This window comes from Hymenobacter polaris, assembly GCF_012927305.1.
GTDB lineage: Bacteria > Bacteroidota > Bacteroidia > Cytophagales > Hymenobacteraceae > Hymenobacter > Hymenobacter polaris.
The window spans coordinates 454,083-510,803 of the sequence record NZ_JABBGH010000003.1; the positions used below are offsets into that span (position 1 = coordinate 454,083).

A 56,721-nucleotide genomic window follows, 5' to 3' on the forward strand; every position below is an offset into this window, starting at 1 on the left:
TACTCAAAGTTACGGCCAAGGGTGCGAGCAGCCGGTGTCCTAGGGCCTTTCTTACCTGAAGAATAGGTGTAGGCGCCCGAGGCTTTTTGCCCGGCACTGGCCCTAGGGCTCTCGTTACGGCCCTTAGCTTCTCACTCGCCAAACACGCCGGCGGCCAGCGCCAGCACGGCGCGCCGGGTGGCTTCGGGTTGCTCCAGGTACGCCTGGTGGCCGCTGCCTTCCAGAAACAGGGTGCTGGCAGTGGGAGCCAGGGCCGCCTGGGCGATGGAGTCGGCCAGGGGCACGGCCACGTCATGCTTGCCCGCTACCAGCAGCACCGGGTAGGCGGCCTCGCGCAGCACGGCGGTGCGGTCGGGGCGGGCAGCCATGGCGCGCAGGGCCCCCGCGATGGTAGCTTCGGGCGTGGCCTTGGCAATATCTTCGAGCAGGCCTAGGGCCTCGGGCAGCCGGTCGCGGTTGGCCGGCGCAAACAGCGGGCGCACGAAGCTTTCCATAAACTTGGCCAAGCCGTGGCGCTCCACGAAGGCGATATTTTTCTCGCGGTTGTGGCGCTTCTCGTCGGTGTCGGCGTAGGCTGTGGAGTTGAGCAGGGCCAGGCCCGCCACGCGCTCGGGGTAGCGCTCGGCCAGCGCCAGGGCCACGTAGCCGCCCATGCTGTGGCCCACCACCAGCACCGGCTCGGCGGCGTGCTGGCGGCCCAGGTACTGCACCACGTAGCGCGCCTGGGCCTCCATCGAGAAGTCGGGCACCAGCTCGCGGTGGGTGCCGTGGCCCAGCAGGTTGGGGGCCAGCAGGCGGTAGTGGGCGGGAAAGGGCCGGGTGAAATCGTTCCAGACTTCGCGGCTTTCGGCAAAGCCGTGCAGCAGCAGGATGGTGGGCGAGGCAGTAGGCATAGGCAGCAAGCGGGCGCGAACTGCAAAAGTAGCCGCCTGGCCCATGCAACCTTGCTCGCCCTAGGGTAGTTAGTGGCAGGAACGCCATTCCTATATTCCTCCCTATGAACTCCTTTTCCCTGCGCCTGCCCCTAGGGGCCGCGGCCATTGCGGGTAGCCTGCTGCTATATGCCAGCCGCCCCACCGCCCCGCGCCTGGCCCCCGACCCCGACAACGCCGGCCTGAAGCTGCCCGCTGGCTTCGGAGCCCTCAAGGTGGCCGAAACCGGCGGCAAGGCCCGCCACCTGGTGGTCATGCCCAACGGCCTTATCTATGTGAAGCTCAATAGCGCCAAGGATGGCAAAGGCATCGTGGTGCTGAAGCCGGGCGCCGACGGCCGCGCCACCGTGGCGGGCGGCTTCGGCAGCTACGGCGGCACGGGCATTGCCACCCAGGGCGGCTACCTCTACGCCAGCAGCGACGTGGCCGTGTACCGCTACAAGCTCGATGGCCAAGACCAGGTAACCAACCAAAGCCAGCCCGAGCTGGTGGTGCACGGCCTCAAAAAAGAAAACGAGCACGAAAGCAAGTCCATCGCCCTCGACCCCACCGGCAACCTCTACGTGAACGTAGGCGCGTACTCCAACGCCTGCCAGGAAAAAGACCGCGAGCGCGGCTCGAAGGGCATGCCCAACTGCCCCATTCTGGACTCGGCGGGCGGCATCTGGCAGTTTAAGACCGACCGCCTGGGACAGCGCGAGCAAGACGGCACCCGCTACGCCACCGGCCTGCGCAACGTGGTGGGCCTCGACTGGAACAAGCAGGATAACAAGCTGTTTGTGATGCAGCATGGCCGCGACCAGTTGCACGACAACTGGCCCGCCCTCTACGGCGATAAGGAGTCGGCCCTGCTGCCCGCCGAGTGCCTGTACGAGCTAAGCGCGGGCGCCAACGCCGGCTGGCCCTACGTGTACTACGACCAGCAGAAGAAGCAGCTGATGCAGGGCCCCGAGTACGGCGGCGACGGCAAAACGCCCGCCAAGGGCAACTACCTGAAGCCCGCCGCCGCCTACCCCGGCCACATGGCCCCCAACGGCCTGCTGTTCTACACTGGCTCCATGTTCCCGGCTAAGTACCGCAACGGCGCCTTCATCGCCTTCCACGGCTCCTGGAACCGGGCGCCCGAGCCCCAGGCGGGCTACTTCGTAGTGTTTCAGCCCTTTAAGGACGGCCAGCCCAGCGGCCAGTGGGAAGTATTTGCCGACAATTTTGCCGGCTCGGCCGCCAAGGCTGCTTCGGGCCGCGCCGACCACCGCCCCTGCGGCCTGGCCCAGGGCCCCGATGGCTCGCTCTACGTGAGCGACGACTCAAAGGGCACCATCTACCGCATCATGTACAACGCTAAGTAAATGAGAGGCTTCCGCTACATCGCCCTGGCCGGGTTGCTGGCCACGGGCATTTACTCGCTGCCGGCCCAGCAGGCGCCCGTTAAGCTGCCTGGCACGGTTCGCCCCAAGCCGCACCCCACGCCCAGCAGCCCCCTGGCGGCCTCTATGGCCCGCGGGCAGCGCGTGTACAAGAACGTGTGCCTGACCTGCCACCAGGCCGACGGGGGCGGCGTGCCCAACATGAACCCGCCGCTCATTAAAACCGACTATGTGCTCGGCGATAAAAAGCGTCTGGTTGGCATTGTGCTGCGCGGCCTCAAGGGCCCCAATGAGATTGAGGGAGAAACCTACACCCAGAACATGCCCGCCCAGGCCTACCTCACCGACCTCAACATTGCCGACGTACTCACCTACGTGCGCAATAGCTTCGGCAACAAGGCCAGCGCCGTTACGCCCGCCGAGGTGCACGCCCTGCGCGACGCGCCGGCCGCCGGGCAGTAAACCGCGAAACGGGGCGGCGCCAGGCCCTAGGCCCCTGGCGCCGCCCAACTGACTGCCCATTCCCTACGCCGCCCCTGGATTTTTAGGTCTGGGGGCGGCGTCTGTGCGTTGCGCACTATTTTTGGCCGCCGTCGGCCGCTGGGTTCAGGTTGGGCCGGGCAGCTTGCTGCCTTGGCCGGGGCCGCACCCCTAGGGGGACCGGCCCAGCTTCCCGCGCTTTTTCATCATCCCACCCCTCGTCTTTACTATGGCCGCGTCCGCGTACATCCCCTCCCCTTCGCCCACCGATGAGGCTACCGGCCCCCAGCCCAGCTACACCTCGGCGCTGGCCTCGCTCACGGTGCTGTTTTTCGTGTTTGGTTTCATCACCTGCCTGAACGACATCCTGATACCGTTCATGAAGGCCATTTTTGGGCTCAGCTACACCCAGGCCAACCTCATTAACCTGTGCTTTTTCGGGGCTTATTTTATCATGGGCATTCCGGCGGGCATCTTGGTGAAGCGCCTGGGCTACAAGCAGGGCATGCTGGCCGGCTTCCTGATTGGGGCCGGCGGCTGCTTTTTGTTTTACCCAGCGGCGGCCAGCCGCAGCTACCCCATTTTCCTAGGGGCCCTGTTCGTGCTAGCTACGGGCGTGGTGCTGCTGCAAGTATCGGGCAATCCCTACGTGGCCGTGCTAGGGCCGCCGCGCACCGCTTCGGCCCGCCTCACGCTCACCCAGGCCTTCAACTCGCTGGGCACCACGGTAGCGCCGCTGCTGGGGTCGGCCCTTATTCTCTCGCACCTGCCCGATTTGAGCACGGCCGCTGCCAATGCGGCGGCGCACATCGACGTGCGGGCTGTGCAGGTGCCTTACCTGGCCATCGGGGGCATCCTACTGGTACTAAGCGGCCTGTTGGCCCTCCTGAAACTGCCCCGTATGCAGTCGGCTAGTACGCAGGTACCCGAGCCCGGCCGCCACGCCTGGCACTACCAAAACCTGGTGCTGGGCATGATAGGCATTTTTGCCTACGTAGGGGCCGAGGTGGCCATTGGCTCGCACCTAGTAAGCTACCTGGGCCTGCCCGAAGTAGCAGGCCTCTCGCCCAAGCTGGCGGGCGATAAGGTGGCGTACTATTGGGGCGGGGCCATGGTGGGCCGCTTCGTGGGCGCCTATCTGCTGAGCCGCTTCCGGCCCACCCGGCTGCTGGTGCTGGCGGCGGCCGGTGCCATCGTGCTCATCCTCATTTCCATCAGTACCCACCACGCGGTATCTATGTACAGCCTGCTGGCGGTGGGGCTGATGAACTCCATCATGTTTGCCACCATCTTCACGCTGGCCGTGGCCGGGCTGGGCTGGCACACCGAGGAGGCGTCGGGCCTGCTCAACGTGGCCATTGTGGGCGGGGCGCTGGTGCCGCTGCTGTTTGGCAAGGTGGCCGACCTTAGCTCGCTGCACTGGGCGCTGCTGCTGCCGGTGGTGTGCTACGCCTACATCATCTGGTACGGTATGCGGGGCTACGAGCCGCGCATGGCCAGCTACTACCAGCCCGAGGTGCCGGTGCAGGTGCCCATCACCGGGCTCTAGCCTGGCCAAGGTAGGGCCTTGGCCGTTTGCTGGCCGGGCCCTAGGGTATGCCAGGCCAGAAAAAGCCGCGCGGGCGCCCGGCTACGGCCGGTAGCGCGAAACTTATCCATGGCGCCGGGCCATTTGCCGGGTGGGTTTGTTGCTGCCCTGATGGGGGCCAGCCGCGCTATCCCGCGCCTCTTTGCCCGCCTATCTTCGACATGAGAAAAATCCTGGTTACCGGCTCAAGCGGCCTCATTGGCAGTGAGGTGGTGCGCCACTACTGCCAGCGCAACTGGCAGGTATACGGCATCGACAATAACATGCGCGCCGATTTTTTTGGGCCCAGCGGCGACACGCGCTGGAACCAGCGGCGCCTGCTGGCGGACTACCCGAATTTCAACCACTTGGAGCTGGATATTCGCGACCGCCCGGCGGTGCTGGCCACGCTGGCCGAGCTGCAGCCCGATGCCATTGTGCACGCGGCGGCGCAGCCCAGCCACGACCTGGCCGCCAGCCGCCCCTTCGACGACTTCGACGTGAATGCCGGCGGCACCCTCAACCTGCTGGAAGCCGCCCGGCGCCACTGCCCCGAGGCGCCGTTCGTGCATATGTCGACCAACAAAGTGTACGGCGACGCGCCCAACCGCCTGAACCTGGTAGAAAAGGCCACGCGCTGGGACTTTGCCGATGCCGAGTACTACCACGGCATCAACGAGTCGTTCAGCATCGACCAGTCCAAGCACTCCATTTTCGGCGCCTCCAAGGTGGCGGCCGACGTGATGGTGCAGGAGTACGGCCGCTACTTCAACCTGCCCACCTGCTGCCTGCGCGGCGGTTGCCTCACCGGGCCCAACCACGCGGGCGTCGAGCTGCACGGCTTCCTCAGCTACCTCATCAAGTGCAACCTGGAGGAGCGTACCTACACGGTGTTTGGCTACCAGGGCAAGCAAGTGCGCGACAATATCCACTCGCACGACGTGGTGCGCTTCATGGAGGAGTTTATCGAGAGCCCACGCGTGGGCGAGGTGTATAACCTTGGCGGCGGGCGCGCCAACTCCATCTCCATCCTGGAAGCTTTTCAGCTGATTAGCGACATCTCGGGCAAGCCGATGCGCTACGACTACGTAAACCAAAACCGCATCGGCGACCACATCTGCTACCTCTCGGACCTGAGTAAGATGCAGGCGCATTACCCCAACTGGGGCATTACCAAAGACCTGCGCACCACCTTTGAGGAAATCTACGCGTCGTGGCAGGCACGTACTAGCGTAGCTTGACGCGGGGCAGGTAGCCGCCCTCCGCGTGGGGACCCCACCCCCGGCCCCTCCCCTCCGGGAGAGGGGAGCCTGACGTTTGTGGTACCGCGCCGCCGTGGCTCCCCTCTCCCGGAGGGGAGGGGCCGGGGGTGGGGTCCCCACGCGGAGGGCGACTACCTATCTACCCGCAAAGCTGTGCTAGTCGGTCAGCTCTGCCAGCAGCCTTTGCGCTACTTGCCGCCCGGTGCCCAGCGCGGCGTTGAGTGAGGGGTAGGCTACCCAATCGCCGCAGCGCCACAGCGTGTTGCCCAGGCGTAGCTCTTGCTGCACGGGCTGATTGGGGGCATACGCAGGCAGCGCCTGGTCAATCTGATAGGTACGCAGGTGCCGCCAGGTGCTGGCCACCGGGCCAAACCAGGCGGCCAGCTCCCGTTGCAAGCGGGCGGTTAGCTCGGCCTCGGCCAGCCCATGCGCGCCGTGGGTGCTCACCGATACCAGGTGCTGGCCCGGAGGCGCCGCGGCGGGGCTTACCTCGGCCGGAAACGCCACGTTGTGGGCCAGCGCGCCCGGCTGGGCATTGAGGTGCAGCAGCCGGTGGCCGTGGCCAGGGGCCGGGCCGCCGGTGGCGAAGTAGGTGCAGGTGGTGGCGTGGGCCACCGGGTGCGCGGGGGTGGGCAGGGCCAGGCTGCCTAGGCCTCCCAGGCGGGCGGCGGCCGGCCCATCGGTGGCCAGCACAGTGGCAGCAGCGGTCAGGGTTTCACCGCTGGCTAGCTGCACCGTGCGGCCCGCGTCGAGCACGGCGGCCACGGCCGTGTTTAGGCGCACGGTGCCCGTGGGCAGGCGGGCGGCCAGCTGCTCAGGCAGTTGCTGTATGCCTAGGGCCGGCACGGCCGCCTCGCCTTTGGTAAACTGCTGGAACACGAACCGGAAAAAATTGCTGGCCGTGCGCAGGTCGCGGTCCAGGTACACGCCGCCAAAGAAGGGCCGGAAAAAGCTGGTGATTATCTGCTCGCTCCAGCCGTAGCGGCGCAAAAACTGCAGGGTCGTTTCGGGGTGAGGCAGGGCTAGGAGCGCCTCGGGCGACTGGGCCAGCTGCTCGAGCGCCAGCCGGGCCAGCAGCAGCTTGTCTGGCAGCGTGCCAATGGGCGAGGCCAGCGCCGCCGGTGCCGCCAGCGGGGCGCGCAGCGGGTTTTCGAGGGTGGTTTCGCGCCCATTGGGCAGGCGCACCACGGCGCCCGAGCGGTAGGTTTTGAGTTGCAGCGCGCCGTAGTCGAACACGCGTCGGGCCTCGGGGTAGTCGGTCAGCAAAATCTGGAAGCCCCGGTCGAGCCGGAAGCCCTCGCTGGTCAGGTCGGTGCGCACCCGGCCCCCCACGCCGTCGGCCGCTTCGAGCACCAGCACGGGGCGGCCCGCGCGGTGCAGCCAGTTGGCGCACGCTAGGCCGGCCATGCCCGCGCCGATAATGATAATGGGGGGTTGTTCGGAGTTCATAAAGTCAAGTTCAAAACAGCTTGGGCATTTTGTGGGGCTTCCATTTCTTGCGGGTTTTCATGGTGTAAAACTCCGCCGCCCCACCTTGGGCCAGGGTCAGCTGCCAGGCCCCGAGCACCTGGCCCACCTGCCGGCCGGTGGCGCGCAAGTTTGGGAAGCGCTCGTGGAGCAGCCCAGCTTCGGCGGCGGTGAGGTCGCGGCCGGGCTGGCCGTGGCAGCGCAGGCACAGGTTGTGGCGCAGCACGATGGGGCGCTGGTAAAAAAACGTGTCGGCGGCCGGGCGGCCAATCAGGCGCAAGGTGTCGGGCCGCAAGCCGGCGGCTTGGGCGGCCTCGGTGGCCCTGGGGCTGGCGGCGGGCTGCCACCCCACGCGGCGCGGGGTGGCCCGCCACTTACGGGCCATCGAGTCGACCCTAGGGTAAATTTCGGGGCGGCAGAAAGCGGCGGCGCCAGCCACGCCGCCGGCGGCCAGCTCGCGGGCCAGGGTGCGGCGCAGCAGCGAATCGGCGTAGCCCGTGAGTGAGTCGCCCGCCCAGCGGGTGGCGTGCAGCAGGTCGGCGGGCAAGATGCGCTTGACCTCCCAGTTGGCGGTTTCCTCGGCTATCTGCTTGGTGCCGGGCAGGTGCTGCACCTGGTCGGGCTGGCAGGCGGCCAGCAGCAACACTAGCAGTAGAAAAGGGTACTTCATGGAAAGGTGCTTGGCCATGGCGGGCGGCGGGGTGTACGTAGAAAGCCTCGCCTACGGACGTGCCCACCCGGCACCGGCGGCGCCACCTACCGCACCCGCAGTAGGGCCTAGGCCCCCAGCAGCCAGGCGCGCAGCGCCGCGTAGGTGGGCGCCAGTGGCACGCTCTGCTTGGGTTTTTCTAGCAGGTAGTGCAGGGCGGCCGGCAGCGCTACCGGGTGGCCCACCAGCGGCTCTACCACCTCTGGAAACTTCACCGGGTGGGCTGTCGCTAAAAAGAAGCCGGCCGCGCCGGGGTGCTCGGCTTGGTATTGCCCTAGGGCGAAATACGCCACCGCGCCGTGCGGGTCCAGCAGGTAGCCGTGCGCGGCGGCCACGCGCCGGATGGTGGCGCGGGTGTCGGCGTCGCTCACGGTGTAGCCGCTCAGCAGCTGGCGGATGGCGGCGTGCTGGTGCTCGAAAAGCTCCAGAATGCGCACGAAGTTGCTGGGATGCCCCACGTCCATGGCGTTGGAGATGGTGGCTACGGCCGGCTTGGGCTCGAAAAGGCCCGAGCGCAGGTAGGCGGCACCCGCGTCGTTGGCATTGCAGGCCGCCACGAAGTGCCCCACCGGCAGCCCCGAGGCGTGCGCCAGCAGCCCCGCGCACAAGTTGCCGAAGTTGCCGCTCGGCACCGCCACCACCGGCGGCGCGGCGTGGCCCGCCGCCTGCCACTGCTGCCAGGCAAAGAGGTAGTAGAGCTGCTGCGGCAGCCAGCGCGCCACGTTGATGCTATTGGCCGAAGTGAGCGTGCGCTTAGCCGTAAGCGTCTCGTCCTTAAAAGCTTGCTTCACCAGCGCCTGGCAGTCGTCGAAGTTGCCTTGCACCTCCAGGGCCGTAATATTCTGCCCTAGGGTCGTGAGCTGCAGCTCTTGCAGCGGGCTCACCTTGCCCGTGGGGTAGAGGATGACCACCTCCACGCCCGGCACCCCCAGAAAGCCGTGCGCCACCGCCCCGCCCGTATCGCCCGAGGTAGCCACCAGCACCGTCACGGGCGCCGCCTTTTCGCTGGAGAAGTACCCTAGGCAGCGGCTCATAAACCGCGCGCCCACGTCCTTAAATGCCAGCGTGGGTCCGTGAAACAGCTCCAGCGCCGCGATGCCCGGCGCCACCGGCACCAGCGGAAACTCAAAGTCTACCGTTTCGGCGCAAATGCGGCGCAACTCAGCCTCTGGTATGGTATCACCCACGTAGGGCGCCATCACCTCGTAGGCCACCTCGGCCCGCGACAGGGTAGGCAGCGCGTTCAGAAACTCGGGCGAGAACTGCGGAATACTTGCGGGGAAATACAGGCCCCCATCGGGCGCCTGCCCGGCAATGGTAGCGGCCCGAAAATCGACTGGGGGCGACTGACGGTTGAGGCTGTAGTAGTGCATCAGCGTAATAAGTTATGATGGAACGTCATGCTGAGCTTGTCGAAGCATCTCTACCGCGTCGTTGAACGAAGCCAGGCGACGCGGTAGAGATGCTTCGACAAGCTCAGCATGACCGCCCTGTTTTTGTAAAGTTTATATCACCCGCGCTCCCTCGGCCGCAATGGGCCCCACGTGCAGGTGGTAGGCTATGCCCATTTTCTCGTACACCGACCCTAGGGCCTCGGCGGCGGCGCGGGCGGTGGCTTCGTCCTTATTGAGCATAAAGATGGATGGCCCCGAGCCCGAGATGCCGCCGCCCAGCGCCCCGGCTTCCAGCGCCCGGCGCTTGGCATCGGTTAGGCCGGGGAGGAGGGCGGCGCGGGCCGGCTCCACGATGTAGTCGTCGAGGGCGCGGCTAATTAGCTCATAATCATGGGTGAGGAAGCCGGCTACCAGGCCCCCCACGTTGGCCCACTGGCGCACGGCTAGCCCCAGGGGCACCGATACGGGCAGCACGGCGCGGGCGTCCTTGGTGCGCACCTCAAACTGCGGGTGCACCAGCGCCACCCACAGCGGCGGGGCGGGCAGGGCCACTACATCCAGCACCGGCGCCACGGCCCGCACTAGCGTGAAGCCCCCGCAAATAGCCGGCGCAATGTTGTCGGCGTGGCGCACGCCCGAGGCCACCGCCTCGCCGTACATCGCCAAATCAATCAGCTCCTTGGGCGAAAAACGGTTGCCCAGCAGCGCGTTGGCCGCCACCACGGCGCCGGCCGCGCTGGCCGCACTGCTGCCAATGCCGCTGCCCGGCCGGATGCCCTTGGTTATCTCTACTTCAAACCCTAGGGGCTCGGGCACGGCCCGCAGCAAAGCCAGCAGCGCCGCGCCGGCCACGTTGCGGTTGGGGTCGGTGGGCAGGTCGTAGTCGTCGAGGTGCCGAATGTGCAGGCCCGGCCGGTCGGTGCGGGTCAGGCGCACGGTGTCGTAGGGCTCGGTGAGGCACAAACCCAGCACGTCGAAGCCGCAACCGACGTTGGCAATGGTGGCGGGGGCGTGCACCGTAACGGTAGTTTGCATAAGTTCTGGCGGGTGGCCTCACCCCTCGGCCCCCTCTCCGAAAAAAGAGAGGGGGAGCCGAGGCGGCGTAGCAGTACACTTGCGTTAAAAAATTGTCAGGCTCCCCCTCTTCTTTTCGGAGAGGGGCCGGGGGGTGAGGCCACCCGCCAGAACGACTACAGCCGCGCCGCCCGAATAATATCCGCAAATACCCCGCTGGCCGTGACCTCGGCGCCAGCGCCGGCGCCCTTCACCACCAGCGGCTGCTCGGGATAGCGGTCGGTGTAGAAGAGCACCACGTTGTCCTTGCCGCGCAGCTCGTAGAGGTCGTGGCCGGGCGCTATCTGCTGCAAGCCCACCGACGCCTTCCCATCCGCATATTGGGCCACGAACTTGAGGCGCTTACCCTTGCCGGCCGCGGCATCGTAAAGGGCCCGGAAGTGTGGCTCGTGCACGGCTAGTTGCTCGTAGAAGGCGGTCACGTCGCCCTCCAGGCAGCTGGCGGGCAGGAAGCTCTCGTTGGCTACGTCGCTCATTTCCAGCGCCTGGCCGGCCTCGCGGGCCAGAATCAGGATTTTGCGGGCCACGTCCGAGCCGTTGAGGTCGAGGCGCGGGTCGGGCTCGGTGTAGCCCTCGGCCTGGGCCTGGGCCACCACCTCGGCGAAGGGCCGCGAGCCGTCGTAGTTGTTGAACACGAAGTTGAGCGTGCCCGAGAGCACCGCCTGCATCCGGCGCACCACGTCGCCGCTGCGCGTGAGGTCGCCTAGGGTGCCAATGACGGGCAGGGCCGCGCCCACGTTGGTTTCGAACAGGTACTTGGTGTTGAAGTCGCGGGCCAGCTGCTTGAGGTGGCGGTAGCTGGCGTAGGCGCTGCTGGCGGCCACCTTGTTGCAGGCCACCACGGCTACGCTCTTGGCCAGCAGCGGCGCGTACTGCCCGGCCGCGGCGGGGTTGGCCGTCACGTCCACAAAAATCGAGTTGCGCAGGTTCTTGCTGATTATCAAGTCCGTGAACTCATCCAGTGACAGCCGGGGGGCCTCGTTCAGCTCCGCGGGCCAGGAGGCGAGGTCGAGGCCACCTTCGTCGCTCACCAGGCAGTGGCGGCTGTTGGCAATGGCCACCACGCGCAGGTCGAGGCCCAGCTTGTCGCGCAGGTAGGGCTGCTGCTGGTGCAGCTGGCCCAGCAGCTTGCCGCCCACGTTGCCCGGCCCCAGCACAAACAAATTCACCTGCTTGTAAGTGGCCTCAAAAAACTCTTCGTGCAGCACGTTGATGGCCTTGCGCACGTCGGCGGCCCGAATCACAGTCGAGATATTGCGCTCGGAGGCGCCCTGCGCAATGGCCCGGATATTGACCCCGTTATGCCCTAGGGCCCCAAACAGGCGCCCGCTGATGCCGGGGTGGTTGCGCATGTTTTCGCCCACCAGCGCCACGATGGCCAGCCCCGTTTCGGGCCGCAGCGGGTCGAGGCGGCCGGTGGCAATTTCGCCGGCAAACTCCTCATCCACTACGCGTTGCGCGGCCGCCACGTCGCCCTCGCTCACGCCCACGCAAATGCTGTGCTCGCTGGAGCTCTGGGTGATGAGCACCACGTTGATGCGGGCCCGCGCCAGCGCCGCAAACAGCCGCGCCGCAAAGCCCGGCACGCCCACCATGCCGCCGCCCTCCAGGTTGAGCAAGGCCAGGCTGCCGATGCTCGACAGGCCGCGCACTGCGCCGGGGCTGGGCGGCGGGGCCACCTCCACCAGCGTGCCGTAGTCGTGGGGGGCAAAGGTATTTTTAATCCACATCGGAATGCCCGCCTGCCGCACCGGCTGCACCGTGGGCGCGTACAGCACCTTGGCCCCAAAGTGCGACAGCTCCATCGCTTCCTCGTAGCTGATGCGCGCGATGGGCCGCGCCGAGCGCACTAGGCGCGGGTCGGCCGTCAGCATGCCGCTCACGTCGGTCCAGATTTCCAGCTTCGCAGCCCCTAGGGCCGCCGCCAGAATGGCCGCCGTGTAGTCAGAGCCGCCGCGCCCTAGGGTGGTGGTGTGCCCCTCGGTATCGGCCGCGATAAAGCCCGGCGCTACCCACAGGCTTGCAGGGGTTTGCAGCTGAAAGGCGGTGACGAGTGCTTCGGTCGTGGCCTCGTCTACCTGCGCCATGCCGAAGCGCGAGTTAGTGCGAATCAGCTGCCGGCTATCAGCCCAGGCGGCCGCCGTGCCGCGCGCGGCAAAGGCCGCCGCCACCAGCCGGCTGCTCAGCAGCTCGCCGTAGCTCATCAGCCGGTCGAGGGTGCGCGGCGACAGCTCGCCCAGGGCAAAGATGCCATCGGCCAGCAGCGCCAGCTCGGTGAACTGGGCCGTCAGCCAGGGCTGAATGTCAGCTTGTTGCGCGGCCTGGGGCAGCAGGGCCTCGGCGGCGGTGAGGTGGCGCGCCTCCAGCTGGCGCAGGGTGGCGCGGAAGCTTTCGTTGCCCGCGGCAGCGGCCTGGCCGGCGCCAATGAGCGCGTCGGTGGTGCCGCCCAGCGCCGACACTACCAGCACCACCGGCCCCAGGGTTGACGCCTGCTGCACAATGGCGAGCACCCGCTCGATATTCTCGGCGGAAGCAACCGACGTGCCTCCGAATTTCAAAACTTGCATGCTGCTTTTCTTGCTACTTGATAACCAGACTACTAAAAAACTAGAACGTCATGCTGAGCTTGTCGAAGCATCTCTGTCGCGCCGCATTGTGCGGTAGAGATGCTTCGACAAGCTCAGCATGACGTTCTAATTCGCTCGCCGGCCGAGAGGCGGCGCTGCGGGGCGCAGTGCTGGCAAGCAGTGGCACTTCCTTCGGGCTGAAGCAAGCAATAGGAAACAAGCAACATAGTCAGCGGTGTTAGCCCTAGTATCTTTGCAAACTACTGACTATTTTTCTCGACTACCAAAATGCTGGATAAGTTAGAAGCCATCCGCGAGCGCTACGAAACCGTGAACGAGGAGCTGATGCAGCCCGACGTGATGAGCGACATGAAGCGCTTTAAGACCTTGAATAAAGAAAACAAGGACCTGGGCAAAATCATGGTTGAGTACCGCGCCTACCAGCAGGTGCTCAGCAACATAGAGAACGCCCGCCAGGTTATCGCCACCGAAAAGGATGAGGATTTCCGCGAAATGGCCAAGGCCGAGCTGGACGAGCTGCTGCCCGAAAGCGAGCGCCTGGAAGTCGCCCTCAAAGATTTATTAATTCCCAAGGACCCCAACGACTCCAAGGACGTCATTATGGAGATTCGGGCTGGGGCCGGCGGCGACGAGGCCTCGCTGTTTGCCGGCGACTTGCAGCGCATGTACCTGCGCTACGCCGAAAAGCAGGGCTGGAAAATGGAGCTGGTGGACGCGATGGAGGGCACTTCGGGCGGCTACAAGGAAATTATTCTGGCCGTGAAGGGCGAGGACGTGTACGCCAAGCTCAAGTTTGAGAGCGGCGTGCACCGCGTGCAGCGCGTGCCGGCCACCGAAACCCAGGGCCGCATCCACACCTCGGTGGCCAGCATCGTGGTGATGCCGGAGGCCGAGGAATTTGATATTGAACTGGATATGAATGACATCCGCAAGGACCTGTTCATGTCGAGCGGCCCCGGCGGGCAGTCGGTAAACACGACGTACTCGGCCGTGCGCCTCACCCACCTCCCCACCGGCATCGTGGCTCAGTGCCAGGACCAGAAGTCGCAGCTCAAGAACTTCGACAAGGCGCTGCAGGTGCTGCGCTCGCGCATTTTTGAGATTGAGCTGGCCAAAAAGAACGAAGCCGAGGGCGCGCTGCGCAAAGGCATGATTGGTGGCGGCGACCGCTCGGATAAAATCCGCACCTACAACTACCCCCAGGGCCGCGTGACGGACCACCGCATCGGCTACACGGTGTACAACCTGCCCAGCGTGATGGACGGCAACATCGACGACTTCGTAGAACAGCTGCGCCTGGCCGAAAGCGCCGAGAAGCTGCGCGAGGGCGTCGCCTAATCGCAGATTTAACGGATTTAACGGATTCCACCGATACGCTTGGCTGCGCCAAGCTGACTACGCGGCTGCTAACTATAAAAGAACAGCCAATAAGCACGTCATGCTGAGCTTGTCGAAGCATCTCTACCGCGCCGCCTAGGCCTATTATTCGGGAGAGATGCTTCGCGGGGCTCAGCATGACGTGCTTATTGGCTGTTCTTACAGGACCTAACACCAAACCGGCCCTAGGGCTCGTTTTAGCGCTATTCTACTCTAAGCTATTGGTAATGCGTTATCGTTACGTACTGATTTTCTTGATGCTAAGCACGGCCCTGGGGGGGCTGTGGCTACCCGGCTGCAAGCCGCGCGAGGAGCAGCTGCAAACCAGCGGCGGGCTGGAATTTTCGGCCGATACGGTGAAGTTCGACACGGTTTTCACCACCCTGCGCACCGTTACGAAGCGGCTGTGGGTCTACAACCGCAACCCCAAGGCGGTGAGCATCGACCTCATCAGCCTCGACAACCCCAGCACCTCGCCTTACACGCTGCTCATCAACGGCGACTTAAAGCAAACCGCCACCAGCGTGCAGGTGCGCGGCCAGGACAGCTTGCTGATACTGGTGCGGGCCCAGCTGAAAGACAACGGCCAGAATGGCCTGGCCAAAGCCTACGTGCAGCAGGATTACCTGAATTTCAGCACCAACGGCCAGCAGCAGCGCGTGCTGCTGCGCTCGTTTGGCCAGAATATCTACCTGCACCAGCACACGCGCCTGCCCTGCAACGCGGTATGGACCAACGACCGGCCCCACGTGCTCTACGATACCGTGGTGGTGCCCGCCGGCTGCACGCTGCGCCTCAAGCCCGGCACGCGGGTGTATGCCCACGCCGGGGCGGTGCTCATCGTGCAGGGCACGCTGCTGGTGAACAGCCCAGCCGACTTCACGCCCGGCAGCGGCGCCACTGACACTATCAGCGCCAAGAATGCCAGCGTGGTGCGCTTTGCCGGCGACCGCAGCAACGAGGCGCAGTACGCTACCGCGCCGGGGCAGTGGACGGGCATCCAGTTTTACCCTGGCAGCCGCGGCAACCTAGTGCGCTACGCCACGGTGCAAAACGCCGCCCAGGGCCTGCTAGTGCTGAGCGTGAGCGGCCCGGCCATCGACCTGGCGGTGCAAAACTCGGTGGTGCGCTACATCTCGGGGGGCAGCGTCAGCTTTGCGGGGCTCAAAAGCAACGGGTTGGGGTTGCAGGGCGCGGGCATTCTGAACGTGTTTGGCAAAGTGACGGTCGAGAACACGCTGTTTAGTGACTGCTACGAGTTTGCTATGTACGGCCTAGGGGGTAGCAACAGCCTGAACTTCTGCACCGTAGCCAACTACCCGGCTACCAATGGCGTGCGCCAAACGGCCTCGCTCACGTTCTCCAACGACACCACCAAAAACTACCCCACGGCGGTGAGCGTGCGCAACTCGGTGGTGTGGGGTAGCATCGACGACGAGTTGTATTTGGAGGGCTACAAGGACTACAAAGCCACCGCCAGCGTGCAGAATACGCTGCTCAAAACCAAGCTCTACGCTGGCACCACCGACGCGCTGCGCCGGCCCGGCCTGGCGGCCACGGCGCTCAATAATATCGTCAACCAAGACCCCAAGTTCCTGAAGCTGTACGCTGGCAGCCTCAGCGACTACCGCCTTAGTAGTACCTCGCCGGCCTACCAGTGCCCTAGCCCCGCCGGTGGCCTGCTCAGCCCCAACCGCGACTTGCTGAACCTGCCGCGCAGCGCCACGCCCACCCTAGGGGCCTATGAGAGTACGAAGAAATAGTGACTAGTTACCAGTGACTAACGACTAATGATAAGCTATGCATTCTCCTTTTTATTTTACGGCTGGCCACTAGTAATTAGTCACTAACACCATGCGTTTTATTCAGAAGCGGCTGCGGCTGCCGGCCGTGGCCGAGGGCTTCCACCTAATTACCGACCTGCTGCTGGCCGAGCTGCCCGAGCTAGAAACCCTGCGCGTGGGCACGGTCAATTTTTGCCTGCAGCACACCTCGGCCAGCCTCTTTATCACCGAAAACGCCGACCCCACCGTGCGGCGCGACTTCCAGGAGTACTTCCGGCGCCTGGCGCCTGATAATGCGCCCTATTTTCAGCACACTCTGGAAGGCCCCGACGATATGACGGCTCACCTCAAGGCGGCCATGCTGGGCTGCACCGTCACGGTGCCCATCGCCAATGGCCAGCTGGCGCTGGGCACCTGGCAGGGCCTGTGCCTGGGCGAGCACCGCCGCCACGGTGGCCGCCGCTGGGTGGTAGCTACCCTCATGGGCGAGTAGGTCATTAGCAATAAAACGCCAGCTTAGCATGATGGGCGTTTTTAAGCTATAGCACTCTTGCCAACGTGCGGTAGCGCAGCGAGTCGAACAGTACCAGCTTCTGCACGCCGCTGGCGCCGTAGGTGCGCAGTTGGCCGTGGTCGAAGCTCATCGTCAGGCTTTTGGCGCCGTAGAAAAGCGCATTGTCTTGCCGTAGCCGCGCCTCGATGCGCGCGGGCTGGCCGGCCGGGCCCGTAACGGCAAGCTGCAGCACGGCCGCCTTGGGGAAACCAGGACGCAGGGTGTAGGTACGGCGCACCCCTAGGCCGGGCACCGTGGCCGAGTCGAGGGCGTAGGCACCGCGCAGGGCGGCTTTGTTGATGTCGGCCTGGTAAAAAAGCTGCAGCTCGTCCGTCCACTTCACGGCGGGTACGCGCGTGGTTTCGGGCGCTTCCCGGCGCAGCTGCACCTGCTTCTCCACGGCGGCGTGGCGGGCGTCGAGCTGCCGGGCCTGGGTGTCGAGCAGGCCGCGCAAGTCGAAGTAGGGGCCCGCCGGGGCCGGGCTGCCGGGTGCCGCCGGGTCGGGGCCGGTGGTAGGCTTTTGGCAGCTGCCGAGGCCTAGGGCCAGCAGCGCGGCCAGGATGTAACGGCTAGTTCTACAGCTCATTAGAAAGGAGTGACGCAAACCTAAAGAGAACGTCATGCTGAGCCTGCCGAAGCATCTCTACCACGCCGCATTGTTCGGTAGAGATGCTTCGGCAGGCTCAGCATGACGTTCTGGGGATGCTAACTTATTTCAGCACACTAAGTTCAAAGTCTACGCTGGGCGCAGCAGGCTCTGGCCGGTCATTTCGGCCGGCTGGGGCACGCCCATCAGCGCCAGCACCGTGGGGGCAATGTCGCCGAGCTTGCCGTTGGCCAGGGTGCCGCGGTAGCCGTGGTCGGCCAAAATGCAGGGCACCAAGTTGGTGGTGTGGGCGGTGTTGGGCGAGCCGTCGGCGTTGCGCATGAACTCGGCGTTGCCGTGGTCGGCGATGATGATAGCGGCGTAGCCGGCCCCTAGGGCCGCTTCTACCACGGCCTGGGCGCAGGCGTCGGCGGTTTCCACGGCCTTTATCACGGCCTCAAACACGCCGGTGTGGCCCACCATATCGGGGTTGGCGAAGTTGAGCACCACAAAATCGGCGGCGTTGGCTTGCAGCTCGGGTACCAGCGCGTCGCGCAGCTCGGCGGCGCTCATCTCGGGCGCCAGGTCGTAGGTGGCCACCTTGGGCGAATTGCGCAAAATGCGCTTTTCGCCTTCAAACTCCAGCTCGCGCCCGCCCGAGAAGAAGAACGTGACGTGCGGATACTTCTCGGTTTCGGCAATGCGAATCTGGGTTTTGCCGTGGGCCGCCAGCACCTGCCCTAGGGTATTATCCAGGTTGTCTTTCTCAAAAATCGGCGTCACCCCCACAAACGTCGCGTCGTAGTTGGTCATGGTGAGGTAACGCAAGTGGTTGAGCTTGTGCATCTGGTAGGCGTGGAAGTCCTGCTGCGTAAGCGCCTCCGTAATCTCGCGGCCGCGGTCGGTGCGGAAGTTGAAGCACAGCACCACGTCGCCTTCCTGAATGGTGGCCAGCGGCTGCCCGTCGGGCCCGAGCTTCACCAGCGGCTTCATGAACTCGTCGGTAATGCCTTCCTGATATTCTGCCTCAATGCCTTGCACGAAGTCTTCCACTGGCGTGCCTACGCCGTTCACCAGCAGGTCGTAGGCCACTTTCACGCGCTCCCAGCGCTGGTCGCGGTCCATGGCGTAGTAGCGGCCCACCACCGAGGCTAGCTGCGCGCCCGTCTGGTGCTCCTCATTATAGGCTAGTAGCTCGCGCACGTACTGGGCGCCGCCCTTGGGGTCGGTGTCGCGCCCGTCGGTAAAGGCGTGCACAAAAATTTGCTGCACTCCCGCCTCGTGGGCAATGCGGCACAGGCCCTCGGCGTGCCGGATGTGGGCGTGCACGCCGCCGTCGCTCAGCAAGCCCATCAGGTGCAGCGGCTTGTGGTGCTCGCGGGCGTAGTCTAGGGCCTCCTTGAGGGCCGGAATCTCGGCAATCGTATTCTCCCGGATGGCGCGCGTCACGCGCACCAGTTCCTGGTCCACGATGCGGCCGGCGCCAATGTTCATGTGGCCCACTTCCGAGTTGCCCATCTGGCCCTCGGGCAGCCCCACGGCCTCGCCCGAAGCCTCGAGGGTGCTGTGCGGAAAGCGCTGCAGCAGCGAGTGGAAGTAGGGCGTGCGGGCCGCGTCGACGGCCGAAACGCTGGCGTCGAGCGGAATGCCCCAGCCATCCAGAATTACCAATAACACCTGCTTATTCATGGCGCGAAAGTACGGCCCGCATCCTAATCGAGTTTTCGGGCGTACTAGGCCGAGTTTGTTCGGCAGCCTCAGTTTTTCTTCACAATTTGCCGACCCGCGTAGTTGCTGGCATAGTTTTCGCTCCCCACTCTGCAGTAGCATCCGAATCATTCGCGAAGCTCATTTATATGAGATTATTAATTACTCGCCTCTTCCTACTAAGCACCTTGCTTTTATCGCTGGCTAGCTGGGCCTCGGCCCAGGCCGACCAAATAGGGGCCGTGCGCGCGGCCTTCGCCAACGCCTCCTCGCACGACTTGGCCCAGTACCTGGCCCCTACCGTGGAAGTAGGCTTCGACGGCGACAAGCAAACCTATAACGCTACCCAAACCGAGTTGGTGGTCAAGAATTTCTTCGCCAAAAATCCCCCCGTCTCCTTCGACGTGGTGCACCAGGGGGCCAGCAACGAAGGCATTCCGTATGCCATGTGCCACTACGCGGGCCGCAGCGGCAACTACCGGGTGTTTATCCGCCTCAAGCCCAAGCAGGCTACGCCCACCATCGACACGCTCGACTTCACCAAGGAGTAAGTTCTCAGCCTTTCCAACCCCAGCACCTTGCCCGGCGGCCCCTTGCGGACGCCGGGCTTTGCTTTGGGCGGGGCGGCGGGCCTAGGGCCTACCAGCGCGTACCTTTGCGGCGTGTTAGCCTACCCCTCAGCCCCCTACCTTACTACCGAGGCCCTCACGGCCTTCATTCGCGCTGCCCTGGCCGAGGACGTGGGCGACGGCGACCATTCGACGCTGGCTTCCATTCCGGCCGAGGCGCGCAACCGCGCCCGCCTACTGGTGAAGGATGAGGGCGTGCTGGCCGGCGTGGCCCTGACCCGCCTCATCCTGCAAGAGGTGGATAAAGAGCTGGAAATGACCGAGCTGCTGCCTGATGGCAGCCGCGTGCGCCACGGCGACGTAGCCTTCACGGTGGCCGGCCCCGCGCGCAGCATCCTCACTGCCGAGCGCCTGCTGCTCAACTGCATGCAGCGCATGAGCGGCATTGCCACCTACACGGCGCAGCTCACGGCGTACCTGGCCGGCACCAAGGCCCGCCTCCTCGACACGCGCAAGACTACGCCTGGCTTTCGGCTGTGCGAGAAGTGGGCCGTGCTCATCGGTGGCGGCGTCAACCACCGCTACGGGCTGTTCGACATGATAATGCTGAAGGACAACCACGTAGACTATGCTGGCGGCATTACAGCGGCCGTGCAAGCCACCCACGCCTACCTGGCGCGCACCGGCCGCCAGCTGGCCATCGAGGTTGAAACCCGCACCCTAGGCGAAGTGCAGGAAGCCCTGACGGTGGGCGGCATCGACCGCATTCTGCTTGATAATATGAGCCCCGCCCAGCTGCGCGAGGCCGTGGCCCTGGTGGCCGGCCGCGTGCCCACCGAGGCCAGCGGCGGCATCACCGAAGCAGCGCTGCCCGAAATTGCCGCCACCGGCGTCGATTTCATCTCGGTGGGCGCCCTCACGCATTCCGCACCCATCCTTGACCTAAGCTTAAAGGCATACTAGGCCCTAGGGCCCGGCCACGCACCCCACAGCGCGTAGCCAGCTGCGCAGCAGCGTATCCGCGAAATCCGTTAAATCCGTTAAATCTGCGATAGAATGAACCAACCGAATATGCGGGGCGGAGGCGGGGGCTTCCGCCAGGCGCAGCAGCCCTCGCCGCTCGCCATTCGCACCAAAAAGTACCAGTTCGACCCCAATACCTACACCCGCATCGCCATGGCCGAGGTGTGGAAAAAGGAGTGGTGGCGGGCACTAATTCCATTTGCGGTAGGGCTGCTGCCGGCCATCATCTGGCCCTCGTGGTGGTGGCTGCTGCTGGCCGTGCTGCTGGCGGCGCTGTTTGTGCTGGTGCGCTCGTCGCTCGTCACGGGTGTCACTCAAATGGAGCAAAGCAAGCCCCTGTTTGAGCGCATGAGCTACGAGGCCGACCAGCGCCAGCTGGTGCTGCGCCAGAGCGAGCAAAAAGCCATGGCCCTGCCCTGGGAGCAAATCGGCCGCGTGCGCCGCGACCCCGACGCCTACCTGCTCTACTTCAAGCAAGTGGAGCCGCCGGCCGAGCTGGCGCCCTGGCGCCGCTGGGTGGCGCGCACGTTCGACGTGCCGGTGTTTCTACATTTGCCCATCCGCTTGTTTAACAACGAGAACGACCGCAAGCTGTTTGAGGCGCTGCTGCGCCGCAAAGGGCTGCTGGCCGACGCGCCCGCCGCGTAGCTTTTCGAGCGGCCAGCTGGCAATTGTCCGTACCTGCTGCTAGGTGCTGATAGCTGCCGCAACCGGCTGCTGACCACGGATAACCAACATTTGATAACCCATTTTGCAACCCATGAAAAAGCTTCTTCCCCTGCTGCTGCCGGCCGCCGTGCTGGCCTTGGCTTCGTGCAGCAGCGAGCCGTCGGACTGGCGGCCCGATAAAAAAGTGTCGATTGATTTAATTCCGCCCGGCACCCGCCCCAGCGACAACTTCGACCAGGGCACCGACCAGGCCCCCAGCCCCGACAAGGGCGGCGCCATTCCGCGCCCCCTGAACTCGGGCGTGCGGCCCGACCACGTGGAAAACCCGACGCCTGCCCAAGTGATGTCGGCCGACACGCAGGAAGGCACCGCCGAAACGAAAGTAGAGCAAGACGCCAGCAAGCGCCAGCGCGGCCAGGACATGGCGCCCAGCGAGCAGGCCGGCGCCACCCGCAACAACCGGGAGGAAACCCAGGGCGGTGCCTCTTCCAGCCAGAAAAACTAGCAACAGTCGGAAGATAACTAGAATCTGCACCAATGTTGCAAACATATTTGCAACATTGGTGCAGATTTGGTGTTTAAGAGGCTATGCTGCTTGCCATTCTACTTTTGCTGGGGGCGGTGCTGGGGGCCGGGCTGCTGGTGCGAGCCGTGCCCGAAACGCGCAGTGGCCAGTGGCTCAAGCCGTTGCTGGCTTTTAGCGGGGCCTACCTCTTCACCCTCACCATTACCCACCTGCTGCCTGAAGCCGTAGCACTACGGCCCGGCGCACCGCACCAAATCGGCTACTGGGTGCTGGGGGGCTTCTTTGTGCAGCTGCTGCTGGAGGCTCTTTCGCAAGGTATTGAGCACGGCCACGTGCACGTAGGGCCTGCCGAGGCTGGCCGGGGGCGGGTGCCGCTGTCGCTGCTGCTGGCTCTGGTGCTGCACGCCCTGCTCGAAGGCAGCATTCTGATTGGGGGCGAGCACGCTGGCGCAACTGGGCACAATTTCTACGCCGTGGTGCTGGGGGTAGCGTTGCACCATGTGCCGGCGGCCGTGGCGCTGGCCACCTTGCTGCGGGTGCGCCTAGGGTCGTTTGGGCGGGTGTGGCCCTGGCTGAGCTTATTTGCGCTGGCCTCGCCGGCTGGCTTAGTTTTCAGCAACTACGTGGTGCTACCGCAGCTGCTAGGTGGCTACTACGCGCCGCTGCTGGGCTTCGTAGCCGGTACCTTCCTGCACGTCTCCACCACCATCCTGTTCGAAACCAGCCCCGAGCACCGCCTCAACTGGCCCAAGCTGGGCGCTACCGTGGGCGGGGCCCTGCTGGCCCTAGGAATAAGCGGGTAGGGAAATTAACGTATAAAGCGCGTAAACGTCGTGCCGAGCCAGCGAGGAATATCGTTCGTGTCGCATAGCTAGCCCTAGGGGTATTCAACGACGCGAACGAGATGCCTCGCAGGCTCGGCATCTCGTTCTTATTAATTCACCACCTCACCACTTTGCGGCTACTCACCCAGTAGCGGGCCGCCGTGCAAGAAGGCTTCGAGCTGGCGGGCGCGCGACGTTTCACGGCTAAGGGCGGCCTGGAGGCTCAGCAGGCGCTGGCGCATGAGCAGCACCAGGTCGATGGCTTCGGGGGCCAGGCCCAGGCCGTGGTGCAGGCGCGCCAGGCGGGGCAGCAACTCATCGGGGTCTTCTATTTCTAGGGTATCGGGGGCGGGGGCGGGGCGCAGCAGGCCGAGTTCCACAAACTCGCGCAGTTCGGCGCGGCCCAGGCCGTAGCGGGTATCAACTTCCTGGTAGGTTAGCAGCAGCACTTGCATAAGCTAGCGTAGGTAAAGGTTGGGGAGAAAAAGGGGGCTAGGGGAGAGACTGGACACCTACTCCTCGGGGCGCAGCTGAGCCAGCTGATGCAGCAGGTCCTTTTCCTGGGTAGTTAAGTTACTAGGCAGCTGCACGTTGAGGCGCAGGTAAAGGTCGCCGTGCTTGTCGGCCTCGCGGTACACGGGGAAGCCTTTGCCGCGCAGGCGCACCCGGCTGCCGTTCACGGTTTCGGGCTTGATTTTGATTTTGACTGGTCCGCCTAGGGTGTCCACGGTTTGCTCGCCACCGAGCAGCATCCGGTACAGCGGCACCGGTACGTCCTGAGTCAGGTCATCGCCCGTGCGCACGTAGCGCGCATCGGGCAAGATGTGGAACGTGATGTAGAGCGAGCCGTTGGGGCCGCCGTTGCGGCCGGGCCCGCCCTGGTCGCGCAGCCGAATAGTCTGGCCGTCGGCAATGCCCGGCTGAATGGTGATGCGCAGGTTTTTACCGTTCACCGTAATCGTGCGGGGCCCGCCGTGGTAGGCTTCGTCCAAGCTCAGCTCCAGCTCGGCCTGGTAGTCGGAGCCCGCGCCGGGGCGGCTGGCTCGGCCGCCACCACCACTCGCGCCCCCCATGCCGCCGAAGATGGAGCTAAAGAAATCGGAGAAGTCCTCGCCGCCTTCGCCCCCGAATGAGCCGCCAAAGCTGCCCCCGCCGCCGAAGGGGTTGCCCCCGCCCTGCGCGTATTGGCTCCAGTCGAAGCCGCCGGCCTGGCTGGCGCGGCCTCCGCCACCCTGCTGGTAGCGCGCGTAGTCGGCACCCAGCTGGTCGTACTTCTGGCGCTTCTCGGGGTCCGAAAGTACCTCGTTGGCCTCGTTGGCCTCCTTAAATTTCTGCTCAGCCGCCGCGTCGTTGGGGTTCACGTCGGGGTGGTACTGGCGGGCCAGCTTGCGGTACGCCTTCTTAATCTGGTCGGTGGTAGCGTTTTTTTCGACGCCCAGAATTTTATAATAATCCTTGTAATCCATTAGGAATAATCTAAGAAAGCAAAATTGCAAAAAGCAGTTAAGCCAAGTGCCAAAGCCGCTACTTTTTCAGCGGGTCGTGTCCCCAGTTCATCAGCGAGTAGCGCCAGGGCGTGTGGCTTACGTCGCCGTGGGGCCGCTGGGCCAGGTGGCGGCTGATGTAGGAGTGCACCCGGTGCAGCTGGTGCTCGTCGTCGGGCGTGAGGTCGGCTTTTTTCTTGTGCAAAATGCGCACAATGTGCTCGCCCGACTGATGGCCGATGCTAGGGCCATCGCCCTCGTGCTGGCCCACCGACTTCGACTCGTCGGTTTTTAGCCATTTTTCCAGCTCGCTGGCCGTCATATTCACCTCCTTTTTAAAGGTGGCGTAAAGGTCTTTGTCGTCGGCAGTAGTGCTCATGGCAGGCAGGATTAGGGTGGATTTATTGAACGTAGCCCGCGGCGGCGGCGTTGGCCTGCGAAGATTGCGCGCTTGGTAGTAATATTGTATTCTAGCCGGAATGGCAAAGCTTAGCTGGCCGCTTGTCAAGGGCTGCTCACCGCTGGTCTAGGAGGGCTACGAAAGACCCGAATTAGTTAGGCACGATTTTTTAAAACTAATGCGTTAAACCCTTACCCGATTACTATCCACTCATTCCATTTTTAGCTACCATGAAATTATTAGCTCAAACTCTGCTGCTGGGCGGGGCCCTGCTAGCCGCCCGCGCTAGCTATGCCCAGACTACAGCCAGTACTACCACGCCGGCCGCTCCTGGCGCGGCGGCGCCCGCCACTACTGCGGCGGCGCCAGCGGCCACGCCGGCTCGCCCCGGTATGCGCCCGCCCCTGGCCCCGCGCCGAGTGGTGGCCCCGCCCCGCCGCGGCGGGGTAGCGCCCGTGCGGGCCAAAACCAGCGGCGTAATGGCCAAGGATGGGGTGACCCTGACGGGCGGCCGCGTGTACTACACGGAGCTGGGCCTGACCGCGCCCATCACCGAGGACAAGAAGTTTATTAACGGCACCACCGTATCGCCTACCGGGCTCATTACCAGCGCTAGCGGCGCCACCACCCAACTGGGCGAGGGCGACTACGCCTCCCTATCGGGCCGCATCACCACCAAGCGGGAGATGATAGAGGCCGACAGCGTGCGCAAGCTAGACGACTACGACCGCAAGCATCCCGGCAAGCGCAAGGAGCTGGAGAAAGCCCGCGAAAAAGCGGAAAAGGAAAAAGAGAAGGCCGATAAAGAAAAGGCCAAAATGGAAGCTAAGCGCAAGAAGTAAGCCCCCAGCCCTAGGCCCTTAGCTGCGGGCGAAGCCCACCGCGTACTCGACCAGAATGGCCCGGCCGGCGTCGTCGCTGGGCGCGGCCACTACCTCGTCGATGATAAACTGGATTTCGGGGTCGGCCCAGCCCTGCTGCTCGGCCGCCCGCACAAAGCCCGCCAGCGCTACGAAACGGCTACCATCGACGGGCACGGTCCAACTGCTGAGGCGCTTGCGAATATTCATACTACGAAGATGGCACCAAGCGGCCCCCGCACCAAGCGGGGGCCGCCTTTTTTGTGGGGCCAGGCCCTAGGGCCCGCCCCGCGCCAAAGGCCGCTTGCCCCGGCCGCCACCCCCTAGGACCGCGCGCTAGCGGCGGCCGGGGGCGGCCCGCACCACGCGCAAACGCACCGGTGCCACGCCCGCATCGAGCAGCCCGATTTTGGCGGCGGCGCGCTTCGACACGTCCACTATGCGGCCTTTTACGTGGGGGCCGCGGTCGTTCACCACCACCTTCACCGAGCGGCCGGTGCGCACGTTGGTCACCTTGATGCGGGTGCCGAAGGGCAGCGAATTGTGGGCTGCCGTGAGCCGGCCCGGCCGGTAGGGCACGCCGCTGGCCGTAGCCCGGCCCGCAAACTTATCGGCGTAGTACGAGCCCTGGCCGCTTTCGGTGAAGGCCGGGCGGCTGGTGCCGCAGGCCGCCAGCAGCAGGCTGGCCGCCGCGCCGGCCGCCAGGCGGCACCAACGCGCCGCCGGCCAAGGTGGCCAAAATTTCGTATTCATAGGCGTTGCTGGCATCCTTTTTGAAAAAAAACTTGCGGCTGACGACTTGCTACTTCCTCGCTTTTTTCACCTGTTAATCCATGAAAAACTATCTTTCCCTCGTGGCCGCGCTGGTCTTGTGCGGCGCTACCGTCGGCGCCCACGCCGCCCCAACTCAAACCCTACCCGACGTCGAGAAAGTCAAAGTAGGTAATGCCAAACTCAAGAACCTGGAGAAACGCGATGGCAAGCTGAAAGACGGCAAGCTGAAAACTCCGTTTGGCAAAGCCAAGGTGAAAAATGGTAAAGTAAGGCTCAAGCTCTAGCTGGCGCGGCGCCGGGCCCTAGGGCTACCGGCGCCCCCTAGGCCGCCCCTCGTGGCGCAAACCCCGGCCGGGCTGCTAGTGGCGGCTGGGCTGGGGTTCTTTTTGGGCCAGGGGCGCGGGCAGGCGCAGCTCCAGCAGCTCGTCGTAGCTGCCCTGAAACACGTTGAAATCGACCGTGCCGCGAATGCCGGGCACGTAGGCCTCGTCGGAATGCTGCCAGATAATCCAGCGCTCGGCGGGCAGCGTGGGCTGCGCCACCTCGTAGTGGGCCAGCCACAGCGGGTACTCGTCGAAGTGCCCGGCTAGGTAGCGGCGGTAAAAAGCGTAGTTGGTGTAGAGGATGGGGCTGACGCCGTAGTGCGCCCGCACGGCCTGCAGCCACTGCTGCACCTGGCGGCGCAGCGCGGCCACGTCATGAAAGCGGGGCGCCTCCACGTCGAGCACCGGCGGCAGGTCGCCGGGCCGCAGCGGCACGGTTTTGATGAACAGCGCCGCCTGCTGCGCGCCGTCGCGGTTGGGCTGGAAGTAATGGTAGGCCCCGCAGAGCACGCCGGCGGCGCGGGCCTCGCGCCAGTTGCGGGCAAAGCGGGCGTCGCGCAGGCTGCCCCCCTCGCTGGCTTTGATGAAGGCAAACCGCACCTGCTGGCGCGCCACCTGCGGCCAGTCGATGCGCCCCTGGTAGGCCGAAACGTCGATGCCGTGCACCGAGTAGCCGGCCAGCAGCGGCGTGCTTTCGCGGCCCGTGAGGTAGCGCCAGGTGAGCGTGGCCCAGGTGCGCCGGGCGTAGCGGTTGAGCTGGCGCTGGTGGCGCAGGTAGTAGGCGCCGCCGCCCAGCAGCCCTAGCAGCAGGGCCGCCAGCACCCACTGCCGCCAGGGCCGGCGCGGGGCCGGCGGGCGGGCCGGGGCCCCGCGCAAAGCAGGAGTAGAAACGGGTAGCTCGGGCATACAACCAGCGGGGCGAGTGGTCAAAAGTAACGCCCGCCGCGCCCGCCGCCGTATGCGGGGCCGGCCGTAGCTTGCGCCTTTCTTGCCTAGCCCCCTCGCTGCCCCATGCCCCCGCCCGCCGACGCCCGCGATGCCAGCGGCTACCTCATCCGCGAGCTGCACGGCGTCACGCTGGCCGCGCTGCTCGAGTACCTGGTGGCGCACTACGGCTTCGAGGAGCTGGATAAGCGTCTGCGCCTCAACTGCTTCGCCGTCAACCCCAGCCTCAAGTCGAGCCTCACTTTTTTGCGCCGCACGCCCTGGGCCCGCGCCAAGGTGGAGGAGCTGTACATTGCCCTGCGCACGGCCGAGGTGTTGGGCCGGCGGCTGCCCTAGGGCCTTTGGGGGGCGCCAAGGGCCCTAGGGCGCTGCCCGCGCCGTCATTCCTATTTGCCCCAGTAGTCTCTCTAATAGTATGGCTGACGTTCGCCCCCGCTCTGGCCCCCTGGCTCTGCTGCTCGGCTTCGGCTGCTTCGTCGCGTTCGAGGGGCTGGCGTATGAGCTGCTGCGCTGGCTGACGTCGGGCCTGGGCGAGGCCAACCAGATGCAGCCCGAGAATACCATCGTGAGCAACTGGGTGAAAACCATTGCCTTTCTGCTGCTGCACCTGGCCCTGGTGCTCACGGCTACGCTGCTGCTTAACAACCGCCTGCCGCGCCGCTACCGCGGGCAGGTGATGGGCTGGTTTTACCTGAGCTTGCTGGTGGGCTTTGGGCTGCTTATCCCTCTTTTCTACAGCTAAGGCCCTAGGGGACCGGGCATAACAAAGCCACTGCTGGGGGGCAGTGGCTCTCAAGAGGGTGAAGAACAGGTTTCGGGCCGGTCGGTCCCGGCGTTATGAACAGCGTAGGCAGTGGCCGGTCGGTCCCGGCCGTATCGAAGGGCCGGGCAACTTAGTTGCTGCCCGGTTGAATGTCGATTTCGCGCGGCTGGCTGGCGGCGGGGTCCTTGAAGGGAATAGCCACGCGCAGCTCACCGGCCTCGTGCGTGGCGTTAATGGCCAGCAGGTCGAGGTTTTGGGGCAGCTTCAGGGTTTGCACGAACAGCGGGGCGGCCAGCTGGTCGTCGGGCTGGTGGCGAAACTCGCCGTACACCGTCAGCTGGTTGTCTTTCAGCACCACGTGGAAGCTCTCGGCCGCCACGCCCGGCATCGACACGTGCAGCACTACGCCCTTGGGGCGCTGGTTGATGCGCAGCTGGGGCTGCGCCACCCCACCACCGATGGTATTCAACAGGTCAAGCTGAGGGGCGATATTGCGGATAAACTCGCGGCTGATAAGTTTCATAACACAGAGCCGTTATAGTGGCTTCGCTAACGTATTTCCAACTACCGTACCAATCTGGTTAGCCAAGCCGGGAGGCTGGAAATCAGCTAAATTGGCAGTTGGAGCGACTTTTTGAGCGCGTTTTTTTGCCAACCTGGCGGACTACCCGCCATAGTGGCCGGTGCGCCAGGGCGGGGCTGCTGGCTGCTGCGCCGTCCTAGGGGCCGCCGCCTGCCCCAGGGGGTGGTGCAACCAAGCTGGGGCGGCGCTTGTCTGTGTGCTACTACCCCCTCCGAAAGCCCGACCTTTGCGCCCCCTCCCAGCCTAGTACCTGCCTATGGAAGCTGCCGCTTATATCGACATCAACGCGCCGCTGGTAGAGCGCTGCCGCCTCAACGACCGCCTGGCCCAGGCCGAGCTGTACCGGCGCTATTCCAAGGCCATGTTCAACGCCGCCCTGCGCATTACGGGCGACTACGCCGAGGCCGAAGACGTGCTGCAAGAGTCGTTTCTGAGCGCGTTTCGCGAGCTGAGCGGCTACAAAGGCGACTCGTCATTCGGGGCCTGGCTCAAGCGCATCGTCGTCAACAAGAGCATCAACTGCCTGCGGCAGCGGCGCCTGCAACTGGTGCCGCTCGAGGATTTTCACCACGACGCGGCCCCCGCCGCCGAGGCCGTAACGCCCCACGCCCGCGAGGAAGCCGAGGAGCAGCAGTACCGCGCCGACGTGCTGCGGCGCTGCATTCAGGAGCTGCCCGACGGCTACCGCGTGGTGCTGACGCTGTACCTGCTCGAAGGCTACGACCACCTCGAAATAGCTGGTATCCTGGGTATTACCGAATCTACTTCCAAGTCGCAGTACAGCCGGGCGCGGCAGCGGCTGCGCGAGCTGGCCGCCGAGCGTGGCCTCAGCTAGCCCTAGGGCCTGCCGTCTACGTAAGCTCATCACTTCCTCTCTCCTTTCCGATACTGCATTTTACCGCCGCCCGGCGCTGGCCCGGCCCGTTAGCTAACCCCGAACAGCGCTGCGCGGCTTATTTATTATGGAACCTATTAAGCCTTATTCACTAGAAGACTTTGCGGAGCGGCACCGCGCCGACTTCGACCTGCACGAGCCCCGGCCCGAGCTGTGGGACGTGCTGCTGAGCCGCCTGGATGCCGACCAGCAGCCCAGCCCGGCCAGCCAGCCCCGCCTAAGCGTGCTGGCTACCGATGCGCCTAGCCCGGTTCCGGCCGCCGCTCAGCTAGCGCCGCCGGCCTTGCCCCAGCTGGCCCTGCGCACCCAGCGCCGCCGCTGGCAGTACGCTGGCCTAGCCCTGGCGCTGGCCGCGCTGGTAGTGGCGGCCGGCCTGGGCGAGCTGTGGAAAACCCAGCACCCGCCCTTAATAATGGCGCGCGCCGCGCGCCTAAAGGCCGCCGACTCGCGCCGCGACGCTGCCGACGCAGCCCTTTACCTGGGGGCCGACGCCAGCGTGATGGCGGCCAGCCAGGGCGGCTCAAACGGCAACGCCCGCCTCGATACGGCCGTGCACGGCATGGAGCGCTACTACGCCGCCCAGCTGCAAGACCGCCAGGACCAGCTGCGCCAGCTGGCGCCCGACACGGAAGCCGAGTGGGTACCCGCGCTGGTGAGCCTCGACTCGAGCTACCAGCAGCTGAAGCGCGACCTGCCCAGCCACCCCCAGCCCGAAGTAGTGCTCACGGCCATGAACCGCAACCTGCAATTCCGCCTCGACATCTTGGACCGGCAGCTGGAGCTGCGCGGCGCCGACCAGTTGGCCCAGAACCCCAGCACCCTAGGGGGCGACTACACGCTGGCCGACAGCCGCAGCGTGGCCGACAACGTGGGGCACCACCATGCGCGCTAGCTTTCGCTACTCGCTGGCCCTGGCCTTGAGTGGAGCCCTAGGGCTACCGGGCCGGGCTGCCTGGGCGCAAGCGGGCGCCGACAATGCGGGCGAGCACGGCGTTGCTACCTACTACCTGGCCCCGGCCTCGGCGGGCGGCGCCGGGCAGCCGGCCACGCAGGAGGCGCCAGTTGCCCCGGCGGCCCCGGCTCAAACCGAGCCGGCCGCGCAGTATCAATCGGATGCGCAGCCCGCCACCCTGCCGCCCATCGAGCAGCGGCGGCGCTTTGCCCGGCGGCTGCGCGTGCGCCAGCCTGGCCAAGCATTCTCGCTCGACACGCGCTACGGCAAGGTGCGCGTGAACGCCTGGAGCCGGCCCGAGATAAAAGTGGAAGCCGAGCTGATTGCGCGGGCCGAAACGCCCGCTACGGCCGCTGCCCTGCTCGACGGCCTAGGGGTGCAGTGGCTCGACTACGACGCCCACACGGGCGGGCCCGCGGTGGCCACCCAGTTTGGGCCGGGCCTGAAGGGCAAGTGCAGCGGCGGCTGCCGCTACGAGGTAAACTACACCGTGTGGCTGCCCGCCACCACCGCTCTGCGTATTAGCACCTCCTTCGCGGCCGTGACGCTGGCCGGCGACTGGCAGGGCCCCGTGCAGCTGGCCGTGAACTACGGCAGCCTGCGCACCGACCGCCTGCTGGGCGCCGGCAGCACCGTGCGCATTGCTAACGGCGACGCCACGCTGCCCTTCGTGCGCCAGGCGGCCCTGGAGGCCGACTACGCCCGCCTGCGCGTGGACGAGGGCGAGCAGCTGACGCTGCGCACCAACTACGCCGACGTGGACCTGCGCACGGTGCAAGACCTGGTGGTGCACAGCAAATACGGCGACGTGGCCCTCGGGTCGGTGCGCAACCTGCGGGGCTCGTCGGGCTACTCGCGCTTTAGCGTGGCCAAGCTGAGCGAGGGCCTAGACATGGCCGTGCGCTACTGCCCCGACTTTGAGGTGCGCGATATGGGCGCCAACTTCAAGCGCGTGACTCTGGACGGCGACAACAGCACCATCCGGCTGGGCTTTGCCGAAGCCACGCCCGGCTTCCGCTTCGACGTGAGCACCGAGCAGGGCCAGCTGCTGGTTGATAAGAAGCTGGTACATATTCTGCAGCAGGGCGAAAACCAGCCCGGCATCGCCGACGTGCTGGGCGTGTACGGCGGCGGCCGGGTGCCGGGCCCCCGCGCCGGCAACGTCAACATCCGGGTGCGCAACGGCACGGTGCGCTTCAGCAAGTAGGCCGTTTTCCTTTTTGGGTATGTTTGCTGCCCCTTCCTCTGGCCTGCGGGCCTACGCCCTGCGCCTGCAACCGGGCGACGACTTGCGCGAGGCCCTAGGGGCTTTTGTGGCGGCGCAGGGCCTAGGGGCTAGCGCGGTGCTCACCTGCGTGGGCAGCCTCGCCGAGGTGGTATTGCGGCTGGCCAATCAGGAGGCGGCTACGTACTACCAGGGGCATTTCGAGATTGTGTCGCTGGTGGGCACGCTCTCGGCTACTGGCGGCGCGCACCTGCACCTGAGCGTGGCCGACGGTACCGGGCGCACCCTAGGGGGGCACCTACTGGCCGGCTGCCGCATCTACACCACCGCCGAAATTGTGCTAGCCGCCCTGCCCGAACTGGAGTTTACGCGCGAAATTGACCCCACCTTCGGCTACTACGAGCTGGTGGTGAAGCCGGCCGCTGCCCCGCCGCGGCAGCCCTAGGCCAATTCTGGGGGCAGTAGCTTCGCGCTTTTCCTACTTGCCCCGCGATGCCCGAACCTCTGCTTTCCGCCGCCCAGCAAGCCTACCGGCGGCAGGTACTCAGCCCCGCCAAGCTGCGACTGTTTTTCTTGCGCAAGCTGCCCATGGCGTGGCTGGCGGGTTTGCGCCTGCGCACCCTCACGGCCACCGAAGCCAGCGTCGCTATCCGCTACAAGTACCTCACCCAAAACCCGTTTGGCAGCCTCTATTTTGCCTGCCTGGCCATGGCGGCCGAGCTGGCGTCGGGCATTCAGGGGCAGCTGCACTTGCAAGGGGCGGGGCGGGCTTCCATGCTGGTGGTGAGCCTGCAGGCCGAGTTTAGCAAGAAAGCCGTGGGTACTATCGTCTTCACCTGCGCCGACGGGGCCACCATTGCCGCCGCCCTGGCCGAGAGCCGCGCCACCGGCGAGGGCCGCACCGCCGTGTGCACTAGCACCGGCCGCGACGAAGCCGGCGCCGTGGTGGCCGTGTTCCGCGTCACGTGGTCGTTCAAGGCGAAGAAATAAGGAAAATGTAGAAAATGTGGAAAATGTAAGGAATGAAAAAAGGCGGTCATGCTGAGCTTGTCGAAGCATCTCTACCGCGCCACTAACTCTAAACGCCAGGATTACTTACGCGGTAGAGATGCTTCGACAAGCTCAGCATGACCGCCTTTTTTCATTCCTTACATTTTCCGCATTCCCCCCATTTTCCCTACTTCGCCCGCTCTTCTTCTAGGCTTTCCTTGGTCATCACGTCCACCATGCCGTCTTCGCTCACTACCACTACCAGGGTCGGGAAGTCGGAGCTTTCGACGTAGCGGATAGCCGAGTTGTAGCGGGCGCCGCGGGTGCTGTTGCCGTGGCCGCTGCTGGCCTTGCCGTCCAGAATGACGCCAATGGAGTAGCAGTAGCCCTGCGGGTCGAGCATAACGGCGCCGTCGATAGCCGTGACGAGCTGGGTGATGGTGGGCGTGAGCACCACCGGCTCGATGAGCGTGCACTGCAGCTTGAGGCGGTCGGCTTCGGCCAGCGCCTCGGTGGTGATGACCAGCAGCGTGCCCTTGGGCTGGCGACTGGCTTCGAGCACCACTTGCCAGAGGCGCTCCAGCTGCTCGGCCTTCGGAATGCCGAACGTGCGCTTGTACTCGCGCTTGAAGCTGAGGCGGTTGAGGCGGGGGCGGGCCAGGCCGGGCAGGCCGTAGCGGCAGCGCAGCAGCGTGTGGCCGGCGTGGGCCAGCTCCCAGGTGTAGTAGGTCAGGAAGTGGAAGGCGAAGAGGTCCTCGCGCTCGGCGTCGTAGGTGCCCACCTCGCGGCCTAGGGCGTACACCTTGTCGGCATCGGCTAGCAGGTGAATGCCGGGGGTGGTCATTTCCAATAGCTTGCGCACGGCCCGGTAGTCGGTCAGGTCCACGGGGCAGGTCAGGGCGAATACCTCTTCCAGGTTGGGGTGGCCGCGGCGGGCCAGCAGCAGGCAGCCCACGCCCTCGGCGCCCTCGTAGCGCAAACTCGAAATGGTATTGATGATATAAAAGAGCCGCTCGGCGCCGGGGGCGGTGCTGCTGCCCCGCGCCAGGCGCTCGCCGGAATTCCAGTCGGCCGAGCCCACGGCCAGGGCGGGCGCGTCGAGCAGGCCGCGGCCGGCGGCGCGCAGCAGTTCCTCGGTGTCGCGGGGGCGGTAGAGCAGGCCGGCGCCCGGCTCGGGCTCGGTCAGGGCCTTCACGGTTTCCTCGTTGAAGCGCGTCATGGCGGCGTTCAGCAGCGAGTGGGGCAGCGGGCGGCCGTCGGTGTAGGCGCGGCCTGGCTTCAGGGCCGGGTAGGCGCGCAGCGGCTTGCGCTGCACGCGCAGGATGGTGCACACGTAGTAGCCGTTGAGCAGCAGGGGCCAGGTACTGAAATACTCGTGGTCGGCACCCTCGGCCAGCTCCTGCAGCACCGGCACCAAAACCATGCGGATACCTTTGCCAATGAGACGGTTGCGCAGGTCTTCGGGGTTGATGGTGTCGTCGAGGGGCGTGGTAGGCAGGGGAATCTGACCGAGTAGCACCAGCATGCGGCCGCGCTCGGCCACGTCGGCGAGCGGCTCGGTTGGCAGCTCGGTGCCGTCGGGGCCCACCTCCTGCACAATGGGCAGGCTGGGGTCAACCGGCAAGCCCAGCACCTGCACGTAGGGTTGCAGCTCGTCGTCGAGCGCGTCGAACAGCGCCTGCGCAATGGCCTGCGCGGCGTTGCGGTAGCGCCGCTCGTGCGGCCAGATGCGGTGGGTAACGGGAACGGTGGCGACTTCGACGTACGACATAGGGCAGCAGGAAAAGGACCGTAGACTAAGTAGACGGATAAACCCAACCCTTACTTGACGCGCCAGCTCGAAAAAAGACTCCCGCCCAGCGCGGCCTACAGCTGGAATATAACCGGCAAGGTCATCTTTTGCTTTATCGGCTGGCCCTGAAATTGGGCCGGCTCCCATTTGGGCGCCGCCTTAATGAGGCGCACGGCCTCCTCATCGAGCCCCGAGCCCTTTTTTTGCAGCACCCGCGCGTCGGTCAGCGAGCCATCGGGCTGCACCGTAAATTCCACCATCACGCGGCCCTGAATGTGGCGCTGCCGGGCCAGGGCAGGGTATTTCTGGTTGGTTTGCAGGTACTGAAAAAAGGCCGCGTTGCCGCCCACTGGCTGGGCCGACTTATCGGGCCGGATGATGCCCGCCCCGTTGGCGGTCGTGCCTACCGTCGATACCGTGCCGGGCGCGGCCGCCACGGCGCCGGGCGGCAGCGGCTTCGCGTCGGCCAGTTTGCCGGCCACCTGCACTACGTCGCCCGAGCCGGGGGCCAGCACGAAGCTCACCGGCACTGCCACGCGCTGGCGCACCACTTGGCCGTGCGAGTGCGCGGGCGTCCAGCGCGGCCCGGCCTTGATGAGGCGGATGGCCTCGGCATCGAGCAGCGGCGCCACGGGCTGGGTTACGGCTACCTCATCCACGGTGCCGTTTTTTTCTACTACAAAGCTCACGTTGACGGTGCCCTCCTGCTTGGCTTGCAGCGCGGCGGCTGGGTATTTCTGGTGCGTGCTCAGGTAGTCGGCGTAGGCCTGGGGGCCGCCCTTGGGCACGGCCGGCTGCTCCACGGCGTCGTAAATGCGCTTGGGGTCGTTGGGGTCTTTGTACTTGAGCTTGACCTTGTCGGTGGTTTGGGCCAGGGCGGGCGCGGCGGCCAGCAGGCCTAGGGCCAGGAAATAGGGCTTCATAAAAGCGAGGATAAGTGGACGGTTATCCCCGCAAAATTACGGCCAGCCGTTCGGCTTATAGTTGGGCTGCTGCTAGCCGGTAGGAGGCCCTAGGGCCAAGCACAAACCCTACGGCTCCTTGGCCCTAGGGCCTAAATGCTGAGCTGAAACGACTGGCCCTGCCCCTGGCCCTTGAGCGACGACTGCCGGATAATTAAATCGCCCGAAATGACGGTGGTGTGGGGCTGGAAGCGCTCGCGCTGCCGCACCTGCTCCAGAAACAGCATCGCCGCCTGCTGCCCAATGCGGTAGGGATGCAGGTTGACGGTGGTGAGGCTGGGCTCAATCATGGCCGAGAGAAACTCGTCGCCGAAACCCACAATGGCGATATCCTCGGGCACGCGCCGGCCGCGGCTGCGCAGGGCCAGCAGCAAATCGAAGGCGTTGGTGTAGTTGATGGCAAAAATGGCATCGGGGGGCTCGGGCAGGGCCAGCCAGGCATCGAGCGCAGCCACCGCCGAAGCCGGCCGGAAGTCGATGTGGGCGCACAACTCCTCGCGCACCGGCAGCCGGTACTTGTGCAGGGCGGCCTCGTAGCCCGCCTGCCGCTGCTGGCTGATGAGCAGCGAGGCCGGCCCGGCCAGGATGGCAATGCGCTGGCAGCCCTGCTCAATGAGGTGCTCGGTGATGGCGAACGCGCCCCGGTGGTCGTCCAGAATCACCTTGGCGCTGTTCACCTCGTTGCACACCCTATCGAAGTGCACCACCGGAATACCGCGCAGCGCCGGTTCCTTCACGTGGTCGAAGTTCTCGGTTTCGCGCGAGTGGCAGATGAGCAGGCCGTCTACCTGGCTGGCAATCAAGGCTTGCACGCTGCTCACCTCGGTGGCGTACGACTCCTTCGACTGGCAAATCATGACCCGGTAGCCTGCCTCGGTAGCCACCTGCTGGATGCCGCTGACGGCGGTAGCGAAGAACGGCCGCTCCAGGTCGGGTATCAGCACGCCGATGGTGTAGGTGGCCTGGTTTTTCAGGCTTTGGGCCAGCAGGTTGGGCTGGTAGCTGAGCTGGCGGGCCGCGTCGAGAATGGCCTGGCGCGTGACGGGGCTGATGTCGGAATGCCCATTAATGGCCCGCGACACGGTGGACGGCGCCACGCCCACGGCCCGCGCCACGTCGCCTAGGGTGGCTTGGTGGCGGCGGCGCCCCAGGGTTTCGCCGGCCGGCCGCGCCTCCGTAAAATGGTATTCGCAGGCCCGGCAGAAATAGCGCTGTCGGCCCCGCACGAAGCCGGCTTTCATGACGCCGTCGGCGCTGTGGCACTTTACGCACTTAACCATTGGTGGGGTGGGATGGAAGATGGATAATGTAAAGATAAGTTCTAAGGCGCAAGTTGGTAGCGAGAAAAAAATACTTAAAAATAATTTAGTAATAAACAAGGAAAATCAGCTATCGGTAGCGATTGCGAAAACGTTGCCGATAGATTTTCTATGAAAATGGCTTGTTTTTTAGGTTTTTAGCCTATTGCGAGCCTAATACCTGCCGTTACATTTGGGTAAAAAATGAGCAAGCACTCACTCATCAGCGGAGTGGTTTTTAAGCTGCTTATTCGATTGCCATAAATTAACAATTGTATTTTTTAAATAAGCTAGACGTGCTGCACACCATGCGCTGGTTCGGGCCCAACGACCCGGTTTCATTGTTCGACATTCGGCAGGCCGGCTGCGCGGGCATCGTCACGGCCCTGCACCAGTTGCCGGTGGGTGCAGTGTGGAGCGAGGCCGCCATTCGGGAGCGCCAGCAGTTGATTGAGGCCGACAACGCCACGCACGCGCCCCTGCACTGGGCGGTGGTCGAGAGCCTGCCCGTACACGAGGACATCAAGAAGGGCCGCCCCGCCCGCGAGCAGCTCATTGCCAATTACCAGCAGAGCCTGCGCAACCTGGCCGCCTGCGGCGTGCGCACCGTGTGCTACAACTTCATGCCCGTGCTCGATTGGTCGCGCACCGACCTGAGCTACGAGCTGCCCAGCGGCGCGCGCGCCCTGCGCTTCGTGTGGCAGGACTTCGCCTTGTTCGACCTCTGCATTTTGCAGCGCCCCGGCGCCGCGGCCGACTATGAGCCCGCCGTGCAAGCGGCCGCCCGCGCGCAGTTTGCCGCTATGAGCCCGGCCGAGATTACGCAGCTTACCAACACGGTGCTACTGGGCCTGCCCGGCTCGGAAGAGACGTTTGAGCTGAGTAGCTTTCAAGCGTACCTAAACGAGTACCGCGATATTGACGCGGCGGCACTGACCGAGAACCTGCACTACTTTTTGCGGGCGGTGGCGCCGGTGGCCGAGGAAGTGGGCATCGGGCTCTGCATTCACCCCGACGACCCGCCCTTTCCGCTGCTGGGCCTGCCTAGGGTGGTGAGCACCGAAAACGACCTGGCCGCCCTGCTGGCCGCCTGCGACGTGCCCGCCAACGGCCTCACCTTTTGCACGGGCTCGCTGGGCGTGCGCCCCGACAACGACCTGGCTGGCATGATAGCGCGCTTTGGGCCGCGCATCCACTTTGCGCACCTGCGCACCACCAAGCGCGAAGACAACCCGCGCAACTTCCACGAGGCCGACCACCTGGCCGGCGACGTGGACATGTACGCCGTGGTGGGCGCGCTGGTGGCCGAGGAACGCCGCCGCGAGGCTGCCGGCGAAACCCAGCGCCCGCCCCTGCCCATGCGCCCCGACCACGGCCACCAGCTGCTCGACGACCTAAGCACCGCCAAGCGCACCTACCCCGGCTACTCGGCCATTGGCCGCCTCAAGGGCCTGGCCGAGCTGCGCGGCCTGGAGTATGCTCTGCGCCGCGCCCAGCCCTAGGAGCCTTTAAGGAGTTTGGCTGCTAGTTTTCAACTTGTTACTTATTATGTTTCACGTATATGTCTGCACTGTCTACTGTTCCTTACCCGGCTAATGGTCACGCTACCAACGGCCACGCGGCCAATGGCCACGCCGCCGCGCCTACGCCCGCGGGCCTAGGGGTATTTTCGCTCGAAGGCCGGGTGGCCCTCATCACGGGCGGCGGCAGCGGCATTGGGCTAGCCATTGCCAGCTGCATGGCCGAGGCTGGGGCTACCGTCATCATCACGGGCCGGCGCGAGGCGGTGCTGGCCGAGGCTTGCACCAGCTTGGGCGAGCGCGCTCACTACCTGGTAAATGACATCTGCGACCTGGCTGGCCTCGATGGGCTGGTGGAGGAGGTAGAAAATACCTACGGTCCGCTCGACGTGGTGGTAAACAACGCGGGCATCAACCTGAAAAAGCCCGCCCTGGAAGTAACGGACGAGGATTTTAGCCGCATTATCCACACCAACCTCAACGCCGTGTTTGCCCTGACGCGGGCTGCCGCGCGGCGCATGGTGGCGCGGGGCAGTGGCTGCATCATCATGATTTCGTCGATGGCCGCCTACTACGGCATCGACCGGGTGGTGGCCTACGCGGCGTCCAAGTCGGCCGTGGAAGGCATGGTGAAGGTGCTGGCGTCGGAGTTTTCGGCCCACGGCGTGCGCGTCAATGCCATTGCTCCTGGCTTCATTGACACCGAGATGAGCCGCACGGCCATGAACTCGGACCCCGACCGGCGCGACCGGGCCATGCGCCGCACGCCCATGGGCAAATTTGGCCAGCCCGCTGACATCGGCCACGCTGCCGTGTTTCTGGCCTCCGACGCCGCGCGCTACGTCACTGGGGTTTCGCTACCCGTGGATGGGGGCAACTCCATTGGTTTCTAGGCCCTAGGGCCTGCTTGCGCCCCAAGGTTCGGCGCTTCCTATCTGCTTCACTTCATTTCAATCAAGCTTCCCACCCATGAATACACGCATACCCGCGCCCCAGGGGCCGCAAAGCTGGAAGTGGTCGCGCCTAGTGGCGCTCTTGCTCCTCACGGGCAGCCTGGCCCCGGCCGCCGTGCGCGCCCAGCAGGCCCCCGTAACTACTAGCGGCCCCCACGCCGTAACCGGTAAGGTAACCTCCGACGATGGCGAGGCCCTGCCCGGCGTAACGGTAGTGGTGAAGGGCACCACCAACGGTGCCACCACCAACGCCGACGGTACCTACACCCTGACGGTGCCCGACAACAGTTCCGTGCTGATTTTCAGCTCGGTAGGCTTTACGCGTAAGGAAGTAGCGGTGGGCCGCGCCGCCAACCTGAGCCCTACGCTGACGCCCGAAACCCAGGCCTTGAATGAAGTGCAGGTAGTAGGCTACGGCACCCAGAAGAAAAGCCAGGTGACGGGCGCTATCTCAAGCGTGAGCGACGAGCAGCTGCGCGATGTGCCGGTAGCCAACGTGGGCCAGGCCTTGCAGGGCCGCGCGGCCGGCATCACGGTTTCCAGTTCGTCTACGGCGCCCGGCCAGGCGCCGGTTATCCGCATCCGGGGCAACCGCTCGTTTTCGGGCAGCAACGACCCGTTGCTGGTGGTGGATGGCGTGCCCTACGACGGCAGCCTCAACGACTTGAACCCCGACGACATTACTTCGCTGGAAGTACTGAAGGATGCCTCCTCGACGGCTATCTACGGCGCCCGCGGGGCTAACGGCGTTATCCTGATTACGACCCGCCGCGGTAAGAGCGGCGCCCCCCGCGCTACGTACAGCGGCTACTACGGCGCGAAAAAGCTGTACGGCCGCTACGACCTGCAAAATGGCGAGCAGTACTACAACTACAAGCTCGAAGCCTACCGGGCCCTCAACCCGAGCTTCGACCCCTCGAACCCCACCTTCCTGACGGCCGACGAGCGGGCCAACTACGCCGCCGGCCGCACCACCGACTACCAGAGCCTGCTCTTCCAGAACGGCCACATCCAGAACCACGCGCTAGGCGTGAGCGGCGGCAACGAGCAGACGCAGTACTCGGCCTCGATGGGCTACTACGACGAAACGGGTATCGTGCCGGTGCAGCGCTTCCGGCGCTACTCGCTGCGCGCCACCCTCGACCAACAGATTGGCAAGCGTATTAAAGTGGGTATCAACTCGCTTAATACCTACAACGTGGCCGATGACCCGGATATTAACATCCTGTACCAGATTCTGACCACCAGCCCGCTAGCTTCGCCCTACGATGCCAACGGCATTCCCATCCTGTACCCCAACACGGATACGGCCGGCTCTAACCCGCTGACGCTCTACACCCAGGATGCCCACAAGGACCAGACCAAGCGCCTGCGCACCTTCAACAGCCTCTACGGCCAGATTAACATCATCAAGGGCCTCGACTACCGCCTGAACCTGGGTTTGGACGGGCGCTCGGAAAACAACGGGCAGTTCTACGCCTCCAACACACCGCAGAACGGCGGCGGCCAGAACACGGCTTCGCGCTCGCAGAACCTGGCCTTCAACCTGCTGGCCGAAAACCTGCTGCTCTACAACAACACGTTTGGCAAGCACACGGTAGGCTTTACGGGTCTCTACAGCGCGCAGCAGTACAACTACGATGCCTTTAGCGTAGGGGTGCGCAACTTCCCCACCAACTACCAGCTCGACAACAATTTGGGTGCCGGCACGCCTAGCTCGGCCAGCAGCACCTCGCAGCAGTGGGACATTATCTCCTACATGGCCCGCCTGAACTACTCCTACGACAACCGCTACTCGGCCACCCTGACGGCGCGCGTTGACGGTTCGTCGCGCCTGGCGCCTGGCAATAAGTACAAGGCCTTCCCCTCGGCCGCCTTGGCCTGGAACATTGCCAACGAGAGCTTTATGCAGGGCCGCGACTGGGTAAGCACCCTGAAGCTGCGCGCCAGCCTGGGCCGCGTGGGTAGCACCGCCGTTAACCCCTACCAGACCCTAGGGCAGCTGGGCGCTGGCATCGGCAACGGTTACTACAACTACGGCAGCACCGGCGCCATCGGCACGGTACCCAACAGCATTCCGAACCCCAACCTGGGCTGGGAGTACACTACCACCACCAACTTCGGCCTCGACTTCGGCTTCTTCCAGAACCGCATCACGGGTAGCGTAGAAGTATACCAGCAGCGCACCAGCGACCTGCTACTGCCCGATGCCCTGCCCACGGCCAGCGGCTACAGCTCGTTTACCCGCAACGCGGGCCAGACCCAGAACCGCGGCTTCGAGCTATCGCTGACGACGGTGAACATCCGGCCCAAGAACAACGACGGCTTTGAGTGGCAGACGGACTGGAACCTGACCGTAAACCGCGAGAAGGTGCTGTCGCTGGCCCTAGGCACCGATGCCAACGGCAACCAGCTGAGCGACGTGGGCAACCAGCGCTTTATCGGCCAGCCGCTGTACGTGTTCTACGACTACCACAATATCGGTATTTGGCAGACCTCGGAGGCCGACCTAGCTAAGAAGTACAACTCGAAGCCGGGCCAGATTAAGGTAGAGGACGTGAACGGCGACGGCGTAATCAACGCCAACGACCGCGTCATCATCGGCTCGCGCCAGCCCAAGTACGAGGCCGGTATCACCAACCGTTTCCGCTTCAAAGGCATCGACCTGACGGTAGTGGCCCTCACCCGCGTGGGCGCCACGGTAGTAGACCCCACCATCTTCGGGCCGGCTTACTTCTACACCAATACGGGCCGCCGCAACCAAGTAAACCTGGATTACTGGACGCCCACCAATCCCAGCAACATGTACCCCGAGCCCGACCAGACCACTCGCGCCAACGAGTGGCCCACCTACGGCTCGACCCTGGGCTACCACGATGGCACGTTCATCAAGGTGCGTAGCATCGACCTGGGCTACACCCTGCCGGCCGCCTGGGCCAAAGCAGCCTTCATGAGCAGCACCCGCATCTACATTCAGGTGCAGAACCCGCTCATCTGGGCCAAGGACCCCTTCTTCCAGCGCAACAAGGCCATTGACCCCGACGCCCTCTCGTACTCGACGCGCTTCAGCGCGGCCAACGTGGGCACGGCGGGCGGCGTCGATTTCACGGGCGGCAACCCCAACAACGCGACGTCGGGTCTGGCGGGCCTAGGGGGCAACTACCCCGTGACGCGCGCCTTCATCGTGGGTGTCAACCTCGGCTTCTAACCTATTATCTGCCTTCAGCAGGCTGCGCTCCCCGGCGCAGCTTGCCTAGGCCCTACTCTACTTTACTCACCCAGTTGATTTTCGGGCGCCTCGCGCCATTCCTAATATGAAAAAACTAGCACTAGTCACTTTAGGAACCTCTTTGCTGCTGGCCTCGGGCGGCTGCAACAAAGACATCCTAGATGAGAATCCCACGTCCATTCTGACGCCCGCCTTCCTGAGCACCGCGCAGGGTGTGGAAGCTGGGGTAACGGGGGTGTACTCGGGCCTACGCCAGATTTACGGCAACGACTCGGGCACCTTCACCACCGAAGCCGGCACCGACCAGTGGACCAACGGCATCTCGGCCAGCAGCGGCCTGAGCGACTATAACCCCAACGACCTGACGCCCGTCAACGACCAGTCGCACTCGTTCATCTGGACCGTCTGCTACACGCAGATTAACAATGCCAACGGGGTACTGCAGTACTCGACCGGGGTGCAGGGCCTCACGCCGGCTCGCATTGCCCAGCTGGTAGCCGAAACCAAGCTGCTGCGCGCCAACTACTACTTCATCCTGGTGCAGGACTTCGGCGACGTGCCCCTGATGCTCAACTTCGTGGACTCGCCCACCAAGGAAATCACCCGTGCTCCCCTGGCCGATGTCTACACCCAGATTATCAAGGACCTGACTGACGCCCTAGGGGCCATTGCCGACAAGCCCGCCCAGCCCGGCCGCGTCACCCGCGCCACGGCTTTGCACCTGCTGGCTAAGGTGTACCTGACCCGCGCTACCTCGTCGGCTAAGCAAGCCACCGACTACCAACTGGCCGCCCAGTACGCCAAGGAGCTGATTGACAACCAGAGCCGCTACGGCCTGGGCCTGGAAACCGACCCGGCCACCGTATTTGTGGAGGGCAACGAGAACGGCAAGGAGGTTATCATGAACGCCCAGTTCAGCGGCGACGCGACCTTCAACCGCATCGACGGCTTCACCTTCGGCGGCGAAAACGTGCTGGGCTTCCAGTACCGCAGCCGCTACGACCTGCTGCCCAACATGGCGCGCGACATCAACTACGGGCGCCCCTTCGCCCGCCACTGCGTGACGCACTACCTGGAGGACAGCTACATCCTGCGCGACGCCAGCGGCAACGCCCTGGAATCGGGCGCGACGCTGCGCACTACCGACACGCGCTACAACAAGTGGTTCACGACGGTGTACCTGGTGAACTCGGTTGGCGGTAACAGCGGCGCTACCTTCAACGCCAAGGCAGTGCTAGGCGATACCGCCGCCTGGTATCCCGGCCGCGAGCTGACGGCCGCGCAGCTGACGCGCATCAACAGCCGCCCCAACGGACCCTACGTGGTCATCTCGCCCAGCCAGTACACCACCCAGTTCTTCCCCACGCTCAACAAGTTCGACTCGCGCAACCGCACGTCGGTCAACGGCTTCTCGACCCGCCCCAACATCGTCTACCGCCTGGCCGATACCTACCTGATGGCTGCCGAGGCCTACTTCTACATGGGCAACTCAACCCAGGCTGCTACCTACCTCAACGTGATACGCGAGCGGGCCGCCGCCACCGGCAAGAAGACCCTGATGGACATTACCCCCGCCCAGGTGAGCCTCGATTTCATCCTGAACGAGCGCACCCGCGAGCTGTGCGGCGAGTTCACGCGCTGGTACGACCTGAAGCGCACCGGCCAGCTGCTCGTGCGTGAGCGCAACACCAGCTACTCGCCGGCGCTGATGTCGGTAAGCGTGGCTGGCTTCACCAAGGGCGGCGTGTACGGCTCGAATGCGGCCGTCAACATCAAGGACTTCCACGTGCTGCGCCCAATTCCGCAAACCGAGATTGACCGCACCGCCGGTAAAATTACCCAAAACCCTGGCTACTAAGGTGCGTTAAGCGGCGGCCGAACCCTGGTCGTTCGGCCGCCAAAGCCTAGGCTTACCTATTTCATTTGGCTCTTTTCCACCCACTGCGTTTTGCTTGCCAAATTATTCATCGCTAGCTTATTACTACTTAGTACCCTAGGGGCCCGCGCTCAAAGCGCTCTGCCCCAGCTGGTGAAAACCGGCCCGAGTACCCAACTGCTGGTCGATGGCCGGCCGTTTCTGATTCTGGGCGGCGAGCTGGGCAACTCGAGCAGTTCGAGCACGGCCTACATGCAGCCCATCTGGCCCAAGCTGCAAGCCATGCACCTGAATACGGTATTTGCGCCCGTGTACTGGGAATTGCTGGAGCCCACCGAAGGCCAGTTCGATTTCAAGCTGGTAGATGAGTTGTTGGCCGACGCCCGGAAGCACCAAATCAAGCTGGTGCTGCTTTGGTTTGGAGCCTGGAAGAATAGCATGTCGGTGTACGTCCCGGCCTGGGTAAAAACCAACGTAGCCCGCTTTCCACGCGCTACCGATGCGCAGGGTCACCCCCAGGAAATTCTGACGCCCTTCAGCCCGGCCAATCTGGAGGCGGATAAGAAAGCCTTTGTAGCGCTGATGCAGCACCTCAAGCAGGTGGATGGCAAGGCCCACACCGCCATTATGGTGCAGGTGGAAAACGAGATTGGCATGCTGCCCGAAGCCCGCAGCTACGACCCGGCGGCCCAAGCAGCCTTTGCCCAGCCGGTACCGCCCGAGCTGCTAGCGTACTTAGGGCAACACCAAGCCACCCTGCGCCCCGAGCTGGCCGCCCAGTGGCAGCGCCACGGCGCCAAAACCCAGGGCAGCTGGACGGAGGTATTTGGGCCGGGCATTGCCACCGACGAGTTTTTTCAGGCTTGGTACTACGCTACCTATACCAATGCGCTGGCGGCCGCCGGCAAGGCCGCCTACCCGCTGCCGATGTACGTGAACGCGGCCATCAACTACCGCCCCGACCGCCTGCCCGGCCAGTACCCCAGCGCCGGCCCGCTGCCCCACCTATTTGACGTGTGGGAAGCTGGTGCTCCGGCCATCGACATCCTGGCACCGGACTACTACAACCCCAACTTCCGTTACTGGTCCGATAAGTTCACCCAAGGCGGCCGGCCGCTGTTCAGCCCCGAAATCGCGTTCGAGCCCGGCGACGATGCCAAGGCGCTCTACGCCTTTGGGCACTACAACTGCCTCTCGTTCTCACCCTTCTCCATCGAGTCGACCGACCATCCCGCCCAAGAGCCCATCGGCAAAACCTACGACCTGTTGCGGCAGGTAACCCCGCTGCTCACTAAGTACCAGCCCCTAGGGGGGGTGCGCGGCTTTATGCAGGCCAAGGACTCGGCCGCCGGCCGCGCCACGCTAGGCGACTACCGCTTCACAGTGAAGCACGACAACACCCTGGGCTGGACGCCCGAATCCAAGAAAACTGACTGGCCCCTGACGGGTGGCCTACTGATTAGCGTAGCGCCCGACGAATTTTACGTGGTGGGTACCGGCCTCGTCATCACCTGCGAGCCCACGGCGGCTGGCAAGAAAGCCGGCTTCGTGAGCATCGACGAGGGCCGCTTCGTCAACGGCACTTGGCAGCCCGGCCGCCGCCTCAACGGCGACCAAAACCACCAGGGCCGCCACATTCGCCTTGAACTAGGTACTTATGAAATTCAGCACGTTAAGCTTTATACGTACTAGGTTGGCGCAGCTGGCCGGCTATGTGCGGACCTTACCGGCCGCCGGGGCCCTAGGGCTGGGGCTGCTGGCTGCCCCAGCCCAGGCCACCGTGCGCCTGCCGCGCCTGGTGAGCGACGGTATGGTGCTGCAACGGGACCAGCCGCTACATATCTGGGGCTGGGCCGCGCCCGGCGAGGCGGTGCAGGTGGCTTTCCGGGGCCAAACGGCCCGCGCCACCACCGGCCCCGACGGCCGCTGGCAGGTGCAGGTGCCGGCCCAAAAGGCCGGCGGCCCCTACGAGCTGAAAGTGAAGGGCAGCAACGAGCTGACCGTGCGCGACGTGCTGGTAGGCGACGTGTGGCTGTGCTCGGGTCAGTCGAACATGGAGACGCCCGTGAGCCGCGTGCGCGACAGGTACCCCGAGGTGGTGGCCCAAGCCAACAACCCGCGTATCCGCCAATTCGAGGTGCCTCTGACGTATGCGTTCAGCGGCCCTAGGGCCGACGTGACGGGCGGCAGCTGGGTAAGCACGACGCCGCAGAGCGTGCTCAAGTTCTCGGCCGTGGCCTACTTCTTCGCGATGGATTTGCAGGCAAAGTATAACGTGCCGATTGGCCTCATCAAGGATGCGGTGGGTGGCTCGCCGGCCGAGGCGTGGCTGAGCGCCGACGCCCTAAAGCAGTTTCCGAAGTACGAGGAGCAAGGCGCTAAGTACAAAGACAGCACGCTGGTGGCTGGCATCAAGCAACGCGAGGGCGCCGCTGTGGCTGACTGGTACCGGCGCCTGCACCAAACCGACCAGGGCGAGCAGCCCGGCCAGCCCAAATGGAGCGCCCCCGGCTACGACGCTAGCAGCTGGGCCACCATGTCGGTGCCCGGCTATTGGGCCGACAAAACGCCCCTAGGGCCCGTGAACGGCGTCATCTGGTTTAAGAAGGAAGTGGATGTGCCGGCCGCGATGGTGGGCCAACCCGCCCGCCTGGAGCTGGGCACGCTCGTGGATGCCGACTCGACGTATATCAACGGGCAGCTGGTGGGCACTACTGGCTACCAGTACCCGCCGCGCAAGTACGACTTCGGGCCGGACGTGCTGCGAGCGGGTAAGAACGTGATTACGGTGCGTCTCATCAGCAACGGCGGGCGCGGCGGCTTCACGCCGGGCAAGGAGTACCGCCTGGTGGCCGGCGGGCAAACGATTGACCTGAAGGGCGACTGGCAGTATAAGCTGGGCGCCACCCTGCCTCCCACGCCGGGTACTACCACGTTTCAGTACCAGCCGGGCGGCCTCTACAACGGCATGATTGCGCCGGTGCTGCCCTACGCCGTGAAGGGCGTACTCTGGTACCAGGGCGAAAGCAACGCCGGCCACCCCCAGGACTACCAGGCGTTGCTGACCAGCCTCATTGGCGACTGGCGCAGCCACCTGCAGCGGCCGGCACTGCCGTTCGTGTATGCGCAGCTCCCTAACTTCATGGCCGTGAAAAAGGAGCCGAGCGAGAGCGGCTGGGCCGCCCTGCGCGACGCCCAGCGCCGCACCCTGGCCGTGCCCCACACCGGCATGGCCACCCTGCTCGACGTGGGCGAGTGGAACGACATTCACCCCCAGGATAAGAAAACCGTGGGCCACCGCCTGGCCCTGGCCGCCGAGAAAACAGCCTACGGCGATAAGCAGGTGGTAGCCGCCGGTCCCCTGTTCCAGTCGGCCCACGCCACCGGCAACAAGGTGACGCTTACCTTCGCCGACCCCGGCAGCAGCCTAGTGGCCAAGGGCGGCGGCCCGCTCACCGGCTTCGCGGTAGCCGGCGAGGATAAAAAATTCGTCTGGGCGCAGGCCCGCATTGAGGGTGACAAGGTGGTGGTATGGAGCGACCAAGTACCGCACCCCAACGCCGTGCGCTACGCCTGGGCCGACAACCCCGAGAACGCTGCGCTGTATAATAAAGCTGGTTTGCCGGCCTCTACTTTCCAGACCGATGCGCTTTAAGGTGTCTAGCTTGTTTGGGTTGCCCCAGCCGGTAGACCCCACCCCCGGCCCCTCCCAGATGGGGAGTGGAGCTATGGCGGCGCGGTCGTTTAATTACGTCAGGCTCTCCTCCCCATCGGGGAGGGGCCGCCCCATAGGGGTCTCGTGGGGGCTGCTCCTTAGCGCGGCCCTAGTCCTGCCCGCCGCCGCGCAAACGACGCCGGCGCCGATGCCCTTCCGCGACCCGGCGCAGCCCCTCAACGTGCGCGTCAACGACCTGATTGCCAAGCTGACGTTGGAAGAGAAGGCGCAGCAGATGCTCGACCAGAGCCCGGCCATTCCGCGGCTGGGCGTGCCGGCCTACAGCTGGTGGAATGAGGCCCTGCACGGCGTGGGGCGCTCGGCCCCGGCCACGGTCTTTCCCGAGCCCATTGGCCTAGGAGCTACGTTCGACGACGAGCTGGCCTTGCGCGAAGCCACCGCCGTGTCGGACGAGGCGCGGGCCGTGTACAACGCCGCCATTGCCAAAAACCACTACGTCAAGTACGGCGGCCTCACGTTCTGGACGCCCAACATCAACATCTTCCGCGACCCGCGCTGGGGCCGCGGCCAGGAAACCTACGGCGAAGACCCTACCCTGACTAGCCGCCTAGGGGTGGCTTTCGTGCGCGGCTTGCAAGGCGACGACCCGCGCTACCTGAAGGTGGCCGCCTGCGCCAAGCACTACGCCGTGCACAGCGGCCCCGAGCGTCTGCGCCACGAATTCAACGCCGAGGCCACGCCCCAGGACTTGCGCGAAACCTACCTGCCCGCCTTCCGGGCTCTGGTGCAGGACGCCAAGGTGGAGGCCGTAATGTGCGCCTACAACAGCACCAACGGCGAGCCGTGCTGCGGCAACGAGTTTTTGCTCAGCCAGGTGCTGCGCAAGGAATGGAACTTCCGGGGCCACGTAGTGAGCGATTGCGGCGCCCTCGACGACCTCTACCAGGGCCACAAAGTGGTAAAAACCAAGACCGAAGCCGCCGCCCTGGCCCTTTCGCGCGGCGTAGACCTGAACTGCGGCGACACCTACACCCAGCTGCCCGCCGCCGTGCGCCAGGGCTTGCTAAAAGAAGCGCAGGTAGACAGCGCCCTGGCCATCCTGCTGCGCACCCGCTTCAAGCTGGGCTTATTTGACGGGCCCCACGCCACGCCCTACGACCGCCTAGGGCCCGAGGTGGTAAACAGCCCCGCCCACCGCGCCCTGGCCCGCGAAGTGGCCGTGAAATCATTGGTGCTGCTTAAAAACAACGGCGTGCTGCCCCTGCGCTCCGACCTGGGCAAGTACTTCGTGACCGGCCCCAATGCCACCAGCGTAGAGGCGCTGCTGGGTAACTACTACGGCGTGAACGGCCAGCTGACAACTATTTTGGAAGGCTTGGCCGGCGCCGTGCAGCCGGGCAGCCAGCTCGAATACAAGCAGGGTGCGCTGCTGGATAGGCCCAATATCAACCCCATCGACTGGACCACCGGCGAGGCCAAAACCACCGATGCCATCATTGTGGTCATGGGCATTACGGGCGCGCTGGAAGGGGAGGAGGGCGAATCCATTGCCTCGGCCCACACCGGCGACCGGCTCGACTACAACCTGCCCCAAAACCAACTTGACTTCCTGCGCAAGCTGCGCCAGGGCAGCAAAACGCCCATCGTGGCCATTGTGACGGGCGGCAGCCCCATGAACCTGGCCGAGGTGCACGAGCTGGCCGACGCCGTACTGCTGGCCTGGTACCCCGGCGAGGAAGGTGGCCACGCCGTGGCCGACGTGGTGTTTGGCAAGGTGTCGCCCTCGGGCAAGCTGCCCGTCACCTTCCCCCAAAGCCTGGCCCAGTTGCCCGCCTACGAAAATTACCACATGGCCGGCCGCACCTACCGCTACCTCCAGGCCGAGCCGCTGTATCCCTTCGGCTACGGCCTCAGCTACGGCAAGTTTGCGTACTCGGGCCTGCAGCTTGCCAAAACTAAAATCACCAAAAACCAGTCGGTGCAGGTGACGGCCACCGTGGCTAACATCGGCCCCGTCACGGCCGATGAAGTAGTGCAGCTTTACCTCACGCACCCCCCTAGGGCCGGCGCCCAAACGCCGCTCTTCGCCCTCAAAAACTTCAAGCGCGTGTCGCTGCAAGCGGGGGCCAGCACCACGGTTACGTTCACGCTCACGCCCGCCCAGCTAGCCCTCATCAACGCGCAGGGGCAAGCCGTGGCGCCCCGCGGCCCGGTGAAGGTGTGGGTGGGGGGCTCGCTGCCGTCGGCCCGCAGCCTGGCCCTAGGCGCCCCCCAGCCCGCTTCGGCAATCTTAACTGTGAAATAGAAATAAACACGAAAGGCAGTTATGCTCATCTGGCGTCCGCTTGCCGAAGCATCTCTACCGCGCAAGTAATCCTAACGTTAAGAATTAGTGACGCGGTAGAGATGCTTCGGCAGGCTCAGCATGACGTTCCGATTTAAGTTACTCTCCTCATGAAATACCTCCTCGGCTACGACATCGGTAGCTCGTCCATCAAAGCCTCGCTGCTCGACATTGCCACCGGGCGCTGCGTGGCCGCTGCCACCTCGCCCAGCACCGAGATGGAAATGGCCGTGCCCCAGCCCGGCTGGGCCGAGCAGCGCCCCGAGCGCTGGTGGCAGGAAGTCATCAATGCCACCCACAAGCTGCAAGCCAGCTACGGCTTCGACGCTACGCTGCTGGCCGGCATCGGCATCACCTACCAGATGCACGGGCTGGTGCTGCTCGACCGGGCGGGCCACGTGCTGCGCCCCGCCATCATCTGGTGCGACAGCCGCGCCGTTGAGATTGGCAACGAGGCGTTTACTAACCTGGGCGAGGAATTTTGCCTGGAGAATTTCCTGAACTCGCCCGGCAACTTCACGGCGTCCAAGCTGAAGTGGGTGCGCGAAAACGAGCCCGAGATTTACGCCCAAATCCACAAGATTCAGCTGCCCGGCGACTACCTCGCCTACCAGCTCACGGGGGAGATGCAAACCACCGTGTCGGGCTTGTCGGAGGGCGTGTTCTGGAATTTTAAGCAGCAGGCCATCGCCCAGGAGCTGCTTGACTACTACGGCATCAGCGCCGATTTGCTGCCCGAGGTGGTTGATACCTTCGCCGTGCAGGGCCGCCTCACCGCCGAAGCCGCGCAGACCCTAGGGCTGGCGGCGGGCACGCCCATTGCCTACCGCGCTGGCGACCAGCCCAACAATGCCTTCTCGCTCAACGTGCTGAACGCGGGCGAAGTAGCCGCTACGGGCGGCACCAGCGGCGTGGTCTACGGCATCAACGAAACTGCCACGGCCGACCCACGCTCGCGCGTCAATTCCTTCGTGCACGTGAACAGCACCCGCGAGCAGCCCAAAAACGGCGTGCTGATGTGCCTCAACGGCACCGGCATCCTCAATAGCTGGCTGCGCAAAGCGGTGGGCAACCTGCCCTACGACCAGATGAATACGCTGGCCGCCCAGGCGCCGGTGGGCGCCGCGGGCCTGCTGTTTTTGCCCTTTGGCAACGGTGCCGAGCGCATCCTCGAAAACCGGCCTGCCGCCGCTAGCCTGCACGGCTTGCAGTTCAACATCCACGGCCAGGCGCACCTGATTCGGGCCGCGCAGGAGGGCATCGTGTACGCCCTCAACTACGGCATGGACATCATGCGCGCTGCGGGCGTGCGGGTGCAAACGGTGCGCGCCGGCCACGCCAATATGTTCCTCTCGCCGGTTTTCCGCGAGGCGTTTGTGAACTGCGGCAACGTGACGCTGGAGCTGTACGACACCGACGCGGCCCAGGGCGCGGCGCGCGGCGCGGGCATTGGGGCGGGCGTGTACGCCAGCCCGAAGGAGGCGTTTAACGGCTTGGCCCGCATTAGCACCCTAGAGCCGACGCCAACTTTGCAGGCGCAGTACCAGGCAGCCTATAACGACTGGAAACTGCTACTGGAGCGCGAAACCCACCGCGAGTTTTTGCTTGCCTAGGCCTGCCCCTGCTTTTCCTGATTACCACTTCCCCCTTATTTCCCCATTCCATTTCTGATGGCAACTTCTGAGTATTTCCAGGGTATTTCTAAAATTAAGTACGAGGGCCGCGAGTCGGATAACCAGCTGGCATTTAAGTGGTACGACGAAAACCGCGTGGTGGCCGGCAAGACCATGAAGGACCACCTGCGCTTCGCCACCGCCTACTGGCACACCTTCGTAGGCACCGGCGGCGACCCGTTTGGCCCCGGCACCAAGCACTTTGCCTGGGACCAGAAAGGTGACATCGTGGGCCGCGCCAAAGACAAGGCCGATGCCGCGTTCGAGTTTTTCACCAAGCTCGGCACACCCTACTACTGCTTCCACGACATTGACCTGGTGGACGAAGGCGCGTCGCTGAGCGAGTACGAAAGCAACCTGAGCACCATCGTGGACTACCTCAAGGGCAAGCAGCAGGAAACCGGCGTGAAGCTGCTCTGGGGCACGGCCAACGTGTTTTCGAACCCGCGCTACATGAACGGCGCCAGCACCAACCCCGACTTCCAGGTGGTGGCCTACGCTGGCACGCAAGTGAAAAACTCCATCGACGCCACCATTGCGCTGGGCGGCGAGGGCTACACCTTCTGGGGCGGCCGCGAGGGCTACATGACCCTGCTCAACACCAACATGAAGCGCGAGCAGGAGCACTTGGCCAAGTTCCTGACCATTGCCCGCGACTACGCCCGCCAGCAGGGCTTTACGGGTAAGTTCTTCATCGAGCCCAAGCCGGCCGAGCCTACCAAGCACCAGTACGACTTCGACGCCGCCACGGTAATCGGCTTCCTCAACGCGCACGGCCTGGAGAAAGACTTCATGCTGAACCTGGAAGTGAACCACGCCACGCTGGCCGGCCACACCTTCCAGCACGAGCTGCAAGTAGCCGCCGACGCCAACCTGCTCGGCAGCATCGACGCCAACCGCGGCGACTACCAGAACGGCTGGGACACCGACCAGTTCCCCAACAACCTCAATGAGCTGACCGAGAGTATGCTCATCATTCTGGAGCACGGTGGCATCGCGCCGGGCGGCATCAACTTCGACGCTAAAACCCGCCGCAACTCAACTGATTTGGAGGACATTTTCATCGCTCATATTGCCGGCATGGACACCTTCGCCCGCGCCCTCGTTACGGCCGACGCCATCCTCACTAAGTCGCCCTACAAGCAGTTCCGCACTGAGCGCTACGCTTCGTTCGACTCGGGCGCCGGGGCCGAGTTTGCCAAGGGCAGCCTCACGCTGGAGGACCTGCGCCGCATTGCGCACGAAGCCGGTGAGCCTACGCCCCGCAGCGGCAAGCAGGAATGGCTGGAAAGCATTATCAACCAGTATATCTAATCGCTGACCTGACGTAGGACCCCACCCCCCGGCCCCCTCCCTTTCGGGAGAGGGGGAGCCTGACGACGAGTAGCGAGCAACGAACCATCTTATTCAATGCTTCTTAGGCGCGTTAAGCTCACCCTCCCCATCGGGGCGGAGGCCGGGGGGTGGGGTTTGCGTTTGGTATAGTATTTCCTTTTCCTGCCATGAAAGCCACCCGCTATGCCCTATGGTCCCTGCTGCTGGCCAGCCTAACGCTCGCCGGCAGCCAAACGCTAGCCGCCGAGAAAGGCCTGAAAGACTACTATAAAAACTACTTCCCGGTGGGCGTGGCCGTGAGCCCGCATAGTCTGACTGACCCTACTGAGTCGGCGTTCATTCTCAAGCAGTTCAACAGCCTGACGCCGGAGAACGTGATGAAGATGGGGCCGATTCACCCTGAGCAGAACCGCTACGTGTGGGGGCCCTCGGATGCCATCGTGAACTTCGCGCAGGCGCACCACCTGCGGGTGCGTGGCCACAACCTATGCTGGCACGAGCAAACGCCCAAGTGGCTGTTCGTCAACGCTGATGGCAGCCGCGTGAGCAAGGATACGCTGCTGCACCGCCTGCACCAGCACATCGACGCCGTGGTGAAGCGCTACAAGGGCAAGATTTACGCCTGGGACGTGGTGAACGAGGCCATTGCCGACAACCCGCAGGAGTTTCTGCGCAACTCGGAGTGGTACCAGATATGCGGCCCCGACTTCATTGCCGAGGCCTTCCGCTACGCCCACGCCGCCGACCCGCAGGCGGTGCTGTTCTACAACGACTACAACACCGAGCGCCCCGAGAAGATGGAGCGCGTCTACAAGCTGCTCAAGCAGCTCAAGGACGCCCAGGTGCCCATCGACGCGGTGGGCTTGCAGGGGCACTGGTCGCTCTACGAGCCCACCGAAACCGAGCTGCGCACCACCATCGAGCGGTTCGCCAGCCTGGGGCTGCAGGTGCAGGTGACGGAGCTGGACGTGTCAGTGTACCCTTGGGAAAAGGACCGCCGCGCCAAGCGTCCTGGCGAGTCGGATGCCTACACGCCCGAGATGCAGCAGAAGCAGGCCGCGCAGTACGGTATGTTTTTCAAGGTGTTCCGCGACGAGGCCAAGGCCGGCCGCCTCACCGGCGTCACGTTCTGGAACGTGTCGGACCACTACTCCTGGCTGGATACCTACCCCGTGGCGGGACGAAAAAACCACCCGCTGCTGTTTGATGAGAACTATAAGCCTAAGCAGGCTTATCACGACGTGGTGAAGTTTTAAGTAAGTGAATGCGCTAGAACGTCATTCCGAGCTTGTCGAGGAATGACGTTCTTTTTATTCGGCTGCCTCCAATCTAAACGCTCCTCCCCATGCCCCGCTTCCTTGCCCACCTCCGCCACGCGGCCGCCTTGCTGTTGCTGCCGACCCTAGGCCTCGCGCAGGCCGCGCTGCCCGTGGGCAGCAGCTACATCTCGGCCCGGAAGTCGGCCGGCGCGTTTCCGCTGGTGGCGGGCGGCCGGGCGGCGCCGCTCTACATGAGCGAGGACGACTGGGCCGGCGTGCAGCGCGCCGCCCGCGACGTGCAGGCCGATATCAAGCGCGTGACCGGGCGCGAGCCGCTGCTGCTGACCGATGCGCCCGCCGCTGGCCCGCAACCGGTGGTGCTGGTGGGCACCCTAGGGCACAGCGTCTTGATTGACAGGTTGGTGCAAGCCGGCAAACTCGACGCCGGTGAGCTGCGCGGCAAGTGGGAGAAGTTCGTGGTGCAGGAGGTGGATAACCCGCTGCCCGGCGTGAAGCAGGCGCTAGTGGTGGCCGGCTCCGACAAGCGCGGCACCATCTACGGCCTCTACGACCTCTCGGAGCAGATGGGCGTGTCGCCCTGGTACTGGTGGGCCGACGTGCCCACACAGCCGCAGAAGAGCCTGTACGTCGTGGCCGGCCGGCATACCCTAGGGGAGCCCAAGGTGAAGTACCGCGGCATCTTCATCAACGACGAGGCCCCGGCGTTTGCGGAGTGGTCGAAGGAGAAGTTTGGCGGCGCCAACCACGGCGTGTATGAGCATATGTTCGAGCTGATTCTGCGGCTTAAGGGCAACTACCTATGGCCGGCCATGTGGGGGCGCATGTTCAGCGTGGACGACCCTAGGAACCCCGAATTGGCCGACGAGTACGGCATCGTGATGGGTACTTCGCACCACGAGCCGCTGACGCGGGCGCACGCCGAGTGGCAGAAATTCGGCCACGGCCCCTGGAACTACCAAACCAACGACACCACCCTGCGCCGCTTCTGGCGCCAGGGCATGCAGCGCATGGGCACCCGCGAAAACGTGGTGACCGTGGGCATGCGCGGCGACGGCGACGAGCCCATGAGCGAGGGCAGCAACATCGCCCTGCTCGAAAAGATAGTGGCCGACCAGCGCCAGATTATCGCCGACGTGACCCACAAGCCCGCCGACCAGACCCCCCAGATGTGGGCCCTCTACAAGGAGGTGCAGGAGTACTACGACAAGGGCATGCGCGTGCCCGACGACGTGACCCTGCTGCTGTGCGACGACAACTGGGGCAACCTGCGCAAGCTGCCCAAGCTGGGTGATAAACCGCGCAAGGGCGGCTACGGCATCTACTACCACTTCGACTACGTGGGCGGCCCTAGGAACTACAAGTGGCTCAATACCAATCCGCTGCCCCGCGTGCGGGAGCAGCTGCACCTGGCCCACGAGTACGGCGCCAACCAGATTTGGGTGGTGAACGTGGGCGACCTCAAGCCCATGGAGCTGCCCATCAGCTTCTTTCTCGACTACGCCTGGAACCCCGACGCCATCGCGGCCGACCAGGTGCCGGCCTACACCCAGCGCTGGGCCGCCCAGCAGTTTGGCTCCACCTACGCCGCCGAAATCGGCGACATCTTGGCCAAGTACGCCAAGTACAACGGCCGCCGCAAGCCCGAGTTGCTCGACGCCAGCACCTACAGCCTGGCCACCGGCGAGTGGGCCCAGGTGGTGGCCGACTACAATCAGCTAGCTGCCCGCGCCGAGGCCATCAACCAAAAGCTGCCCGCTGCCGACCGCGCCGCCTACTTCGAGCTGGTGCTGCACCCGGTGCTGGCCTGCGCCAACCTCAACGAGCTGTACTACACCGTAGCCCTCAACCACGAGGCTGCTAAGAATAAGCAGGCCAACACCAACGAGCTGGCCGAAAAAGCCAAGGCGCTGTTTGCCAAGGATGCCGAGATTTCCAAGCGCTACAACGACATCGCGGGCGGCAAGTGGCACCACATGATGGACCAGATGCACATCGGCTACACCGCCTGGCACGACGAGCCCAAGGACGTGATGCCCAGCGTAATAACCCTGCCCGCCGGCACCGCCATTGTGCCCGCCGTCCCAGTCGCTGCCGCCCCCCTAGGGGCCTACACCGCCATCGAGGCCGAGCA

The 56,721-nt window shown here is 64.6% G+C and carries 50 protein-coding genes (1 of these 50 cut by a window edge); 32 read left to right on the forward strand and 18 right to left on the reverse strand.

All coding sequences use genetic code 11. The features are described from left to right. Window positions 1-131: 131 nt before the first annotated feature. Window positions 132-893 (reverse strand): alpha/beta fold hydrolase, encoded by a 762-nt coding sequence (locus HHL22_RS18345; protein ID WP_169532851.1) that lies wholly within the window; start codon window positions 891-893, stop codon window positions 132-134. Window positions 894-997: 104 nt separating this feature from the next. Between HHL22_RS18345 and HHL22_RS18350 the strand changes: the two genes are divergently transcribed. The 4 genes from HHL22_RS18350 (at window position 998) to HHL22_RS18365 (ending at window position 5,587) form a co-directional block, all read left to right on the forward strand. After that, window positions 998-2,281 (forward strand): PQQ-dependent sugar dehydrogenase, encoded by a 1,284-nt coding sequence (locus HHL22_RS18350; RefSeq protein WP_169532852.1) that lies wholly within the window; start codon window positions 998-1,000, stop codon window positions 2,279-2,281. Beyond that, entirely contained in the window at window positions 2,282-2,761 is a 480-nt protein-coding gene (locus HHL22_RS18355; RefSeq protein ID WP_169532853.1) for a c-type cytochrome, read from the forward strand. 247 nt (window positions 2,762-3,008) lie between these two features. Continuing rightward, window positions 3,009-4,328: a sugar MFS transporter gene (locus tag HHL22_RS18360; RefSeq protein ID WP_169532854.1), complete on the forward strand. Its 1,320-nt coding sequence runs from the start codon at window positions 3,009-3,011 to the stop codon at window positions 4,326-4,328. 200 nt (window positions 4,329-4,528) lie between these two features. Next, window positions 4,529-5,587 carry an NAD-dependent epimerase/dehydratase family protein gene (locus tag HHL22_RS18365; protein WP_169532855.1) on the forward strand — a complete coding sequence of 353 codons (1,059 nt, stop codon included), beginning with the start codon at window positions 4,529-4,531 and terminating at the stop codon, window positions 5,585-5,587. Window positions 5,588-5,764: 177 nt separating this feature from the next. Here HHL22_RS18365 and HHL22_RS18370 read toward each other — a convergent pair whose 3' ends face one another. The 5 genes from HHL22_RS18370 to thrA all read right to left on the reverse strand — a co-directional run bounded on the left by HHL22_RS18370 (window position 5,765) and on the right by thrA (window position 12,819). Beyond that, entirely contained in the window at window positions 5,765-7,057 is a 1,293-nt protein-coding gene (locus tag HHL22_RS18370; RefSeq protein ID WP_169532856.1) for a protoporphyrinogen/coproporphyrinogen oxidase, read from the reverse strand. Window positions 7,058-7,067: 10 nt separating this feature from the next. Then, window positions 7,068-7,745 carry a c-type heme family protein gene (locus tag HHL22_RS18375; RefSeq protein WP_169532857.1) on the reverse strand — a complete coding sequence of 226 codons (678 nt, stop codon included), beginning with the start codon at window positions 7,743-7,745 and terminating at the stop codon, window positions 7,068-7,070. Window positions 7,746-7,852: 107 nt separating this feature from the next. Beyond that, a complete protein-coding gene (thrC, locus tag HHL22_RS18380) occupies window positions 7,853-9,157 on the reverse strand; it encodes a threonine synthase (RefSeq protein ID WP_169532858.1) in 1,305 nt (434 codons plus the stop codon). 132 nt (window positions 9,158-9,289) lie between these two features. Beyond that, complete coding sequence (locus tag HHL22_RS18385) at window positions 9,290-10,213, reverse strand: homoserine kinase (protein ID WP_169532859.1); 924 nt, start codon at window positions 10,211-10,213, stop codon at window positions 9,290-9,292. A gap of 155 nt (window positions 10,214-10,368) precedes the next feature. Further along, the gene (thrA, locus tag HHL22_RS18390) at window positions 10,369-12,819 is read right to left on the reverse strand and encodes a bifunctional aspartate kinase/homoserine dehydrogenase I (RefSeq protein ID WP_169532860.1); all 2,451 of its coding nucleotides are present in this window, start codon (window positions 12,817-12,819) and stop codon (window positions 10,369-10,371) included. Window positions 12,820-13,107: 288 nt separating this feature from the next. Here thrA and prfA point away from each other — a divergent pair, with 288 nt between their 5' ends. From prfA to HHL22_RS18405, 3 genes are all read left to right on the forward strand, one after another. Further along, window positions 13,108-14,178 carry a peptide chain release factor 1 gene (prfA, locus tag HHL22_RS18395; RefSeq protein ID WP_169532861.1) on the forward strand — a complete coding sequence of 357 codons (1,071 nt, stop codon included), beginning with the start codon at window positions 13,108-13,110 and terminating at the stop codon, window positions 14,176-14,178. Between the two features lie 266 nt (window positions 14,179-14,444). After that, window positions 14,445-15,980, forward strand: coding sequence for a hypothetical protein (locus HHL22_RS18400; protein ID WP_169532862.1), 1,536 nt, complete (start codon window positions 14,445-14,447; stop codon window positions 15,978-15,980). A 91-nt stretch (window positions 15,981-16,071) separates the two neighbouring features. After that, window positions 16,072-16,494: a secondary thiamine-phosphate synthase enzyme YjbQ gene (locus tag HHL22_RS18405; protein WP_169532863.1), complete on the forward strand. Its 423-nt coding sequence runs from the start codon at window positions 16,072-16,074 to the stop codon at window positions 16,492-16,494. Between the two features lie 46 nt (window positions 16,495-16,540). Here HHL22_RS18405 and HHL22_RS18410 read toward each other — a convergent pair whose 3' ends face one another. Then, window positions 16,541-17,140: a hypothetical protein gene (locus HHL22_RS18410; protein ID WP_169532864.1), complete on the reverse strand. Its 600-nt coding sequence runs from the start codon at window positions 17,138-17,140 to the stop codon at window positions 16,541-16,543. A 150-nt stretch (window positions 17,141-17,290) separates the two neighbouring features. After that, window positions 17,291-18,829 (reverse strand): 2,3-bisphosphoglycerate-independent phosphoglycerate mutase, encoded by a 1,539-nt coding sequence (gene gpmI / locus HHL22_RS18415; RefSeq protein WP_169532865.1) that lies wholly within the window; start codon window positions 18,827-18,829, stop codon window positions 17,291-17,293. A 167-nt stretch (window positions 18,830-18,996) separates the two neighbouring features. Between gpmI and HHL22_RS18420 the strand changes: the two genes are divergently transcribed. From HHL22_RS18420 to HHL22_RS18440, 5 genes are all read left to right on the forward strand, one after another. Further along, window positions 18,997-19,398: a DUF4783 domain-containing protein gene (locus HHL22_RS18420; RefSeq protein WP_169532866.1), complete on the forward strand. Its 402-nt coding sequence runs from the start codon at window positions 18,997-18,999 to the stop codon at window positions 19,396-19,398. A gap of 111 nt (window positions 19,399-19,509) precedes the next feature. Then, the gene (gene nadC, locus HHL22_RS18425) at window positions 19,510-20,379 is read left to right on the forward strand and encodes a carboxylating nicotinate-nucleotide diphosphorylase (RefSeq protein WP_169532867.1); all 870 of its coding nucleotides are present in this window, start codon (window positions 19,510-19,512) and stop codon (window positions 20,377-20,379) included. A gap of 93 nt (window positions 20,380-20,472) precedes the next feature. Further along, window positions 20,473-21,087, forward strand: a complete 615-nt coding sequence (locus tag HHL22_RS18430; RefSeq protein WP_169532868.1) for a hypothetical protein — start codon at window positions 20,473-20,475, stop codon at window positions 21,085-21,087. 112 nt (window positions 21,088-21,199) lie between these two features. Then, window positions 21,200-21,613, forward strand: coding sequence for a hypothetical protein (locus tag HHL22_RS18435; RefSeq protein ID WP_169532869.1), 414 nt, complete (start codon window positions 21,200-21,202; stop codon window positions 21,611-21,613). An 83-nt stretch (window positions 21,614-21,696) separates the two neighbouring features. Continuing rightward, window positions 21,697-22,437: a ZIP family metal transporter gene (locus tag HHL22_RS18440; RefSeq protein ID WP_169532870.1), complete on the forward strand. Its 741-nt coding sequence runs from the start codon at window positions 21,697-21,699 to the stop codon at window positions 22,435-22,437. Window positions 22,438-22,595: 158 nt separating this feature from the next. Here the strand turns inward: HHL22_RS18440 and HHL22_RS18445 are convergent, their stop codons facing one another. The 3 genes from HHL22_RS18445 to HHL22_RS18455 are packed head-to-tail and all read right to left on the reverse strand — an operon-like array spanning window position 22,596 to window position 24,321. Then, window positions 22,596-22,913 carry a hypothetical protein gene (locus HHL22_RS18445; RefSeq protein ID WP_169532871.1) on the reverse strand — a complete coding sequence of 106 codons (318 nt, stop codon included), beginning with the start codon at window positions 22,911-22,913 and terminating at the stop codon, window positions 22,596-22,598. A 57-nt stretch (window positions 22,914-22,970) separates the two neighbouring features. Beyond that, window positions 22,971-23,924, reverse strand: coding sequence for a DnaJ C-terminal domain-containing protein (locus HHL22_RS18450; RefSeq protein ID WP_169532872.1), 954 nt, complete (start codon window positions 23,922-23,924; stop codon window positions 22,971-22,973). Window positions 23,925-23,982: 58 nt separating this feature from the next. After that, entirely contained in the window at window positions 23,983-24,321 is a 339-nt protein-coding gene (locus tag HHL22_RS18455; protein ID WP_169532873.1) for a DUF3140 domain-containing protein, read from the reverse strand. A gap of 251 nt (window positions 24,322-24,572) precedes the next feature. Between HHL22_RS18455 and HHL22_RS18460 the strand changes: the two genes are divergently transcribed. Then, window positions 24,573-25,184, forward strand: a complete 612-nt coding sequence (locus tag HHL22_RS18460; RefSeq protein ID WP_169532874.1) for a DUF6799 domain-containing protein — start codon at window positions 24,573-24,575, stop codon at window positions 25,182-25,184. 18 nt (window positions 25,185-25,202) lie between these two features. Here HHL22_RS18460 and HHL22_RS18465 read toward each other — a convergent pair whose 3' ends face one another. Both HHL22_RS18465 and HHL22_RS18470 read right to left on the reverse strand, forming a co-directional pair. After that, window positions 25,203-25,412: a hypothetical protein gene (locus HHL22_RS18465; RefSeq protein ID WP_169532875.1), complete on the reverse strand. Its 210-nt coding sequence runs from the start codon at window positions 25,410-25,412 to the stop codon at window positions 25,203-25,205. A gap of 126 nt (window positions 25,413-25,538) precedes the next feature. Then, entirely contained in the window at window positions 25,539-25,955 is a 417-nt protein-coding gene (locus HHL22_RS18470) for a septal ring lytic transglycosylase RlpA family protein (RefSeq protein ID WP_169532876.1), read from the reverse strand. Between the two features lie 80 nt (window positions 25,956-26,035). Here HHL22_RS18470 and HHL22_RS18475 point away from each other — a divergent pair, with 80 nt between their 5' ends. Further along, a complete protein-coding gene (locus tag HHL22_RS18475; RefSeq protein ID WP_169532877.1) occupies window positions 26,036-26,260 on the forward strand; it encodes a hypothetical protein in 225 nt (74 codons plus the stop codon). A gap of 75 nt (window positions 26,261-26,335) precedes the next feature. On the opposite strand, the gene HHL22_RS18480 is transcribed toward HHL22_RS18475, so the two are convergent. Beyond that, window positions 26,336-27,205 carry a glycoside hydrolase family 25 protein gene (locus tag HHL22_RS18480; protein WP_169532878.1) on the reverse strand — a complete coding sequence of 290 codons (870 nt, stop codon included), beginning with the start codon at window positions 27,203-27,205 and terminating at the stop codon, window positions 26,336-26,338. A gap of 105 nt (window positions 27,206-27,310) precedes the next feature. Between HHL22_RS18480 and HHL22_RS18485 the strand changes: the two genes are divergently transcribed. Both HHL22_RS18485 and HHL22_RS18490 read left to right on the forward strand, forming a co-directional pair. Then, entirely contained in the window at window positions 27,311-27,580 is a 270-nt protein-coding gene (locus HHL22_RS18485; protein ID WP_169532879.1) for a VF530 family protein, read from the forward strand. A gap of 79 nt (window positions 27,581-27,659) precedes the next feature. Then, window positions 27,660-27,986 carry a hypothetical protein gene (locus HHL22_RS18490; RefSeq protein WP_169532880.1) on the forward strand — a complete coding sequence of 109 codons (327 nt, stop codon included), beginning with the start codon at window positions 27,660-27,662 and terminating at the stop codon, window positions 27,984-27,986. A gap of 151 nt (window positions 27,987-28,137) precedes the next feature. Here HHL22_RS18490 and HHL22_RS18495 read toward each other — a convergent pair whose 3' ends face one another. Further along, the gene (locus HHL22_RS18495; protein ID WP_169532881.1) at window positions 28,138-28,530 is read right to left on the reverse strand and encodes an Hsp20/alpha crystallin family protein; all 393 of its coding nucleotides are present in this window, start codon (window positions 28,528-28,530) and stop codon (window positions 28,138-28,140) included. 316 nt (window positions 28,531-28,846) lie between these two features. Here HHL22_RS18495 and HHL22_RS18500 point away from each other — a divergent pair, with 316 nt between their 5' ends. From HHL22_RS18500 to HHL22_RS18520, 5 genes are all read left to right on the forward strand, one after another. Continuing rightward, the gene (locus tag HHL22_RS18500; protein ID WP_169532882.1) at window positions 28,847-29,425 is read left to right on the forward strand and encodes an RNA polymerase sigma factor; all 579 of its coding nucleotides are present in this window, start codon (window positions 28,847-28,849) and stop codon (window positions 29,423-29,425) included. Between the two features lie 127 nt (window positions 29,426-29,552). Next, window positions 29,553-30,377, forward strand: a complete 825-nt coding sequence (locus HHL22_RS18505) for a hypothetical protein (RefSeq protein ID WP_169532883.1) — start codon at window positions 29,553-29,555, stop codon at window positions 30,375-30,377. Beyond that, a complete protein-coding gene (locus HHL22_RS18510; RefSeq protein WP_169532884.1) occupies window positions 30,367-31,644 on the forward strand; it encodes a DUF4097 family beta strand repeat-containing protein in 1,278 nt (425 codons plus the stop codon). The genes HHL22_RS18505 and HHL22_RS18510 overlap by 11 nt, the downstream gene beginning before the upstream one ends. A 19-nt stretch (window positions 31,645-31,663) precedes the next feature. Then, window positions 31,664-32,107, forward strand: a complete 444-nt coding sequence (locus tag HHL22_RS18515) for a PPC domain-containing DNA-binding protein (protein WP_169532885.1) — start codon at window positions 31,664-31,666, stop codon at window positions 32,105-32,107. A 47-nt stretch (window positions 32,108-32,154) separates the two neighbouring features. Then, window positions 32,155-32,652, forward strand: a complete 498-nt coding sequence (locus tag HHL22_RS18520) for a PaaI family thioesterase (RefSeq protein ID WP_169532886.1) — start codon at window positions 32,155-32,157, stop codon at window positions 32,650-32,652. Window positions 32,653-32,839: 187 nt separating this feature from the next. Here the strand turns inward: HHL22_RS18520 and HHL22_RS18525 are convergent, their stop codons facing one another. The 3 genes from HHL22_RS18525 to HHL22_RS18535 form a co-directional block, all read right to left on the reverse strand. After that, window positions 32,840-34,423 (reverse strand): diadenylate cyclase, encoded by a 1,584-nt coding sequence (locus HHL22_RS18525; protein WP_169532887.1) that lies wholly within the window; start codon window positions 34,421-34,423, stop codon window positions 32,840-32,842. A gap of 95 nt (window positions 34,424-34,518) precedes the next feature. Beyond that, the gene (locus tag HHL22_RS18530) at window positions 34,519-35,367 is read right to left on the reverse strand and encodes an energy transducer TonB (protein ID WP_169532888.1); all 849 of its coding nucleotides are present in this window, start codon (window positions 35,365-35,367) and stop codon (window positions 34,519-34,521) included. A 131-nt stretch (window positions 35,368-35,498) separates the two neighbouring features. Then, complete coding sequence (locus HHL22_RS18535; protein ID WP_169532889.1) at window positions 35,499-36,686, reverse strand: LacI family DNA-binding transcriptional regulator; 1,188 nt, start codon at window positions 36,684-36,686, stop codon at window positions 35,499-35,501. A 326-nt stretch (window positions 36,687-37,012) separates the two neighbouring features. Between HHL22_RS18535 and uxuA the strand changes: the two genes are divergently transcribed. From uxuA to HHL22_RS18590, 11 genes are all read left to right on the forward strand, one after another. After that, a complete protein-coding gene (gene uxuA / locus HHL22_RS18540; protein WP_169533520.1) occupies window positions 37,013-38,206 on the forward strand; it encodes a mannonate dehydratase in 1,194 nt (397 codons plus the stop codon). A 59-nt stretch (window positions 38,207-38,265) separates the two neighbouring features. After that, the gene (locus tag HHL22_RS18545) at window positions 38,266-39,117 is read left to right on the forward strand and encodes an SDR family NAD(P)-dependent oxidoreductase (protein WP_169532890.1); all 852 of its coding nucleotides are present in this window, start codon (window positions 38,266-38,268) and stop codon (window positions 39,115-39,117) included. Window positions 39,118-39,193: 76 nt separating this feature from the next. Continuing rightward, complete coding sequence (locus tag HHL22_RS18550; RefSeq protein ID WP_169532891.1) at window positions 39,194-42,385, forward strand: SusC/RagA family TonB-linked outer membrane protein; 3,192 nt, start codon at window positions 39,194-39,196, stop codon at window positions 42,383-42,385. A 106-nt stretch (window positions 42,386-42,491) separates the two neighbouring features. Continuing rightward, complete coding sequence (locus HHL22_RS18555; protein ID WP_169532892.1) at window positions 42,492-44,264, forward strand: RagB/SusD family nutrient uptake outer membrane protein; 1,773 nt, start codon at window positions 42,492-42,494, stop codon at window positions 44,262-44,264. Between the two features lie 90 nt (window positions 44,265-44,354). Continuing rightward, window positions 44,355-45,974, forward strand: coding sequence for a GH35 family beta-galactosidase (locus tag HHL22_RS18560; protein WP_169532893.1), 1,620 nt, complete (start codon window positions 44,355-44,357; stop codon window positions 45,972-45,974). Window positions 45,975-45,996: 22 nt separating this feature from the next. Next, window positions 45,997-47,937, forward strand: coding sequence for a sialate O-acetylesterase (locus HHL22_RS18565; protein WP_317172697.1), 1,941 nt, complete (start codon window positions 45,997-45,999; stop codon window positions 47,935-47,937). Window positions 47,938-48,145: 208 nt separating this feature from the next. After that, window positions 48,146-50,263, forward strand: a complete 2,118-nt coding sequence (locus HHL22_RS18570) for a glycoside hydrolase family 3 N-terminal domain-containing protein (RefSeq protein WP_169532895.1) — start codon at window positions 48,146-48,148, stop codon at window positions 50,261-50,263. 149 nt (window positions 50,264-50,412) lie between these two features. Continuing rightward, a complete protein-coding gene (locus HHL22_RS18575) occupies window positions 50,413-51,915 on the forward strand; it encodes a xylulokinase (protein WP_169532896.1) in 1,503 nt (500 codons plus the stop codon). Between the two features lie 57 nt (window positions 51,916-51,972). Next, window positions 51,973-53,289 carry a xylose isomerase gene (gene xylA / locus HHL22_RS18580; RefSeq protein WP_169532897.1) on the forward strand — a complete coding sequence of 439 codons (1,317 nt, stop codon included), beginning with the start codon at window positions 51,973-51,975 and terminating at the stop codon, window positions 53,287-53,289. Window positions 53,290-53,477: 188 nt separating this feature from the next. Continuing rightward, window positions 53,478-54,566: an endo-1,4-beta-xylanase gene (locus HHL22_RS18585; RefSeq protein WP_169532898.1), complete on the forward strand. Its 1,089-nt coding sequence runs from the start codon at window positions 53,478-53,480 to the stop codon at window positions 54,564-54,566. Between the two features lie 89 nt (window positions 54,567-54,655). After that, window positions 54,656-56,721, forward strand: partial view of a glycosyl hydrolase 115 family protein gene (locus HHL22_RS18590; RefSeq protein ID WP_169532899.1) — the 5' portion only. It continues 520 nt past the right edge of the window; 2,066 of the gene's 2,586 nt are visible here — the first part of the coding sequence; its start codon is at window positions 54,656-54,658; the stop codon falls past the right edge of the window.

Bases quoted from the DNA above. Each gene is read 5' to 3' on its own strand.
- HHL22_RS18345 (WP_169532851.1), bottom strand. From the start codon at position 893: ATGCCTACTGCCTCGCCCACCATCCTGCTGCTGCACGGCTTTGCCGAA.
- HHL22_RS18350 (WP_169532852.1), top strand. From the start codon at position 998: ATGAACTCCTTTTCCCTGCGCCTGCCCCTAGGGGCCGCGGCCATTGCG.
- HHL22_RS18355 (WP_169532853.1), top strand. From the start codon at position 2,282: ATGAGAGGCTTCCGCTACATCGCCCTGGCCGGGTTGCTGGCCACGGGC.
- HHL22_RS18360 (WP_169532854.1), top strand. From the start codon at position 3,009: ATGGCCGCGTCCGCGTACATCCCCTCCCCTTCGCCCACCGATGAGGCT.
- HHL22_RS18365 (WP_169532855.1), top strand. From the start codon at position 4,529: ATGAGAAAAATCCTGGTTACCGGCTCAAGCGGCCTCATTGGCAGTGAG.
- HHL22_RS18370 (WP_169532856.1), bottom strand. From the start codon at position 7,057: ATGAACTCCGAACAACCCCCCATTATCATTATCGGCGCGGGCATGGCC.
- HHL22_RS18375 (WP_169532857.1), bottom strand. From the start codon at position 7,745: ATGAAGTACCCTTTTCTACTGCTAGTGTTGCTGCTGGCCGCCTGCCAG.
- thrC (WP_169532858.1), bottom strand. From the start codon at position 9,157: ATGCACTACTACAGCCTCAACCGTCAGTCGCCCCCAGTCGATTTTCGG.
- HHL22_RS18385 (WP_169532859.1), bottom strand. From the start codon at position 10,213: ATGCAAACTACCGTTACGGTGCACGCCCCCGCCACCATTGCCAACGTC.
- thrA (WP_169532860.1), bottom strand. From the start codon at position 12,819: ATGCAAGTTTTGAAATTCGGAGGCACGTCGGTTGCTTCCGCCGAGAAT.
- prfA (WP_169532861.1), top strand. From the start codon at position 13,108: ATGCTGGATAAGTTAGAAGCCATCCGCGAGCGCTACGAAACCGTGAAC.
- HHL22_RS18400 (WP_169532862.1), top strand. From the start codon at position 14,445: ATGCGTTATCGTTACGTACTGATTTTCTTGATGCTAAGCACGGCCCTG.
- HHL22_RS18405 (WP_169532863.1), top strand. From the start codon at position 16,072: ATGCGTTTTATTCAGAAGCGGCTGCGGCTGCCGGCCGTGGCCGAGGGC.
- HHL22_RS18410 (WP_169532864.1), bottom strand. From the start codon at position 17,140: ATGAGCTGTAGAACTAGCCGTTACATCCTGGCCGCGCTGCTGGCCCTA.
- gpmI (WP_169532865.1), bottom strand. From the start codon at position 18,829: ATGAATAAGCAGGTGTTATTGGTAATTCTGGATGGCTGGGGCATTCCG.
- HHL22_RS18420 (WP_169532866.1), top strand. From the start codon at position 18,997: ATGAGATTATTAATTACTCGCCTCTTCCTACTAAGCACCTTGCTTTTA.
- HHL22_RS18430 (WP_169532868.1), top strand. From the start codon at position 20,473: ATGAACCAACCGAATATGCGGGGCGGAGGCGGGGGCTTCCGCCAGGCG.
- HHL22_RS18435 (WP_169532869.1), top strand. From the start codon at position 21,200: ATGAAAAAGCTTCTTCCCCTGCTGCTGCCGGCCGCCGTGCTGGCCTTG.
- HHL22_RS18440 (WP_169532870.1), top strand. From the start codon at position 21,697: ATGCTGCTTGCCATTCTACTTTTGCTGGGGGCGGTGCTGGGGGCCGGG.
- HHL22_RS18445 (WP_169532871.1), bottom strand. From the start codon at position 22,913: ATGCAAGTGCTGCTGCTAACCTACCAGGAAGTTGATACCCGCTACGGC.
- HHL22_RS18450 (WP_169532872.1), bottom strand. From the start codon at position 23,924: ATGGATTACAAGGATTATTATAAAATTCTGGGCGTCGAAAAAAACGCT.
- HHL22_RS18455 (WP_169532873.1), bottom strand. From the start codon at position 24,321: ATGAGCACTACTGCCGACGACAAAGACCTTTACGCCACCTTTAAAAAG.
- HHL22_RS18460 (WP_169532874.1), top strand. From the start codon at position 24,573: ATGAAATTATTAGCTCAAACTCTGCTGCTGGGCGGGGCCCTGCTAGCC.
- HHL22_RS18465 (WP_169532875.1), bottom strand. From the start codon at position 25,412: ATGAATATTCGCAAGCGCCTCAGCAGTTGGACCGTGCCCGTCGATGGT.
- HHL22_RS18470 (WP_169532876.1), bottom strand. From the start codon at position 25,955: ATGAATACGAAATTTTGGCCACCTTGGCCGGCGGCGCGTTGGTGCCGC.
- HHL22_RS18475 (WP_169532877.1), top strand. From the start codon at position 26,036: ATGAAAAACTATCTTTCCCTCGTGGCCGCGCTGGTCTTGTGCGGCGCT.
- HHL22_RS18480 (WP_169532878.1), bottom strand. From the start codon at position 27,205: ATGCCCGAGCTACCCGTTTCTACTCCTGCTTTGCGCGGGGCCCCGGCC.
- HHL22_RS18485 (WP_169532879.1), top strand. From the start codon at position 27,311: ATGCCCCCGCCCGCCGACGCCCGCGATGCCAGCGGCTACCTCATCCGC.
- HHL22_RS18490 (WP_169532880.1), top strand. From the start codon at position 27,660: ATGGCTGACGTTCGCCCCCGCTCTGGCCCCCTGGCTCTGCTGCTCGGC.
- HHL22_RS18495 (WP_169532881.1), bottom strand. From the start codon at position 28,530: ATGAAACTTATCAGCCGCGAGTTTATCCGCAATATCGCCCCTCAGCTT.
- HHL22_RS18500 (WP_169532882.1), top strand. From the start codon at position 28,847: ATGGAAGCTGCCGCTTATATCGACATCAACGCGCCGCTGGTAGAGCGC.
- HHL22_RS18505 (WP_169532883.1), top strand. From the start codon at position 29,553: ATGGAACCTATTAAGCCTTATTCACTAGAAGACTTTGCGGAGCGGCAC.
- HHL22_RS18510 (WP_169532884.1), top strand. From the start codon at position 30,367: ATGCGCGCTAGCTTTCGCTACTCGCTGGCCCTGGCCTTGAGTGGAGCC.
- HHL22_RS18515 (WP_169532885.1), top strand. From the start codon at position 31,664: ATGTTTGCTGCCCCTTCCTCTGGCCTGCGGGCCTACGCCCTGCGCCTG.
- HHL22_RS18520 (WP_169532886.1), top strand. From the start codon at position 32,155: ATGCCCGAACCTCTGCTTTCCGCCGCCCAGCAAGCCTACCGGCGGCAG.
- HHL22_RS18525 (WP_169532887.1), bottom strand. From the start codon at position 34,423: ATGTCGTACGTCGAAGTCGCCACCGTTCCCGTTACCCACCGCATCTGG.
- HHL22_RS18530 (WP_169532888.1), bottom strand. From the start codon at position 35,367: ATGAAGCCCTATTTCCTGGCCCTAGGCCTGCTGGCCGCCGCGCCCGCC.
- HHL22_RS18535 (WP_169532889.1), bottom strand. From the start codon at position 36,686: ATGGTTAAGTGCGTAAAGTGCCACAGCGCCGACGGCGTCATGAAAGCC.
- uxuA (WP_169533520.1), top strand. From the start codon at position 37,013: ATGCGCTGGTTCGGGCCCAACGACCCGGTTTCATTGTTCGACATTCGG.
- HHL22_RS18545 (WP_169532890.1), top strand. From the start codon at position 38,266: ATGTCTGCACTGTCTACTGTTCCTTACCCGGCTAATGGTCACGCTACC.
- HHL22_RS18550 (WP_169532891.1), top strand. From the start codon at position 39,194: ATGAATACACGCATACCCGCGCCCCAGGGGCCGCAAAGCTGGAAGTGG.
- HHL22_RS18555 (WP_169532892.1), top strand. From the start codon at position 42,492: ATGAAAAAACTAGCACTAGTCACTTTAGGAACCTCTTTGCTGCTGGCC.
- HHL22_RS18570 (WP_169532895.1), top strand. From the start codon at position 48,146: ATGCCCTTCCGCGACCCGGCGCAGCCCCTCAACGTGCGCGTCAACGAC.
- HHL22_RS18575 (WP_169532896.1), top strand. From the start codon at position 50,413: ATGAAATACCTCCTCGGCTACGACATCGGTAGCTCGTCCATCAAAGCC.
- xylA (WP_169532897.1), top strand. From the start codon at position 51,973: ATGGCAACTTCTGAGTATTTCCAGGGTATTTCTAAAATTAAGTACGAG.
- HHL22_RS18585 (WP_169532898.1), top strand. From the start codon at position 53,478: ATGAAAGCCACCCGCTATGCCCTATGGTCCCTGCTGCTGGCCAGCCTA.